The organism is Streptomyces sp. DT190 (assembly GCF_049846985.1).
Taxonomy (GTDB): Bacteria; Actinomycetota; Actinomycetes; order Streptomycetales; family Streptomycetaceae; genus Streptomyces.
The window spans coordinates 55,067-112,737 of sequence record NZ_JBNCNM010000005.1; the positions used below are offsets into that span (position 1 = coordinate 55,067).

The 57,671-nt window shown below is 72.5% G+C and carries 45 protein-coding genes and 2 tRNA genes (2 of these 47 running past the window's edge); 15 read left to right on the forward strand and 32 right to left on the reverse strand.

The window, feature by feature from the left end; genetic code table 11:
• The 3 genes from aroA to ACPXCS_RS11665 form a co-directional block, all read left to right on the forward strand.
• Positions 1-157 carry the final stretch of a 3-phosphoshikimate 1-carboxyvinyltransferase gene (gene aroA, locus ACPXCS_RS11655; protein WP_425946469.1) on the forward strand. It extends 1,160 nt beyond the left edge of the window, so only the last 157 of its 1,317 coding nucleotides appear in the window; its start codon lies beyond the left edge, outside the window; the stop codon is at positions 155-157.
• Positions 158-173: 16 nt separating this feature from the next.
• The gene (rsgA, locus tag ACPXCS_RS11660) at positions 174-1,184 is read left to right on the forward strand and encodes a ribosome small subunit-dependent GTPase A (RefSeq protein ID WP_425946470.1); all 1,011 of its coding nucleotides are present in this window, start codon (positions 174-176) and stop codon (positions 1,182-1,184) included.
• Between the two features lie 119 nt (positions 1,185-1,303).
• Positions 1,304-1,627, forward strand: coding sequence for a DMT family transporter (locus tag ACPXCS_RS11665; RefSeq protein ID WP_425946471.1), 324 nt, complete (start codon positions 1,304-1,306; stop codon positions 1,625-1,627).
• Between the two features lie 7 nt (positions 1,628-1,634).
• On the opposite strand, the gene ACPXCS_RS11670 is transcribed toward ACPXCS_RS11665, so the two are convergent.
• Positions 1,635-2,243, reverse strand: coding sequence for a TetR/AcrR family transcriptional regulator (locus tag ACPXCS_RS11670; protein ID WP_425946472.1), 609 nt, complete (start codon positions 2,241-2,243; stop codon positions 1,635-1,637).
• Positions 2,244-2,492: 249 nt separating this feature from the next.
• On the opposite strand from ACPXCS_RS11670, the gene hisN reads away from it, so the two are divergent.
• Positions 2,493-3,293: a histidinol-phosphatase gene (gene hisN, locus ACPXCS_RS11675; protein WP_425946473.1), complete on the forward strand. Its 801-nt coding sequence runs from the start codon at positions 2,493-2,495 to the stop codon at positions 3,291-3,293.
• Between the two features lie 110 nt (positions 3,294-3,403).
• On the forward strand, positions 3,404-3,796 hold the full coding sequence (locus tag ACPXCS_RS11680) for a CBS domain-containing protein (protein WP_309095377.1): 393 nt from the start codon (positions 3,404-3,406) through the stop codon (positions 3,794-3,796).
• 82 nt (positions 3,797-3,878) lie between these two features.
• On the opposite strand, the gene ACPXCS_RS11685 is transcribed toward ACPXCS_RS11680, so the two are convergent.
• A complete protein-coding gene (locus ACPXCS_RS11685; protein WP_425946474.1) occupies positions 3,879-5,330 on the reverse strand; it encodes a catalase in 1,452 nt (483 codons plus the stop codon).
• A gap of 145 nt (positions 5,331-5,475) precedes the next feature.
• Here ACPXCS_RS11685 and ACPXCS_RS11690 point away from each other — a divergent pair, with 145 nt between their 5' ends.
• The gene (locus ACPXCS_RS11690) at positions 5,476-5,892 is read left to right on the forward strand and encodes a Fur family transcriptional regulator (RefSeq protein ID WP_425946475.1); all 417 of its coding nucleotides are present in this window, start codon (positions 5,476-5,478) and stop codon (positions 5,890-5,892) included.
• A 114-nt stretch (positions 5,893-6,006) separates the two neighbouring features.
• Here the strand turns inward: ACPXCS_RS11690 and ACPXCS_RS11695 are convergent.
• The 4 genes from ACPXCS_RS11695 to ACPXCS_RS11710 all read right to left on the reverse strand — a co-directional run bounded on the left by ACPXCS_RS11695 (position 6,007) and on the right by ACPXCS_RS11710 (position 11,475).
• Positions 6,007-6,080 (reverse strand) — tRNA-Met (locus ACPXCS_RS11695).
• 276 nt (positions 6,081-6,356) lie between these two features.
• Complete coding sequence (locus ACPXCS_RS11700) at positions 6,357-8,180, reverse strand: tetratricopeptide repeat protein (protein ID WP_425946476.1); 1,824 nt, start codon at positions 8,178-8,180, stop codon at positions 6,357-6,359.
• 234 nt (positions 8,181-8,414) lie between these two features.
• A tRNA-Met gene (locus ACPXCS_RS11705) sits at positions 8,415-8,488 on the reverse strand.
• A 56-nt stretch (positions 8,489-8,544) separates the two neighbouring features.
• A complete protein-coding gene (locus ACPXCS_RS11710; RefSeq protein WP_425946709.1) occupies positions 8,545-11,475 on the reverse strand; it encodes a UPF0182 family protein in 2,931 nt (976 codons plus the stop codon).
• Between the two features lie 162 nt (positions 11,476-11,637).
• Here ACPXCS_RS11710 and ACPXCS_RS11715 point away from each other — a divergent pair, with 162 nt between their 5' ends.
• Positions 11,638-12,180 carry a PPA1309 family protein gene (locus ACPXCS_RS11715; protein WP_425946477.1) on the forward strand — a complete coding sequence of 181 codons (543 nt, stop codon included), beginning with the start codon at positions 11,638-11,640 and terminating at the stop codon, positions 12,178-12,180.
• Positions 12,181-12,232: 52 nt separating this feature from the next.
• Here ACPXCS_RS11715 and ACPXCS_RS11720 read toward each other — a convergent pair whose 3' ends face one another.
• From ACPXCS_RS11720 to ACPXCS_RS11735, 4 genes are all read right to left on the reverse strand, one after another.
• Entirely contained in the window at positions 12,233-13,324 is a 1,092-nt protein-coding gene (locus ACPXCS_RS11720) for a YlbL family protein (RefSeq protein WP_425946478.1), read from the reverse strand.
• Positions 13,325-13,426: 102 nt separating this feature from the next.
• Positions 13,427-13,591 (reverse strand): hypothetical protein, encoded by a 165-nt coding sequence (locus ACPXCS_RS11725; RefSeq protein ID WP_383324000.1) that lies wholly within the window; start codon positions 13,589-13,591, stop codon positions 13,427-13,429.
• Positions 13,592-13,707: 116 nt separating this feature from the next.
• Positions 13,708-14,169 carry a molybdenum cofactor biosynthesis protein MoaE gene (locus tag ACPXCS_RS11730; RefSeq protein WP_425946479.1) on the reverse strand — a complete coding sequence of 154 codons (462 nt, stop codon included), beginning with the start codon at positions 14,167-14,169 and terminating at the stop codon, positions 13,708-13,710.
• A gap of 100 nt (positions 14,170-14,269) precedes the next feature.
• Positions 14,270-15,391: an SDR family oxidoreductase gene (locus tag ACPXCS_RS11735; RefSeq protein WP_425946480.1), complete on the reverse strand. Its 1,122-nt coding sequence runs from the start codon at positions 15,389-15,391 to the stop codon at positions 14,270-14,272.
• 192 nt (positions 15,392-15,583) lie between these two features.
• On the opposite strand from ACPXCS_RS11735, the gene ACPXCS_RS11740 reads away from it, so the two are divergent.
• Complete coding sequence (locus tag ACPXCS_RS11740; protein ID WP_425946481.1) at positions 15,584-17,035, forward strand: zinc-dependent metalloprotease; 1,452 nt, start codon at positions 15,584-15,586, stop codon at positions 17,033-17,035.
• The gene (locus ACPXCS_RS11745) at positions 17,032-17,559 is read left to right on the forward strand and encodes an NUDIX hydrolase (protein WP_425946482.1); all 528 of its coding nucleotides are present in this window, start codon (positions 17,032-17,034) and stop codon (positions 17,557-17,559) included. The genes ACPXCS_RS11740 and ACPXCS_RS11745 overlap by 4 nt, the downstream gene beginning before the upstream one ends.
• A gap of 180 nt (positions 17,560-17,739) precedes the next feature.
• On the opposite strand, the gene ACPXCS_RS11750 is transcribed toward ACPXCS_RS11745, so the two are convergent.
• The 4 genes from ACPXCS_RS11750 to ACPXCS_RS11765 form a co-directional block, all read right to left on the reverse strand.
• On the reverse strand, positions 17,740-18,495 hold the full coding sequence (locus tag ACPXCS_RS11750; protein ID WP_425946483.1) for an AIM24 family protein: 756 nt from the start codon (positions 18,493-18,495) through the stop codon (positions 17,740-17,742).
• Between the two features lie 17 nt (positions 18,496-18,512).
• Positions 18,513-19,193: an AIM24 family protein gene (locus tag ACPXCS_RS11755; RefSeq protein ID WP_425946484.1), complete on the reverse strand. Its 681-nt coding sequence runs from the start codon at positions 19,191-19,193 to the stop codon at positions 18,513-18,515.
• 11 nt (positions 19,194-19,204) lie between these two features.
• The gene (locus ACPXCS_RS11760; protein ID WP_425946485.1) at positions 19,205-20,995 is read right to left on the reverse strand and encodes a TerD family protein; all 1,791 of its coding nucleotides are present in this window, start codon (positions 20,993-20,995) and stop codon (positions 19,205-19,207) included.
• A 142-nt stretch (positions 20,996-21,137) separates the two neighbouring features.
• The gene (locus ACPXCS_RS11765) at positions 21,138-21,746 is read right to left on the reverse strand and encodes a M48 family metallopeptidase (protein ID WP_425946486.1); all 609 of its coding nucleotides are present in this window, start codon (positions 21,744-21,746) and stop codon (positions 21,138-21,140) included.
• Between the two features lie 318 nt (positions 21,747-22,064).
• On the opposite strand from ACPXCS_RS11765, the gene ACPXCS_RS11770 reads away from it, so the two are divergent.
• Both ACPXCS_RS11770 and ACPXCS_RS11775 read left to right on the forward strand, forming a co-directional pair.
• Entirely contained in the window at positions 22,065-23,279 is a 1,215-nt protein-coding gene (locus tag ACPXCS_RS11770) for a TOMM precursor leader peptide-binding protein (RefSeq protein ID WP_425946487.1), read from the forward strand.
• Positions 23,272-24,642, forward strand: coding sequence for an ABC1 kinase family protein (locus ACPXCS_RS11775; protein WP_425946488.1), 1,371 nt, complete (start codon positions 23,272-23,274; stop codon positions 24,640-24,642). Before ACPXCS_RS11770 ends, ACPXCS_RS11775 begins: the two co-directional genes overlap by 8 nt.
• A 200-nt stretch (positions 24,643-24,842) precedes the next feature.
• Here the strand turns inward: ACPXCS_RS11775 and ACPXCS_RS11780 are convergent, their stop codons facing one another.
• The 4 genes from ACPXCS_RS11780 to ACPXCS_RS11795 form a co-directional block, all read right to left on the reverse strand.
• Positions 24,843-25,166, reverse strand: coding sequence for a hypothetical protein (locus ACPXCS_RS11780; protein ID WP_425946489.1), 324 nt, complete (start codon positions 25,164-25,166; stop codon positions 24,843-24,845).
• On the reverse strand, positions 25,163-25,531 hold the full coding sequence (locus tag ACPXCS_RS11785) for a WhiB family transcriptional regulator (RefSeq protein ID WP_425946490.1): 369 nt from the start codon (positions 25,529-25,531) through the stop codon (positions 25,163-25,165). The genes ACPXCS_RS11780 and ACPXCS_RS11785 overlap by 4 nt, the downstream gene beginning before the upstream one ends.
• A 169-nt stretch (positions 25,532-25,700) precedes the next feature.
• Positions 25,701-26,027 (reverse strand): hypothetical protein, encoded by a 327-nt coding sequence (locus ACPXCS_RS11790; RefSeq protein WP_425946491.1) that lies wholly within the window; start codon positions 26,025-26,027, stop codon positions 25,701-25,703.
• Positions 26,028-26,191: 164 nt separating this feature from the next.
• Positions 26,192-28,444: an ATP-dependent DNA helicase UvrD2 gene (locus ACPXCS_RS11795; protein WP_425946492.1), complete on the reverse strand. Its 2,253-nt coding sequence runs from the start codon at positions 28,442-28,444 to the stop codon at positions 26,192-26,194.
• 126 nt (positions 28,445-28,570) lie between these two features.
• On the opposite strand from ACPXCS_RS11795, the gene ACPXCS_RS11800 reads away from it, so the two are divergent.
• Positions 28,571-28,813 carry a mycoredoxin gene (locus ACPXCS_RS11800; protein ID WP_333936850.1) on the forward strand — a complete coding sequence of 81 codons (243 nt, stop codon included), beginning with the start codon at positions 28,571-28,573 and terminating at the stop codon, positions 28,811-28,813.
• Between the two features lie 94 nt (positions 28,814-28,907).
• Here the strand turns inward: ACPXCS_RS11800 and nudC are convergent, their stop codons facing one another.
• The 5 genes from nudC to ACPXCS_RS11825 all read right to left on the reverse strand — a co-directional run bounded on the left by nudC (position 28,908) and on the right by ACPXCS_RS11825 (position 39,338).
• Complete coding sequence (nudC, locus tag ACPXCS_RS11805) at positions 28,908-29,852, reverse strand: NAD(+) diphosphatase (RefSeq protein WP_425946493.1); 945 nt, start codon at positions 29,850-29,852, stop codon at positions 28,908-28,910.
• A gap of 169 nt (positions 29,853-30,021) precedes the next feature.
• Positions 30,022-31,425, reverse strand: a complete 1,404-nt coding sequence (locus tag ACPXCS_RS11810; protein WP_425946494.1) for a dipeptidase — start codon at positions 31,423-31,425, stop codon at positions 30,022-30,024.
• 10 nt (positions 31,426-31,435) lie between these two features.
• Positions 31,436-35,074 carry a UvrD-helicase domain-containing protein gene (locus ACPXCS_RS11815; protein WP_425946495.1) on the reverse strand — a complete coding sequence of 1,213 codons (3,639 nt, stop codon included), beginning with the start codon at positions 35,072-35,074 and terminating at the stop codon, positions 31,436-31,438.
• 179 nt (positions 35,075-35,253) lie between these two features.
• Complete coding sequence (locus ACPXCS_RS11820) at positions 35,254-38,646, reverse strand: ATP-dependent helicase (protein WP_425946496.1); 3,393 nt, start codon at positions 38,644-38,646, stop codon at positions 35,254-35,256.
• A gap of 269 nt (positions 38,647-38,915) precedes the next feature.
• Positions 38,916-39,338, reverse strand: a complete 423-nt coding sequence (locus tag ACPXCS_RS11825; RefSeq protein ID WP_425946497.1) for an MGMT family protein — start codon at positions 39,336-39,338, stop codon at positions 38,916-38,918.
• 186 nt (positions 39,339-39,524) lie between these two features.
• Here ACPXCS_RS11825 and ACPXCS_RS11830 point away from each other — a divergent pair, with 186 nt between their 5' ends.
• From ACPXCS_RS11830 to ACPXCS_RS11840, 3 genes are all read left to right on the forward strand, one after another.
• Positions 39,525-42,443, forward strand: a complete 2,919-nt coding sequence (locus tag ACPXCS_RS11830) for a lysylphosphatidylglycerol synthase domain-containing protein (protein ID WP_425946498.1) — start codon at positions 39,525-39,527, stop codon at positions 42,441-42,443.
• 145 nt (positions 42,444-42,588) lie between these two features.
• Positions 42,589-44,136 (forward strand): alpha/beta hydrolase, encoded by a 1,548-nt coding sequence (locus ACPXCS_RS11835; protein ID WP_425946499.1) that lies wholly within the window; start codon positions 42,589-42,591, stop codon positions 44,134-44,136.
• 155 nt (positions 44,137-44,291) lie between these two features.
• Complete coding sequence (locus ACPXCS_RS11840; RefSeq protein WP_425946500.1) at positions 44,292-45,758, forward strand: alpha/beta hydrolase; 1,467 nt, start codon at positions 44,292-44,294, stop codon at positions 45,756-45,758.
• A 71-nt stretch (positions 45,759-45,829) separates the two neighbouring features.
• Here ACPXCS_RS11840 and moeZ read toward each other — a convergent pair whose 3' ends face one another.
• From moeZ to ACPXCS_RS11885, 9 genes are all read right to left on the reverse strand, one after another.
• Positions 45,830-47,008, reverse strand: a complete 1,179-nt coding sequence (gene moeZ / locus ACPXCS_RS11845; protein ID WP_333936861.1) for an adenylyltransferase/sulfurtransferase MoeZ — start codon at positions 47,006-47,008, stop codon at positions 45,830-45,832.
• 63 nt (positions 47,009-47,071) lie between these two features.
• Positions 47,072-47,821, reverse strand: a complete 750-nt coding sequence (locus tag ACPXCS_RS11850; RefSeq protein WP_425946501.1) for a spherulation-specific family 4 protein — start codon at positions 47,819-47,821, stop codon at positions 47,072-47,074.
• The gene (locus ACPXCS_RS11855) at positions 47,809-48,768 is read right to left on the reverse strand and encodes an NAD-dependent epimerase/dehydratase family protein (protein ID WP_307177379.1); all 960 of its coding nucleotides are present in this window, start codon (positions 48,766-48,768) and stop codon (positions 47,809-47,811) included. Before ACPXCS_RS11855 ends, ACPXCS_RS11850 begins: the two co-directional genes overlap by 13 nt.
• 114 nt (positions 48,769-48,882) lie before the next feature.
• Positions 48,883-50,205, reverse strand: a complete 1,323-nt coding sequence (locus tag ACPXCS_RS11860) for a hypothetical protein (protein ID WP_425946502.1) — start codon at positions 50,203-50,205, stop codon at positions 48,883-48,885.
• Between the two features lie 260 nt (positions 50,206-50,465).
• Entirely contained in the window at positions 50,466-52,256 is a 1,791-nt protein-coding gene (locus ACPXCS_RS11865) for a DUF3492 domain-containing protein (protein ID WP_425946503.1), read from the reverse strand.
• 189 nt (positions 52,257-52,445) lie between these two features.
• Complete coding sequence (locus tag ACPXCS_RS11870) at positions 52,446-54,038, reverse strand: dipeptide ABC transporter ATP-binding protein (protein WP_425946504.1); 1,593 nt, start codon at positions 54,036-54,038, stop codon at positions 52,446-52,448.
• On the reverse strand, positions 54,035-55,033 hold the full coding sequence (locus ACPXCS_RS11875; RefSeq protein WP_425946505.1) for an ABC transporter permease: 999 nt from the start codon (positions 55,031-55,033) through the stop codon (positions 54,035-54,037). Before ACPXCS_RS11875 ends, ACPXCS_RS11870 begins: the two co-directional genes overlap by 4 nt.
• Positions 55,030-56,022 carry an ABC transporter permease gene (locus ACPXCS_RS11880; protein WP_425970953.1) on the reverse strand — a complete coding sequence of 331 codons (993 nt, stop codon included), beginning with the start codon at positions 56,020-56,022 and terminating at the stop codon, positions 55,030-55,032. Before ACPXCS_RS11880 ends, ACPXCS_RS11875 begins: the two co-directional genes overlap by 4 nt.
• Positions 56,023-56,026: 4 nt before the next feature.
• Positions 56,027-57,671, reverse strand: the 3' portion of a protein-coding gene (locus ACPXCS_RS11885) for an ABC transporter substrate-binding protein (RefSeq protein WP_425946506.1). 74 nt of this gene lie beyond the right edge of the window; only the last 1,645 of its 1,719 coding nucleotides appear in the window; its start codon lies off the right edge, out of view; the stop codon is at positions 56,027-56,029.

Below are 57,671 nucleotides of genomic sequence, written 5' to 3' on the forward strand. Positions count from 1 at the left end.
CGGCGGGATCTTCCACACCTACGACGACCACCGCATGGCCACGGCCGGCGCGATCATCGGCCTGGCGGTGGAGGGCGTACAGATCGAGAACGTGGCGACGACGGCCAAGACCCTGCCCGACTTCCCCGACCTGTGGACCGGGATGCTCGGGGCGTAGGACGCGGGGAACAGTCATGCGCCGCTACGGCAAGCACACCGACGAGGACGACATCCGCACGCGCCCGGGCCGCCGGAACACCCGGCCCCGGACGAACATCCGGCCCAAGCACGAGGACGCCGCCGAGGGCCTCGTCCTCACCGTGGACCGGGGCCGCCTGACCTGCCTCGTCGAGGACCGGGTGGTCCTGGCGATGAAGGCCCGCGAGCTGGGCCGCAAGGCCGCGGTGGTCGGCGACCGGGTGGCCCTCGTGGGCGACCTGTCGGGCCGGAAGGACACCCTGGCGAGGATCGTGCGCATCGCGGAGCGCACGTCGGTGCTGCGCCGCACGGCCGACGACGACGACCCCTACGAGCGCGTGGTCGTCGCCAACGCCGACCAGCTGGCCGTCGTCACCGCCCTCGCCGACCCCGAGCCCCGCCCCCGCCTGATCGACCGCTGTCTGGTCGCGGCCTACGACGGTGGCCTGGAACCGCTGCTGGTGCTGACCAAGTCGGACCTCGCCCCGCCGGAGAAGCTGCTGGAGCTCTACGGCGACCTCGACATCCCGTACGTCGTCACCAGCCGTGCGGAGCTGGAGAGCGGCGCCGCCGTCGCCCGGGTGCGCGAGCAGCTCGACGGCAGGATCACCGCGTTCGTCGGGCACTCCGGGGTCGGCAAGACGACCCTGGTCAACGCGCTGGTGCCCGAGGAGCGGCGGCGTTCGACCGGGCATGTGAACGCGGTGACGGGCCGGGGCCGGCACACCACCACCTCGGCGCTGGCGCTGCCGCTGGCCGGTACCGACGGCTGGGTCATCGACACGCCGGGCGTGCGGTCGTTCGGGCTGCACCACGTCGATCCGTCCCGGGTCATCAAGGCCTTCCCCGACCTGGAGCCGGGCACCGAGGGCTGCCCGCGCGCGTGCAGTCACGACGAGCCGGACTGCGCCCTGGACGCGTGGGTGGCCGAGGGGCACGCGGATCCGGCGCGGCTGTATTCGCTGCGGCGGCTGCTGTCCTCGCGGGAACGCACGGAAGGCGACTGACCTCCGCGTTGTTTGTCCTGCCGCGCGGACGGTAAGTGCATAATCGCACCAAGCCGGATGCAAGCCTGAGCAAAACGAGGCGAAGCGGTCACTGAACGTGGGCTACGGGAGGACGACACATGGCGTGGCTGCTGGTCATCGTGGCCGGGTTGCTCGAGACCGGTTTCGCCGTGTGCCTGAAGCTGTCGCACGGCTTCACACGGCTCTGGCCGACGATCGCGTTCTGCGTCTTCGCGCTCGGCAGCTTCGGTCTGCTCACGCTGGCGCTGAAGAAGCTCGACGTGGGACCCGCCTACGCGGTGTGGACCGGCATCGGGGCGGCGGGGACGGCCATCTACGGCATGATCTTCCTGGGCGACCTGGTGTCGACGCTGAAGATCGTGTCGATCAGCCTGGTCATCATCGGCGTGGTCGGGCTGCAGTTGTCGGGCTCGGCGCACTGACGCCCTGTCAGCCGGGCGGCCGGGCAAGGGTGCTGCGGACCAGGTCGGCGACGCCGCCCTCGCCGGGAGGCGCGGCCACGCAGGACAGGGCCAGGCGCACGGCGAGTTCGCAGGAGCGGGCCAGTTCGGCCGTGTCGGACGTGGGGGTGCCGGGTCCGGCCAGGACGGTCACGGCACGGTCGCGGACGAGGGCGACGAAGTCGCCGGGCGAGGGCAGGGGGCCGTCGGCGCGGCGCTGGGCCGGTACGGCGGAGGTCGACGGGACGGCCGACAGGGGCGGCGACGGCAGGCGTTCGCTCCAGCAGCCGGTGAGCATCGCGCGGACCAGGGCGTTGTCCCGGGCCGCCGAGGTGACCCACTCGGCGGTGGCGGTGAGCCGGTCGCGCGGGTCGGTGGACCCGGCGAGAGCGCGGTCGACCCCGGCGAGATACCCGTCGGCCTCCCTCCTGACGAGCGCCCGGGCGAGGCCGTCCTTGCTGCCGAACTCGTTGTACAGCGTCTGCCGGGACACGCCGGCCGCTGCGGCCACGTCCACCATCCGCACGGCCGACCACGGCCGGCGCGCCAGCGCGGCGAAAGCGGCGTCCAGTAGAGATTCCCGCGCTGCAGGCATCATCGCCTCCCCTTGGGGCGAGCGGCTCTGCGCCCAGGTTTGACGCGCGCGCGACCACTGTCAAGGGTTCGCGAGCGCGCGCGGGGGCGCGTTTCGGCCGTGTCACGCGGGGTGTTGGCGTTCGCCCCGGCCGCGCCGCCGAGCGCGCTCACCCGCCCCCGCGCCCCGCACTCCCGTCCCTCACAGGACGGCTCCCGCACCCTCACCGTCCCCCGGTGGCCCCATCCCCACCTCGGCAGATAGGTTCGTCACATGCCCGACTACCTCGACGACCTGCGTCTCGCCCACGTTCTCGCGGACGCCGCCGACGCCGCGACGACGGACCGGTTCAAGGCCCTCGACCTCAAGGTCGAGACGAAACCGGACATGACCCCGGTGAGCGAGGCGGACAAGGCCGCGGAAGAGCTGATCCGCGGCCAGCTCCAGCGCGCCCGGCCCCGGGACGCGATCCTCGGCGAGGAGTACGGCGTCGAGGGCACGGGCCCCCGCCGCTGGGTGATCGACCCGATCGACGGCACGAAGAACTACGTCCGCGGCGTCCCCGTCTGGGCCACCCTCATCTCCCTGATGGAGGCCGGCGAGGGCGGCTTCGAGCCGGTCGTCGGCGTCGTCTCGGCCCCCGCCCTGGGCCGCCGCTGGTGGGCGGCGAAGGGCCACGGCGCCTTCAGCGGCCGCTCCCTCACCAAGGCCTCCCGGCTGCACGTCTCCCGCGTCCCCCGGCTCTCCGACGCCTCCTTCGCGTACTCCTCGCTCAGTGGCTGGGAGGAGCAGGGCCGCCTGGACGGCTTCCTGGACCTGACCCGCGAGGTGTGGCGCACGCGCGCGTACGGTGACTTCTGGCCGTACATGATGGTCGCGGAGGGCTCCGTGGACCTGTGCGCCGAGCCGGAGCTGTCGCTGTGGGACATGGCCGCCAACGCGATCATCGTCACCGAGGCCGGCGGCACCTTCACGGGCCTCGACGGCCGCCCGGGCCCCCACAGCGGCAACGCGGCCGCGTCGAACGGCCTGCTGCACGACGAGTTGCTCGGTTACCTCAACCAGCTTTACTGACCGCCCTCTTGTTGACCCTCCCTTTGCCTGCCACTCTGAGAGTCCCCCCACTTGTGAACTTGTGAAAAGTCGAACAAAGGCGGGGACACTCCCAGGAGGTGGCTCCATCCATGCTCGTCCGTGACGCCATGAGCACCGTCGTGCTCACCATCGGCCCGGCGCACACCCTGCGCCAGGCCGCCGCACTGATGTCCGCGCGCAAGGTCGGCGCGGCCATCGTCCTCGACCCGGACGCCGGCGGCATCGGCATCCTCACCGAACGCGACATCCTCAACTCCGTCGGCCGCGGCCAGGACCCGGACACCGAACGCGCCCACGCCCACACCACCAACGACGTCGTCTTCGCCACCCCGACCTGGACCCTGGAGGAGGCGGCCGGCGCCATGGCGCACGGCGGTTTCCGTCATCTCATCGTGCTGGACCGCGACGAGCCCGCCGGGGTCGTCTCGGTCCGCGACATCATCCGCTGCTGGGCACCGGCGCGTCAGCAGGTGCCCGCCTGACGGCACGGGAGCGCACGAACGGACCGGGCCCCCGAGGGGGACCCGGCCCGTTCCACTACCGCAAGCGGTCCAGTGCTGGAGTTCAGCCGCGCAGGGCCTGGACCGCGGCCTCCAGCCGCTTGCCGTAGTCTCCGTCGGCCCGACGGAAGTTGTCGATCGCCCGCTCGACGATGTCGTCGCGCGAGACCTTGGCGATGAAGCCCGCCAGGTTGGCGATCAGGCGCTCCTTCTCGTCCTCCGACATGAGCCGGTAGAGGTTGCCCGCCTGGACGAAGTCGTCGTCCTCGGCGTGCACCGGAGCCTGGTGGTTGCCCGTCTCGCCGCTCACGGCCGTGGCGGACCACAGCGGACGGTCCGTCTGGAACGGCCCGCCGAAGCTGTTCGGCTCGTAGTTCTTCGCGCCCCCGTGACGGCCGTCGTAGAGGTGGCCGTCACGCGAGTTGGTGCGCGCCACGGTGGCGTGCGGACGGTTCACCGGCAGGTGGTCGGCGTTGATGCCGACGCGGTAGCGGTGGGCGTCGCCGTAGGCGAAGAGGCGGCCCTGGAGCATCTTGTCCGGGGACGGGCCGATGCCCGGCACGAAGTGGGCGGGGCTGAAGATCGACTGCTCGACCTCGGCGAAGATGTTCTCCGGGTTCCGGTTCAGCTCCAGCTTGCCGATCTCGACGACCGGGTAGTCCGCGTGCGGCCAGACCTTGGTCAGGTCGAACGGGTTGAACCGGTACGTCGCCGCCTCGGCCACGGGCATGATCTGCACGCCGACGGTCCAGGTCGGGTACTCGCCGCGCTCGATCGCCTCGCGCAGGTCGCGCTGGTGGGAGTCGGGGTCCTCACCGGCGAGCCGGGCGGCCTCCGCGCTGGTCAGGGTCTTGATGCCCTGGTCCGTCTTGAAGTGGTACTTCACCCAGAAGGCCTCGCCGGCCGCGTTGCTCCACTGGAAGGTATGCGAGCCGAAGCCGTCCATGTGGCGGTAGGAGGCCGGGATGCCCCGGTCGCCGAACAGCCAGGTCACCTGGTGGGTGGACTCGGGCGACAGGCTCCAGAAGTCCCACACGTTGTCCGCCTCGGTCGAGCCGGTGTACGGGTCGCGCTTCTGGGTGTGGATGAAGTCGGGGAACTTGATGGCGTCCTTGATGAAGAACACCGGGGTGTTGTTGCCGACGAGGTCGTAGTTGCCCTCCTCGGTGTAGAACTTCAGCGCGAAGCCGCGGGGGTCACGGACGGCGTCCGCCGCGCCCAGGTTGCCGGCCACCGTCGAGAAGCGCAGGAAGACCTCGGTCTCCTTGCCGACCTCGGAGAGGAAGGCCGCGCGGGTGTACGGCGTGACATCGGCGGTCACCGTGAAGGTGCCGTAGGCGCCCGCACCGCGCGCGTGCACCACGCGCTCCGGGATCCGCTCCCGGTTGAAATGGGCGAGCTTCTCCAGCAGGAGCTGGTCCTGGACGAGGACCGGGCCGCCGACGCCCGCCGTCTCGCTGTTCTGGTTGTCGGCGACCGGAGCTCCGGCCTCCGTCGTAAGCGGTCCCTGCGTCACGTGCGCCTCCTGCACCGTTCCTGGCCAAACCTGTCTCTTGGCCAAAGCCGTTCTCGATCCTACAATAGACATTGTCTAAAGCAAGCGAGATTCTAATCTCACACCTGTTCGGGACCTGGTCCCCTTAGCTGTTAGGCTGGTGGCCATGAGTGACCTTCTGGAACGCCTGCGCGGACGCGGATGGCGGATGACCGCGCAGCGGCGCGTCGTGGCCGAGGTCCTTGACGGCGAACACGTCCATCTGACGGCCGACGAGGTCCACGCCCGGGCCGTCGCCAAGCTGCCCGAGATCTCCCGCGCGACCGTCTACAACACGCTCGGTGAGCTCGTGACCCTCGGCGAGGTGCTGGAGGTCTCCACCGACCAGCGCGCCAAGCGGTACGACCCGAACGCGCACCGGCCGCACCACCACCTGGTCTGCGCCCAGTGCGGCGCGATCCGCGACGTGCATCCGATCGGCAACCCCCTGGCGGACCTCCCCGACTCCGAGCGCTTCGGCTTCACGGTCTCGGACGTCGAGGTGACGTACCGGGGCGTCTGCCCGAACTGCGCGGCCGCGTAGGCCCCACGCACACACACGAAAGCCCCGGCACCTTCAGGTGCCGGGGCTCTCTGCTGTACACACGCCATACACCGAGGGCCGGAACCCTTTCGGATTCCGGCCCTCGGCCTTCAGTAGCGGGGACAGGATTTGAACCTGCGACCTCTGGGTTATGAGCCCAGCGAGCTACCGAGCTGCTCCACCCCGCGTCGATGAATGCAACGTTACGTCAATGACGAGGGCAGATGCAAATCGCTTAACGCGGGCGCCGCCGGGGCCGTCCCGGAGGGCGGCCGATCGCCCCCAGGCCGAGACCGATCAGCCCGCAAGCCGCCCGACCTCGCACCGACGGCCCCCGCCTCCCGTCCAAGACACCCGCGCCCGTGCGCGGACGGCCCGGTCCGCCACTTCAGGCGGCCCTCATGCCCTCGGGCCCCCGGGCCCCCGGGACGAACGCCTGGCGCCCCGCCGGCCGCCACCCCGCCTCAGGCCGACAGTTCCTGGCGGAGTGCGTCCCGCAGGCGCTCCGCCCGTTCCGCCACCGACCCCGGTCCGAGGGACACGGCCCGGTCGGCCCAGCGCTGGCCCTCCGCCAGCTCGCCACGACGCGCGTAGACCAGAGCCAGCCGCAACGCCGCCCGTCCGTGGCCCGCGTCGGCCGCCCGCGTCCACCAGACCGCTGCCTCCGGCTCACTCCCCTCCCGGGCCAGCAGCAGCCCCAGATTGAACGCGCCGTTGCGGGACCCGGCCTCGGCCGCCTCCCGGTACCAACGGGCCGCCTCGACGACGTCCCCGCGGGCCGCCGCCAGCATGCCGACCCGCACCTGGGCCCGCCGGTGACCCTGGGAGGCCGCCCGCTCGTACCACTCCTCGCACTCACTGCGCCGGTGCACCGGCTCGCCGAGCTCGTGCGCCGGCTCCGGCGGCCGCCGCGCGTCGAGCACGGTCGCCAGCCGGTACGCGGCCTCGGCGCTGCCGCCCCCGGCCGCACACCGCAGGTGCCGCTCGGCCTCCTGCTCGTCGCCGTCCCGCAGCCGCGCGATGCCGACCTGCAGCGCCGCTTCGGTGTGCCCGGCGGCCGCGGCCCGCTCGTACCAGCGCAGCGCGGCCTGCTCCTCGCCCCGCCCGGCGTGCAGGATGCCCAGGTTGAACGCGGCGTCCACGCTCCCGGCCTCCGCCGCCTTGGAGAACCACGGCTCCGCGCCCGTCTCGTCCCCGCCCTGCAGCAGCAGGATCGCCAGCGCGTTGGCGGCCTCCCGGTGCCCGGCGTAGGCCGCGCGCCGGTACCACTGCTCGGCCTGCGCGGTGCGCCCCTGTTCGGCGCAGAGCAGCCCGAGGTTGTACGCGCCGTTGACGTCACCCGCGTCCATCGCGGCCCGGTACCACCGCTCGGCGGTCTGGGTCTCGCCCCGCTCGGCGTGCAGCGCGCCCAGCGCGTTCGCCGCGTTGCCGTCGCCGTCCTGCGCGGCCCGCAGCCACCAGACGGCGGCGTTCTCGGTGTCGCCCGCGTCGCGCAGCAGGAACCCGAGCGCGCAGGCGGCCCGCGCCTCGCCGTCCTTGGCGGACGTCAGGTACCAGCGCCCGGCCTCCTTGAGCGCGCCGCGCCTCTCCAGGATCGACCCGAGGTGCAGGGCGGCCCGCCGGTGGCCGCGCGCGGCGGCCTGCCGGTACCACTGCTCGGCTTCCTCGGCCGCCTGGACACCGTTGTCGCCGTCGGCCTCCCGCGCCGACTTCCGGTCCAGGGCCCTGGCCAGCCGGTACGCGGCCTCGCGGTGCCCGCGCTCGGCCGCCACGCGCATCCACTGCTCGGCCGCGGCGTCCCCGCGGTGCTCCAGCAGGTCGGCGAGGGCGTACGCGCCCAGGGTGTGACCCTGCTCGGCGGACTGGCGCAGCCAGTACTCGGCGGCCGGCTCGTCACCGCGCTCACGGTGGTGCCGGCCGAGGGCGTGCGCCGCGGCGGCCGACCCGGCGACGGCCGCGATCCGCCACCAGCCGGCGGCCTCGTCGGCGTAGCCGCGCTGGTGGAGCAGGACGCCCAGGTTGTTGGCGGCGGCCCGGTCGCCCGCGGCGGTGGCGGCACGCAGATGGGGTTCGGCGCCGTCGAGATCACCGCGGCGCAACAGCATGGCCCCGAGGACACTCATCGCCTCGACGTCGCCGGCCTCCGCGGCGAGCCGCTGACGCAGCTCCTCGGCCGCCTCATCAGCGAGTTCCCCGGTCTCGTCCGGGGTCTCGGTGTCCTCCCGGCTGGAAGGCTGCACAAAACGCCCTGTCTCGAACAGAGTTGCCTTGTCCCCCATAACGTCCATCGTCGCACCACCTGCAACCTGGGTACACCTGGTATACCGCAGCCAGTGAGGTCACTACAGCGTTTTGTCGACATGCCCACAGAGAGACAAGTCAAACACAGAACGCCCAACTCCCCACGGCGGCGCGGCCGTAACCTGCGCCCATACATGCGTTCACACATCACGAAGGCCCGGATTCCTCTGTGGAATCCGGGCCTTCGTGGCCACTCCGTCACTCGGACATCGCGACTTCAGTAGCGGGGACAGGATTTGAACCTGCGACCTCTGGGTTATGAGCCCAGCGAGCTACCGAGCTGCTCCACCCCGCGCCGTTGTGTTCACAACCGTATCACGGCGCGGGACGGGCATTTCACCAGGCCAGGGCCTAGCTGCTCGGCTTCGGACTCGGACTGCCGCTCGGGCTGCCGCCGGGCTTGCTCTCGCCGCCCCCGGCGCCCGCGCCGCTCGCCTGTGCGTCCTCGGCCCGCTGCAGGGCCTCCTCCAGGTCCTTCTGCGCCCGGCCGTACGCCTCCCAGTCGTTCTCCTTCAGAGCCTCCTGGCCGGCGTCGAACGCCTTCTGGGCGTCCTCCAGGGCCTGTTGGACCGTCGGGTTCTCGGACGTCGGCGGTGGCGGCGTGTCACCACCCTCGTCCGGCGGCTCGGGAGCCGGCCCCTCCGCTCCGAAGACCTTGTTGAGGGCCTCGTCGAGCGTGTTCTCGAAGGCGGTCTGGCCTCCGTAGGTGACCAGCACCTTGCGCAGCAGCGGGTACTTCAGTCCGCCACCGCGGACGTAGACCGGCTCCACGTAGAGCAGTCCGCCGTCGAGCGGCACCGTCAGCAGGTTGCCGTACTCGACTTCGGAGTCGCCGCCTCTCAGGAGCCTGATGGACTCGGCGATGTCCTCTTGGGAGTTGAACTGGCTCTGGACCTGCTTGGGTCCGTTGACCGTGGTGTTCGTCGGCAGTTTCAGGATTCTGATCTTGCCGTAGTCACTGGTGCCCGCCTCGGCGTCGACCGCCATGAACGCGCTGAGGTTGTCCCGGCCGTTGGGCGTGAACGTCGTCGTCAGCGAGAACGCCTGCGCCTGCTGGTCGGGCATCTTCATGCTCAGGTAGTACGGCGGCACCGCGTTGCCCGACCGGTTCGTCGGGTCGTCCGGCACCTGCCACACCTCGCTGCCGCTGAGGAACGTCGTGGCGTCCTTCACGTGGTAGCGCGTGAGCAGCTCGCGCTGGACCTTGAACAGGTCCTGGGGGTAGCGCAGGTGGTCCATCAGGGACTTGGAGATGTCGCTCTTGGGCTCCACCGTGTCCGGGAAGGCCTTCATCCAGGTCTTCAGGACGGGGTCCTTGGTGTCCCACTGGAAGAGTTTGACCTTGCCCGTGTAGGCGTCGACGGTGGCCTTCACCGAGTTGCGGATGTAGTTGACCTGGTTCTGCTGGGCCACCACCGCGCGGTTGTCGTTGGTGGCGGTCAGCGAGTCGGCCGTGGTGTCACCGAGGGTCGTGCGCGACGAGTACGGGTAGCCGTTCGTCGTCGTGTACGCGTCGACGATCCACTGGATGCGGCCGTCCACGACCGCCGGGTAGGCGTCGCCGTCGATCGTCAGCCAGGGGGCGACCGCCTCGACGCGCTCCTTGGGCGTGCGGTTGTACAGGATCCGCGATCCGTCGCCGATGGCACCGGAGTAGAGGATCTGCGGCTCGCCGAACGCCACCGCGTACGCGGCCCGGTTGACCGGGCTGGAGAGGTTGACCCCGCTGTCGCCCTTGTAGCTGGTGGTCTTCTCGCCGTTGTCGTCGGAGTAGTCGATCTCCTTCTGGGGACCGCCGACGATCGAGTACGTGTCGGTCTTCTCGCCGTAGTAGATCCGCTGCTCGTACGTGCCGAGGTCGCCCTCGGAGGGCAGGTCGGACTCCGTGAAGTTCGGACGGCCCTGGGCGTCGGCGCTGGTGCCCTCGGCGGCGACCACTCCGAATCCGTGCGTGTAACGGAAGTGGTTGTTGATCCAGTTCTTCTTCGGGATGCCCGCGAGGTTCAGCTCACGCAGGCCGATGACCGTGTCCTGGTCCTTGCCGTCCTTGGCGTAGCGGTCGACGTCCAGGTTGTTCGGGAACGCGTAGTAGTTCCTGATCTGCTGGAGCTGCTGGAACGTCGGCGAGACGATGTTCGGGTCCATGATCCGGATGCTCGCCGTGGCGTCGACGTCGTCGCGGAGCTTGGTCTTGTCCTCGGTCGTGCTCGTGCCCGTGTAGTCGGTCACCTTGGTGCCGTCGATGCCGTAGGCCTTGCGCGTCGCATCGAGGTTCTTCTCGACGTACGGCGCCTCCTTGGCCTGCTCGTTCGGCTGGACCTGGAACTTCTGCACGATCGCCGGGTACAGGCCGCCGATGAGGATCGCGGAGAGCACCATCAGGCCGAAGCCGATCACGGGCAGCTGCCAGGTGCGCCGCCACAGGGTGGCGAAGAACAGCAGCGCGCAGATGACGGCGATGCAGAACAGGATCGTCTTGGCCGGCAGGTAGGCGTTGGCGTCGACGTACCGCAGACCGGTCCAGTTGTCGGTCGCCCGGAAGTCGCTGGACTTCACCGCGAGCCCGTACCGGTCGAGCCAGTAGGCGACCGCCTTCAGGGCCACGAAGATCCCGATGAGCACGGACAGGTGCCCGGTGGCCGCGGCCGTGGCGCGCGCGCCGGGGCTGGTGACGCGCAGCCCGCCGTAGAGGTAGTGCGTCAGCGCGGCGGCGATCACGGACAGGATCGCGGCGGCGAAGCCGAAGCCGAGCAGGAAGCGGTACCAGGGCAGGTCGAAGGCGTAGAAGGAAACGTCCAGCTGGAACTGGGGGTCCTTCTGGCCGAAGGACACGCCGTTGACCCACATCAGCCAGGTGCGCCACTGACCGGACGCGGAGGCGCCGGCGATCAGGCCCACCAGGGCGGTGATGCCGAAGAGCAGCCACTTCTTGTAGGGCGCGATGCCCATCCGGTAGCGGTCGAGGTTCTGCTGCTCCATCGACATGGCGCTCAGCGGCGGCCGCAGCCGGTGCGCCAGCCAGATGTTGACGCCCACCGCGACGGCCATCAGCAGGCCGAAGACGAAGAAGAGCCCGATCTTGGTCCACAGGGTGGTGGTGAAGACCGAGGAGTAGTTGACCGAGCGGTACCAGAGCCAGTCCGTCCAGAACCCCGCGAACATGGTGAACGCCATGCCGAGGACGGCCAGGACGCCCAGCGTCATGAGCAGGGTCCGGACGCGCCGGGACGGGCGGCCCACTCTCATCCGCGGCCCTGTCGGGCCTCCGCCGCGGTCCGGCATCTGGAAAGCCAAGGTGCGCACCTCGAAGTTCGCTGTTGATTCGTCGGGCCCGCGTCTCACGGACCGTCCGCGGCCCCCGTGATCGTGGGCCCCCACCTATGCAACTTACTCACCGTTTACTCGGTTCCCGATTCCGGCCAGGAACGAGAGAGGATTGTGACCATGTCCAACACTCCCATGGCTGCGAACCCGCTCACCCGGGCCGTGCTCGAGATCGACGAGTACGTCTCCGGCCTCGGCTGGGACCAGCCGGCCCGCCTCTTCGCCCTCGTCGACACCGCACGGCTGCGAGCCGAGCAGCCCTCGCTCGCGGACCGGCTCGGTCTGGGCGAGGAGCCGGAGAACTCCGGCCTCACCCCGATCGAGCAGGACGAGATTCCAACGGGCAAGCCGCTCGACGAGTTCCTCGCCACCATCGCCTGGCCCGACGCGGTGGCCGGGTGCGCCCTCGCCGTGGAGCGCCTGATGCTGCCCCCGTCCGCCGAGGCCCAGGTCCCGAAGGACCTGAGCGAGGCGGCGCTGACGAAGTGGGTGGCGGAGCACCCCGAGCGCCAGGAGGTCCGGATGACGGTCGCGGTCCTGCGTGACGGCACCCGCGACTCGGCCCTGCGGCTGCGCGAGAAGGACTCCCCCACCGAGGTGCTGACCGGCTCCGACCTGGTCCCGGGCCTGGCCGAAGCGCTGTCCGCGACGTTCGAGGAGTAGCCGGAAAGGGGTCGGGGGCCCGGTACGTACACCGGGCCCCCGACCGCCGCGTCTACTTACCGCACCGCGGAAGGTCCGCGGTGTCGCCGCCGCGGATGTCCTTCAGGGCGCCGAGGGCGTCCTCGATGGTGTCCACCTTGACGAGGGTGAGGCCCTCGGGGGTGTCCTTGGCGGCGGCCGCGCAGTTGTCGGCGGGCGTCAGGAAGTACCGGGCGCCCTTCGCCCGCGCGCCGACGGTCTTCATCTCGATGCCGCCGATCGGGCCGACCTTGCCCGCGTCGTCGATCGTGCCGGTGCCGGCCACGAACGCGCCTCCGGTCAGGCTGCCGGGGGTGAGCTTGTCGTAGATGCCGAGCGCGAACATCAGACCGGCGCTCGGTCCGCCGACGTCGGCCAGCTTGATGTCGATGGTGAAGGGGAAGGTGTGGTCGGTCCCGGCGGAGATCCCGACGATGGCTCGCTTCTCGCCCGCGTCGTCGGACGTCGCGGTGGTGATGGTGACGTCCTCGGTCTTCGTCGGCGTCCGCTTCTCCTTCTCGGCGGCGGCCTGCTCCTTGGCGGGCACGATCGTGAAGCGCACGTCCTGCCCGGGCTTGTGCCGGGTGACCAGCTTCGCGACGTCGGCCGGCTGCTTGACCGCCGTGCCGTCGACGGCCTTGATGACGTCTCCGGCGTGCAGCTTGTCCTCGGCCGGGGATCCCTTGACGACCGTCGAGACGATCACCCATGACTTCACCGGGACGTCGAGTTCCTTCAGGGCGGCGACCTTGGCGCTCTCCTGGGACTGGCTGAACTCCTCGGCGTTCTCCTGGGTGGACTGCTCCTCGGTCTTGCCGTCCGGGTAGAGCGTCTCGTGGGGCACGACCTTGTTGTCGTGCGCGAGCCAGCCGTAGACCGCCTCGACCAGGTTCATCCGGTAGTCGGCGCTGGTGACGCGGACCGTGGTCATGTTGAGATTGCCGCTGGTGGCGTACGTCTTGCGTCCCTCGATCTGCAGCACCGGCTCGCCGTCGTGGTCGCCGAGCGTGTTCACCGTCGGTCCCGGGGACATCTCCGCGTACGGCACGGGGATGAACACTCCCGCGCACAGAAGCGCGATCAGCATCAGGGTGGAGGCGAGCATCGTCGCGGTGCGGCGTGGCATGACTCGACAGTACGGGACGGTCCTGTCAGCGCACCGTCAGGGCCGCCCGTCCGGGGCGGCCCTGCGCGCTCACACGCTTGTGACCTGCTGTTTCGGCGGCCGTCAGCTACCCGGCCGGGGCTTCTCCATGGCCTCGCGGAAGCGGGCGTATCCGATGAGCTCCGGGCCGTCGCTGCGGACCTTGCGGGTCCGGTTGGCCCAACTTCCCCACAGCCCCGCGCCGATCGCAGCCACAAGCGGAATCAGCAACCAGGCGAGCGCCGCCATGCCGACCTCCAACCCCATCGTGCATCCGCGAACTGACTGATCAGCAGATTAACCATCCGCAGTGACAACGCTCACGCCAGGGGTGCGGTTACGCAACCGGAGGACGACCCGCCGGATCAGCAGGCGCCGACCCACTCCTCGGTGCCGTCGGAGAACCTCTGGTGCTTCCAGATGGGCACCTCGTGCTTGAGGTCGTCGATGAGCTTGCGACAGGCCTCGAAGGCCTCCCCGCGATGCGGACAGGAGACGGCGACGACCACGGCGAGGTCCCCGATCCGCAGGTCGCCCACGCGGTGCACGGCCGCCAGGGCCCGCACCGGGTACTCGGCGACCACCTTCTCGGCGATCCGCCGCATCTCGGCCTCCGCACTGGGGTGGCACGAATAGCCCAGCTCCGCCACGTCGGCGCCACCGTCGTGGTCGCGCACGGTGCCCACGAAGAGGGCGGTGCCGCCGGCCGCGTCGTCCCCGACGGCGCGGAACACCTCGTCCACGGACAGGGGGGTGTCCCGGATCCCGATCAGCTTGACGGGGTCCTGCGCGGCCCGCTCACCGGGGTGATCGCTCGTGGATGCCATGGCCCCATCGTGCCGCACGGGGCCGACAGCACGAAATAGAGCTATCGACCACCGCGCGCGCGTGGTGGTTGGAGTCTCCTACAGGGGTGCCGCCGCGGCCTCAGATCCGCCGCCGCGCCTTCCTGGCCCGCCGCACCACCGCCGCCGCGCCCAGCAGCGCCACCGTCGCGCCCGCCGCACCCGCGGCCGTCGCGTCCTTGCGGCCCAGGCGCCGCCCGGCGACCGTGTGCCGCCCGGAGACCTCCTCCAGGAGCTGGGCGAGCACCTCCTCGTTGGTGTACCGCGGCCGCCATCCGGCGTCGTGCAGCCGGCTGCCGCTCACCACCCAGGGGTACATCGTGTAGGCCAGGTCCCCCGCCGGGGACGGGGTCAGGCCGATCCGGTGCAGCCGTGCCGCCGCCCCCAGCGCGACCGCCGACGGCAGCTCCATCCGGCGGATTCCGCTGAGCTCCTCGACCTCCTCCTGCTCCAGCCATCCGTCGCACCCGACGGCGAGTTCCCCGTCGACCTTCTCCAGGACGGCGTACTCCAGCGCGCTGCACAGGTCCTCGACGTGGCAGAACTGCCACGCGGGCCGCGAGCCGGCGACGACCAGCAGCCGAGGAGACTCGAAGTACCTGGTCAGCGCCGTGTCGGTGCCGCCGACGAGCACGGCCGGCCGCACCACGGTGACGTTCAGACCCGGGTGGGCCCGCGGTGCCCGGCGGGCCAGCCGCTCGACCTCCAGCAGGTCGCCGACGCCCGTGGCCTCCGCCGTGGCGCGCAGCTCCGCGTCCTCGGACAGCGGCAGCTCGTTGTCCGGCAGCGCGCCGTAGACCATCGACGAGGTGCACAGCACCACGCGGTGCACTCCGGCCGCCGCGGCCGCCGTCAGGACCGTCTGCGTCCCCCGTACGTTGTAGGCCGTTCGGGCGGCCGCGTCGGTCTCCAGGTCGAGATCCAGCGCCAGGTGCACCACCACGTCGGCGCCGCGCAGCTTGTCGGCGATGGCCGGATCCCGTACGTCGAGGATGTGCCACTGCGCGGCGGCGCACTCGCCGCGCCGCTCGTCGATGGCCAGGACCTGTCTGACCTCGTCGGACGCCGCGAGCCGTTCGGTCAGCAGGGCGCCGACGCCGTATGCGGCGCCGGTGACCGCGACGACGGGGCCACGCCCCGCGGGACTCGCGGAACTGGTTGACTGGTTTCGCGCTGCGCGAACCTGCGGATCTGGGGAACTCACCGGGCGTCTCCAGCGGTTGTCTTCAGTACGAGCGCGAGCGACGCGTGCGTACCAGGTGGCATCCATCCTGCCGCAGGCCGTCAGTCGGCGAAGCACCGAGGCCCGATCCGCCCCAGGTGTCTACGCTGGGTGGTGTTGTCGGGCAGCCGTGCCGCCGGAAAGAACCGGCGGCCTTACCAGCCGAGGAATCCCGTGAGTGACACCCCATTCGGATTCGGCCTTCCGCCGGAGGAGCCGGACGACGGCGACGAGGGCAAGAAGAAGGACCAGCAGAGCGGTGGTGGTCAGGGACCGGCCAACCCGTTCGGCTTCGGCGGCCTGCCCGGAGCCGGAGGCTTTGGCGGCGGCCCCGGTGGCCCCGGTGCGGACAACCCGTTCGCAGCCATGTTCGGCTCTCTGAACCCCAACGACCTGGGCGCCGCCTTCCAGCAGCTGGGCCAGATGCTCTCCTACGAGGGCGGCCCGGTGAACTGGGACATGGCCAAGCAGATCGCCCGCCAGACGGTCTCCCAGGGCTCCCCCGACGGCACCAAGGACACGAGCGTCGGCCCCGCCGAGCGCCGGGCCGTCGAGGAGGCGGTCCGCCTGGCGGACCTGTGGCTCGACGACGCCACGTCCCTGCCGTCGGGCGCCGGCTCCGCCGTGGCCTGGAGCCGCGCGGAGTGGGTCGAGGCCACCCTGCCCGCCTGGAAGGAGCTCGTCGACCCGGTCGCCGAGCGCGTCGGCACCGCCATGGGCGACGTCCTGCCGGAGGAGATGCAGGCCATGGCCGGCCCGCTGATCGGCATGATGCGCTCGATGGGCGGCGCCATGTTCGGCACGCAGATCGGGCAGGCCGTCGGCGTGCTCGCGGGCGAGGTCGTCGGCTCGTCCGACATCGGCCTGCCGCTCGGCCCGGCCGGCAAGGCCGCGCTGCTGCCGGTGAACATCGAGACGTTCGGCAAGGACCTGAGCGTCCCCCAGGAGGAGGTACGGCTGTACCTCGCGCTGCGCGAGGCCGCGCACCAGCGCCTCTTCGCGCACGTGCCGTGGCTGCGCTCGCACCTGTTCGGCGCGGTCGACGGCTACGCCCGCGGTATCAAGGTCGACACGGCCAAGCTGGAGGACGTGGTCGGCCAGTTCGACCCGCAGAACCCCGAGCAGCTGCAGGAAGCGCTCCAGCAGGGCATGTTCCAGCCCGAGGACACGCCCGAGCAGAAGGCCGCCCTGGCCCGTCTGGAGACCGCTCTTGCCCTGGTCGAGGGCTGGGTGGACGCGGTGGTCCACGCGGCCGCCAAGCCCCGCCTGGGATCGGCGGACGCGCTGCGCGAGACGCTGCGCCGCCGCCGCGCCTCGGGTGGTCCCGCCGAGCAGACGTTCGCCACGCTGATCGGTCTGGAGCTGCGCCCGCGCCGTCTGCGGGACGCCTCCCGTCTGTGGGCCTCCCTCACGGACGCGCGCGGGGTCGACGGCCGGGACGCCCTGTGGCACCACCCGGACATGCTGCCGACGGCGACCGACCTGGACGACCCGGACGGCTTCGTGCACCGCGAGCAGATCGACTTCTCCGAGCTGGACAAGATGCTCGGCGAGGCGGCGGACAAGCCCGACCTGCGCAAGAAGGACGAGGGCGAGGACGAGAACAAGGGCGACGACGCCGGGTGAGCCTGTACGACGACGCGGTCCTCGTGCTGAAGGGCTACGAGGACCAGCCCGAAGTGCGGCAGATCTACCTCGACCACCTGGCCGATCACCCGGACGGCCTATGGAAGGCCTGCCACGCGGGTCACATCACGGCGAGCGCCCTGGTGATCGACCCCGAGGGCGGCCGGGTGCTGCTGACCCTGCACAGGAAGCTGAAGATGTGGCTGCAGATGGGCGGCCACTGCGAGCCGGGCGACGCCACCCTGGAGGCAGCGGCCCTGCGCGAGGCGACGGAGGAGTCCGGCGTCTCGGGGCTGGACCTGCTGCCGGGCGGCCCGGTGCGTCTGGACCGGCACCCGATCCCGGCGCCGTGCCACTGGCACCTCGACGTGCAGTACGCGGTCGTGGCGCCCCCGGACGCCGCGCACGCGGTCAGCGACGAGTCGCTGGACGTGCGCTGGTTCGGCTACGACGAGGTTCCGGACGTGGCCGACGACTCGGTCGTACGGCTGCTGGAATCGACGCGGGCGAGGCTCGCGGTCTGAAGCGTGTGCAAGGGGCGGCCGCAAGCAGGGTGGCCGCCCCTTGCACGTGTCCCTGGCCGCGGGTGAGCGCCCCGGTCAGGGGCGCGGGGAACTGCGCGACCAGCCACGGACGGGTCCGCGGTCCGGCTCCGACCGCACAGCCCCCGGACCCGATCGGCCCAACCGCGGAGCACGCGGCACTCAGCTCCAGGCGTTGCCCTGGTTCTGCCCCCGCGCCCCCTGCTGGCCCATGCCGTACTGCGCGGAGAGGCCCGAGCCGATCTGCGCGTTCTGCGGCGGCAGCAGCTCACTGGGCTGGACCAGCGCGAAGCCGGTGCCCATGAAGCTCAGCTCCCAGCCCTCGCCGGTGTTGCCGCGGCGGCGCCACACCCCGGAGGAGTGCGTCTGGGCCTGCATCTGCACACGCAGGCTGGTCGACCAGGCGACGATCGCGTCGGCGTCGCAGTTGACGTACCTGTCGGGCGTCACCTGCAGCAGCAGCGGCATGCCCGAGGTCATCAGCGCGATCTTGCCCCGGCCGCTGATGTTGAGCTGGTACTTCCCGGAGCCGGAGATGCCGTAGAGGCTGTCCACGGCGATGACCTCGTGGTGCAGGGAGGAGTCCATCGCCAGCACGTAGCTGCTGTCGACGGTCAGGCCGTCCTGGTCCACGTCCATGACGTGGACGTGCTGCTTGAGGTTGGCGAGGTAGACCGTGCCCTGCCCGTGGCAGCGCATCAGGTCGAGTCCCTCACCCGTGTGCGCACGCGCGCGTGCCTGGTCGTTGCTCTGGTACTCGGCGTCGAACTCGACGAGGCCCTGGTAGGCGACCATGGTGCCCTTGCGGGCCAGGATGTCGTCGTGGCCCTCCAGGGCGACGCGCAGCATCTGCTTGTTCTGCAGGCTCCAGCGTTCCTGGGTCTGCTGCTCGTTGTAGGCGAAAATCGGGCTCTGCATGGCTTTCTGGCTCCCCCTCAGCCCCGGAACCGGAGACGGTCGGTGCTGTCCTCGCTGGGCTGGACGACGACGATGCCCTGACCGGAGAAGGCCATCTGGTAGGCCTCGCCGCTGCCGCGGCCGATCAGCGACTGCGCCCGGAAGCTGCGCTTGCCCTTCACCTTGAGGTTCGGGGACCAGGCGACGAGCGCGTCGGGGTCGACGTACGTCTCGTCCTCGCCACCTCCGCAGTCGACCACGATCGGCTTGCCCCGGGAGGTCAGCGCGACCCAGCCCTGGCCGGAGATCCTGGTGTTCCACAGGCCCTGCCCGGCGAACTTGGCCAGGCCCTTGACCCGCTCCACGCCCCAGGTGAGGTGGGCGTCGAAGGCGAGCAGGTTGGTGGCGTTGACCGAGATGCCGTCGCCGTCGAGGTTGATCACGACGACGTTCGCCCCGTAGTCGGCGAGGTAGAGCAGACCGTCGCCGGAGCACTTCATCAGGGGCGCGCCCTCGCCGGTCAGCCAGTCCTTGGCGATCTGGCGCACGGCCGGCGGGTTGGGCTCGTACTGGACGAACCCTTCGTAGGCGACCATCGACCCCACGCGCGCGAGGAGGTCGTTGCCGGTCTGCATGGCGACCTTCAGCATGTGGTTGCCGTGGTTCTCCATGCGGGCGGTGACGGGTGCGGGGGCGTGGCCCGCGAGCTGCTGTGTCATGACGGGCTCCCTCAGACCTCGTACGGCTGGACGACGATGAAGTTGCCGGGAGCACCCCGGAACTGGAGGTTGACGCTCTCCCCGGTGTCGCCCGGGTAGGAGTTGCGGCGCATCCTCACCTGGCTGGAGACGACGACCTGGGCGGCGGCCGACCAGGCGACCACGGCGTTGCAGTCGGCGAACGTGGTGGGCGTGACGGGCAGCACCACGGGCGTGCCGTGCGTCTTGACGACGATGGTGCCGGTGCCCTGGAACTGCATCGTGAACAGGGCGCCCCCGGGGATGCCGTGCCCCTCGATGCGGCGGACCTCGTACTGGAGGCTCTCGTCGAAGGCGAGCACGTTCTCGGCGGAGACGCAGACGGCGTCGCCCTGGAGCTCGATGGGGTGCAGCATGGTCGAGTTCTCGGCGAGGAACACCTGCCCCTGGCCCGTGCAGCGCATCAGCTGCATCTCCTGGCCGGTGGCGTTGCCCACGATCCGGCCGGCGAAGCCCGCGCCCTTGTAGCTGAAGTCGACCTTGCCCTGGTAGAGCACCATGCTGCCCTGCCGTGCCAGCACGGGCTGCCCGCCGATGCCCAGGTCGACGCGGACGAGCTTCTTGTTCTGCTGCGTCCAGCGCTGCCCGGTGGGGGTCTCCTTGAACTGCTGGAGCGCGGCGGCCACGCCCGGGCCCTGGACGGCGCCGGCCTGCGGCACGCCCTGCGGCGGCACGCCCTGCGGCGGCACGCCCTGCGGCGGGACCCCGTGCTGGGGAGCGCCGTGCTGCGGGGCACCGTAGGGGGCCTGGCCGAACGGCGGCTGCTGGCCGTAGCCCGGGGGCGGGGTGGGCTGGCCGTAACCGGGCGGCGGGGCGGGGGCCTGGGGCGCCTGGGGCTGGCCGTATCCGGGCGGCGGCGGGGCCGTCTGACCGGGGGCCTGGCCGTACTGCGGCGGCTGCGGCGGCTGCTGCTGGCCCGGCTGGCCGTACGGCGCGGGGGCCGGGGGCGGTACCGGGGAGCCGGCGGGCGGCGTGTGCAGGGGCGCGACGATGGTCGGGGCGGCGTGCACCTGGGGTGCGGGCGCCGGGGCCGGCGGCGGGGTGGCTCCGGGCGGGGTGGCTCCGGGCGGGGGTGCGAAGCCCTGCGCGGCGGGCTGGGGAGCGGGTGCCGGGGCGGGAGGAGCCGGCGGGGCGGGCGCGGGGGCCGGGGCGGCGGGGACGCCGAAGGCGGGCGGCGCGAAGCCCGGGGCGGCACCGCCCTGCGGCTGCTGCGGAGCGGGCGCGGGCGCCTCCTCCTCGGCCACCTCACCGCCGAAGTTCTTCAGCAGCGCGTCGAGACCGCCGTCGAAGCCCTGCCCGACGGCGGCGAACCTCCACACGTCCTTCAGGTAGAAGTCACCCAGCATCACGGCCCGCTCGGTGGAGAACTCCGAGCCGTTGAAGGCGTAGCGGGCCACCTCCTCGCCGCCCGCGACGATCCGGATGTACCCGGCGGCGATCTGCGACATCTGCCCGGCGCCGTCGATCGTCGCCGTGAAGGACAGCTTCTGGATCTGCGGCGGGATCCGGTCGAGGGTGACCCGGAAGGACTCCGTGTCGCCCGCCTGGGCGCCCAGGAGCTGGATGGCCTCCTCGGGGGACTTCGGCTGGTTGAAGAAGACGAAGTACCGGTCGTCCGAAAGCCGCTCGTCGGCGTCGAGGCCGAAGCAGCTGATGTCGAAGCTCAGGCCGGGGCCGGAGATCTGCACGCCTACGTACAGATCCGTGCCCGCGGTGAGGTCACTGATCCTGGCCTTGTGGCCGCGTTGGAATTCCCTGGCCATGCGTAACGACCGTCCCCCATCCAGAACGTGAGTGCGTCGCGTCAGGCTAACGGCAAATCCGGACATCGGAAGACGTCGGTACAGAGCCGGTACAGAACCCGCGCCCAGCCGTATCGGCTGCTCGCTCACGCAAAGCGGTCACTCACCCCGCGGAGCTCTCCCCGCGCGCCCCGGGCACATGGGGCAGCCGCTCGGCGGCGACCACGCCTTCCAGGTAGCCCCGGGCCCGCTCCGTCCTCGGGTAGGCCTCCAGCAGCTGCCAGAAGCGCGGCCCGTGCCCGGGGACGAGCAGATGCGCGAGTTCGTGGAGGAGGACGTAGTCGACGACGTACTCCGGCATGCCCTGCAGGCGGTGCGACAGGCGGATGCTGCCGTCGGACGGGGTGCAGGACCCCCAGCGGGTGTTCTGGTTGGTCACCCAGCGCACCGACGCGGGCCGGGCCCGGCCGCCGAAGTACTGCTCCGAGAGCCGCCGGGCCCGCTCGGCCAGCTCGGTGTCGCCGAGGGTCCGCTTGCTCTCCTGGGCGGCCAGCTTGGCGAGCATGACGTTGACCCAGCGCTGTTCCTCCGCCGCGGACATGCGGGCGGGGATGAGCACCACGGTGCGATCGCCCTCGCGGTACGCGGAGACCGTCCTGCGACGGCGGGAGCTCCTGCGGACCTCGATCGCGCTCGCCCCCGAGCCGCTCGGCGGCTGGCTCGTCGTGCTGCGCTGTGGATGTCCGGCGCGGTGCAGTGGGTCGGCGGGCACGCCCCGACGTTACCCGCTGCACACGGGGAAGTCCCGGCTCCGGGACGGTTCGGCCGCCGGTGCTCCCAGCGGCCGCCGGATTTGTACGACGAATCCTCGCACCTGTGGACAACTTTCCGCAGCGAGCGGCGGGATTGGGCATGCTGGATCCCGTCGGCGCAGCGGCGGGCGGACCCGGTCCGGGACCAGGACCGCGGCCCGCACCGGAGTCCGGCCGGCGACCGGGGCGTGCCGTGACCGGCCGCCCCGGTTCGCAGCCGCGCTCACCCGCCGCCGCCCGACACACGGGGACGTTCTGAGACAAACGGGGGCTCTGTCATGCATCCGATGGTGAAACCCGCGCTCCGGCGCGGCTGGCGCGACCTCGACACCGTGCAGTTCGGGATGACCCCGGCGCACGCCCTGACGCTCGGCCCGATGGACACGGCGACCGGCGGCTTCCTCGACCTGCTGAACGGCACGCGGGGCATGGAGCTGCTGCGCGCGGAAGGGCGGCGCTTGGCCCTGCCCGACGGCCATGTCGACGCTCTGGTGCGGCGGCTGTCGCGGGCCGGGCTCCTCGACGACGCCCGGGGCGGCGGACCGGCCGCCGACGCGCTGCGGAAGAAGAAACAGGTCCTCGACCGGCTGCGGCCCGATCTGGCCTCGCTGTCCCTGACCGGCTCGCAGCCCGGGGAGGCGATCCGGCGGCTGGCCGCCCGGCGCTCGCAGCGCGTCCAGGTCCGGGGCGCGGGCCGGGTGGGTGCCGTCCTGGCCTCGTTGCTGGCGGGAGCCGGCGTGGGCGAGGTGGAGGTGCGTGACGGCGGCCGGGTGGAGCCGTGCGACGTCGCCCCGGGCGGGCATCCGGCACAGTCCGTCGGCGACCGCAGGGACGAGTCGGCCCGCCGCGCCGTCCGGCAGGCCGCCCCGGACCGGCCGCCCCGCCGCGCCGAGGTCTCTCCGCCCCCGGACGCCGGCGACCCGGGCTTCTGCCTGGTGGTTCTCGCACCGCGGGACGACGTGGCGGTGCACGCGCCCGACCCGTCCGCAGCAGCGCCCCTGATGGCCTCCGGGACACCCCATCTGTACGCCGGTGTCGTGGAGGGGACGGGCGTGGTCGGCCCTCTGGTGCTGCCCGGGGAGACGGGCTGCGCGGGCTGTCTGCACGAGGACCGCACCGACCGCGACCCGGCCTGGCCGCGCCTGATCGCCCAGTGGCGCTCGGGCGGACAGCGGCAGGTACGGCCCTGCGACCTGGCGCTGGCCACGACCGTGGCCGGGCTGGCCGCCGCGCACGCGCTCGCCTTCCTGGACGGCCGGACTTCGTCGAGCACCGGCGCGCGCTGGGAGGTCTCCCTCCCCGCTCTCCACTGGCACGCCCGGCCGGTATGGGCCCATTCCGCATGCCCGTGCGGGGCGGCGGAGAAAGGAAAGGGGGAGCACCCCTCGGAGGACGGGGCGTCACACGAGACAATGGCGGTGCAACGGCCGTCGGCGCAGTGCCCTGAGGCAGCGGCGGAGCGGCCGGCTGGGACTTGGAGGGCGCATGTCTGATCTTCCCCGGAAGGCGGTCACCAGGACCGCCAAGCTCGCCGCGCTCCCGCTCGGCATCGCCGGGCGGGCGACCTGGGGATTCGGCAAGCGGATCGTCGGCGAGTCCGCGGAGCTCGTCGGCCGCGAGCTCCAGCAGCGCACGGCCGAGCAGCTGTTCAAGGTGCTCGGCGAGCTCAAGGGCGGCGCGATGAAGTTCGGCCAGGCCCTGTCGGTCTTCGAATCGGCTCTGCCCGAGGAGGTGGCCGGCCCCTACCGGGCCGCGCTGACCAAGCTCCAGGAGGCGGCGCCGCCGATGCCCACGCGCACGGTGCACGGCGTGCTCGAGGAGCGGCTCGGCGAGGGCTGGCAGGAGTTGTTCCTGGAGTTCGAGGACAAGCCCGCCGCGGCCGCCTCGATCGGCCAGGTCCACCGGGCGGTGTGGCACGACGGCCGCGAGGTGGCGGTCAAGGTGCAGTATCCCGGCGCGGGCGAGGCCCTGCTGTCCGACCTGAACCAGCTGAGCCGCTTCTCCCGGCTGCTCGGCCCGCTGATCCCCGGCATGGACATCAAGCCGCTGATCGCGGAGTTGAAGGACCGCGTCTCCGAGGAGCTCGACTACGGCCTGGAGGCCCAGGCCCAGCAGGCGCACGCGGAGGAGTTCGCGGACGACCCGGACGTCCTCGTGCCGCACGTGGTCCACCAGAGCGAGCAGGTCCTGATCACGGAGTGGATCGACGGCATCCCGCTGTCGGAGATCATCTCGGACGGCACCGAGGAGCAGCGCGACCGCGCCGGCCAGCTCCTGGCCCGCTTCCTGTTCTCCGGTCCGGCCCGCACCGGCCTGCTGCACGCCGATCCGCACCCGGGCAACTTCCGTCTGCTGCCCGGCGGTCCGGACGGGGAGGACGACTGGCGCCTCGGCGTGCTGGACTTCGGCACGGTCGACCGTCTTCCGGGCGGCCTGCCGGCCACCATCGGCGAGTCCCTGCGCATGACCCTCGACGGCGAGGCCGAGGCCGTCTACGAGCTCCTGTGCACGGAGGGCTTCGTCAAGGAGACGATGGAGCTGGACCCCGAGGCCGTCATGGACTACCTCCTGCCGATCATCGAACCGGCCCAGGTCGAGGAGTTCACGTTCACGCGCGGCTGGATGCGCAGCCAGGCCGCCCGCGTCGCCGACCCCCGCTCCCCGGCCTACCAGCTGGGCAAGCGGCTCAACCTGCCGCCGTCGTATCTGCTCATCCACCGGGTGACGCTGAGCACGATCGGTGTGCTGTGCCAGCTGGGAGCGACGGTGCGGCTGCGTGAGGAGCTGGAGGAGTGGCTGCCGGGGTTCGTCCCGGAGGACCCGGCGGACGGCGAGGAGTCGGTCGCGCAGGCGTGAGCCGGGCTCCACGTCTCACCACCGGTCGGACTCCGGGCGCCTCTCCGTCTGCCTGAGGTCGGGGTGCCGCCACCCGGAGGCGGCACTGCCGTACGTCCGGGCCCCAACACGGCGCGGGGGCCGGTCCGTTGGCACGGACCGGCCCCCGCGGGGAAACCACTGCCTCCGGTGCGGGAGGCCACCGCTTCAGAAGCGGTCGGTCACTGCATGACCGCCATGGCCAGCGCCCGGCGGGCGCGCCGTGAGGCGCGCTCCGCCCTGCGCTGCATCCGGCGGGCGGCCACCAGGCGCACGGCCTGGCGGTCCCGCTCCGCCTCGTCCAGTCGCTCGCGCATATGCGCACGAGCCATGGCTTCTGGGATGAGTTGCATCTCTCGGGTCCTGTTCTGACGCGAGTCCATCGCGCCATTGGTGGGGAAGTCTTGAGTCGCGGAGCCTGCGGGCTCGTCGGTGGACGGCTTCATCGGGGCCTGCTTCTGGGGGTCGTGCGTGAGGGGACGGTCGATTGTTCCTGTGATGTTCATGCTGTGACCGGGTTCTTGCGCGGGCGGCCACGCGGCCGCTTCCGGGCGACGACGACACCCTGGACGAACAGCTCGCCACCCCAGACGCCCCAGGGCTCACGCCGCTCCTTGGCGCCGGCGAGGCAGGCCTCGACCAGCGGGCAGGTCCGGCAGAGGGACTTGGCGTACTCGACGTCCGCGGGCGACTCGGCGAAGAAGACCTCCGGGTCGTAGGAGCGGCATGGGACGGGTACGCCGAGGTTCTCGATGGCGTCGTCGAGCGCGGTGAGCGCGGTGAGCGGGGTCAAGGTGGAGTCCTCCGTGGAGCCGGGCTTGGGGATCGTTTCCGAAGGCGGTACGGACGGTGCGTGCGCTTCGAGTTGCACGGTCGTCTTCCTCGTCTGGTCGTTCCGGCCTGTGGGCCGGGGGCGGCTGGTACCGGGTTCTTTTCCTGTCCCGAGGTCCTTCGGTCCGTCGTCCCTGTTCAGGGACAAACAGAAGGGCCGCGGATCCCGGATGGGGTTCCGCGGCCCTGAAGGCGCCGGCCTGATCGAATCAGGCTGGATCACTCCAGGGTTCTGGCCCACGGAAGGCCCACATCTGGTGGTGCTGCGTCGTCTGCTTCCGGAATCCGGCACCGGTCGCCGTAAAGGCATAGGCCTGCGCCTGTGCCGCTACTGCCGCTTCCAGTGCCTTGGTCGGTCGCTCATTGCGCTCGCGGACGGGAAGGCCCACGGGGGCAACGGAGGAGGACGCCGGACGGACGGCACGAATGCCGGACAGACCGGTGCCCAGGTTCGAAACGCCGAGCATGCACGTGGAGACGGCCGAGCGATCGGTCATTTTCACGGTGTTGAAGGAGCTGGTGTTGATGCTGATCACTGGACTCGCCTCCTCTCGGCGTCTCGGGGGACTGGATGAACCAGTCCGACGGATATGCAAGTACAACACGGAATCAGGGCCTCCGAGAAGGCCGCTGCTCTCGTGCCTAAGAACCTATGGGGATTGCTGGGGCATGCGCAAACTATTTTTTCGACGAGTTCGTGTCAGTCCTCGTCCTGGTCCGCCGCGGGGTACTGGCCTGCGCAGATGGCCAGAACCTCGGTCCCGTAGCGGGTGAGCTTGCGCATGCCGACGCCGGGGATGCGCGCCAGCTCGTGTTCGTCGCCGGGGGCGGTCTCGGCGATCGCCATCAGCGTCCTGTCGGTGAACACGCAAAAGGCGGGCTGACCGCTGGTGCGGGCCTGCTCGGCGCGCCACTCGCGGAGCCGTTCGTACAGGCCCTCGTTCATGTCGGAGGGGCAGTCGTCACAGCGCATCAGCTTCATCTCGCCCGCGTCGGTCAGCGTGCGGCCGCAGACGCGGCAGCGGGCGGGGGTGCGCTGCACCCGTCTCGGGGCGGAGCCCCTGGTTCCGGGAATGCCGCGCTCGATCCCGCCCGCTCCTCCCGCGGAGGCGCGGCCGGTGGTGGCGGTCGAGCCGGGGCGCAGCCCGTCCAGGAACCGGCTGGGGCGGCGGCTGGGGCGGCCGCCCGGTGAGCGGGAGAGGGACCAGGAGAGATGGAGGCGTTCCCGCGCGCGGGTGACGCCGACGTACAGCAGACGGCGTTCCTCCTCGATCTGTTCGTCCGTCTTGGCGTAGGTGATCGGCATCATCCCCTCGGCGACACCGACGAGGAACACGACGTCCCATTCCAGGCCCTTGGCCGAGTGCAGGGAGGCGAGGGTGACGCCCTGCACGGTGGGGGCGTGCTGGGCGTTCGCCCGCTCGTCCAGCTCGGCGACGAGGTCGGCCAGGGTGGCGCCCGGCTTGGCGGCGGCGAAGTCCTGGGCGAGGTTCACCAGGGCGGCCAGGGACTCCCAGCGCTCCCGCACGGCGCCGGAGCCGGCCGGGGGCTTCGGCGTCCAGCCCTCCCCCGACAGCACGGCGCGCACCTGGGAGGGCAGGTCGACGGCGTCGTCCAGGAGGGAGTCGTTGCCGCCGAAGCGGGCCGCGCCACGCAGGGCGACGCCCGCTTTGCGCACCTCCGGGCGGTCGAAGAACCGCTCGGCGCCGCGCAGCTGGTAGGGCACTCCGGCGTCGGCGAGGGCCTGCTCGTAGGTCTCGGACTGCGCGTTCGTGCGGAACAGGACGGCGATCTCGGCGGCCGGGACGCCCGCGTCCATGAGCTCGCGGATGCGGCGGGCCGCGCCCTCCGCCTCGGTGGGCTCGTCGGTGTACTCGGTGTAGATGGGCTCGGGTCCCGCGGGGCGCTGGGAGACGAGCTCCAGGCGGTGGTCGGCGGCGCGGCCCTTCGCCTGGGCGAGCAGACCGTTGGCGAGGTGGACCACCTGGGGGGTGGAGCGGTAGTCGCGCACCAGCTTCACGACGGTGGCTCCCGGGTGACGGGTGCGGAAGTCGAGCAGGTGGTCGGGGGTCGCTCCGGTGAAGGAGTAGATGGTCTGGCTGGCGTCGCCGACCACGCACAGGTCGTCCCGCTCACCCAGCCACAGCTCCAGCAGGCGTTGCTGGAGGGGGCTGACGTCCTGGTACTCGTCGACCACGAAGTGCTGGTACTGGGCGCGGACCTGTTCGGCGATGTCGTGCCGGTCCTGCAGGACGGCCACGGTCAGCAGCAGCACGTCCTCGAAGTCGATGACGGACCGCTCGCGCTTGATGTCCTCGTAGGCGGCGTAGAGCTGGGCGATCTCGGCGGGGTCGCGGGGGGCCTCGCGGCCTGCCTTGGCCGCGGCGGGCGCGTAGTCGGCCGGGACGGTCTGGGTGACCTTGGACCATTCGATCTCGGCGGTGACGTCCCGCAGTTCACCGCGGTCGAGCCGGACGCGGCAGGCGGCGGCCGCGTCGGCGACGAGCTGGATCTTGCGGTCGACGAGCCGGGGCATGGAACCGCCGATGGCCTTGGGCCAGAAGTACTGGAGCTGGCGCAGGGCGGCCGAGTGGAACGTGCGCGCCTGGACGCCTGCGGCGCCGAGCTGGCGGAGCCGGCCGCGCATCTCCCCGGCGGCGCGGTTGGTGAAGGTGACGGCGAGCACGCTGGACGGCTGGAGGATGCCGGCGCGCACTCCGTAGGCGATGCGGTGGGTGATCGCCCGGGTCTTGCCCGTGCCGGCGCCGGCCAGGACGCACACCGGCCCGTGCAGGGCGGTGGCGACCTCGCGCTGCTCGGGGTCGAGCCCGTCGAGCACCGCGTCGGGCGAGTCCGGTACCTGCGGGAACAGGGTGGAGTGCGTTGCTGCTGTCACACAGCCATGCTGCCAGGTCGCGCGAGACGGCTGCGACGGTTGTCCACAGGCACGCACTGATAGTCGTACCAATGCGGCAGGCGTCACGTCCGGCAGGGCCGGGGACCCGGGAATGGTGGACGTTTCACCGGCGTTTCACCGACTGCGAACCCGTCCCCGAGCCACCGAAGGAGCACGAGAGACATGCCGGGCACTGTGACGATGTACAGCACCACGTGGTGCGGCTACTGCCGCCGGCTGAAGAGCCAGATGGACCGCGAGGGCATCGCGTACGACGAGATCAACATCGAGCAGGACCCGGAGTCCGCCGCGTTCGTGGAGAAGGCGAACGGCGGCAACCAGACGGTGCCCACCGTTCTGTTCCCGGACGGTTCCACCCTCACCAACCCGTCGCTGGCTCAGGTGAAGCAGAAGATCGGCGCGTAGTCCCGCGCCGGCGCGGCGAAGGCGGTCCCCGGGCGAGCGCGCTCGGGGACCGCCTTCTCGTGTGCCCCGGACCGGCCGGGACGGCCGGGCTGCGTCAGGCGACGGTTCGCGTCGGGAGCGGCTTGCCGTACCAGAGCTCGATCAGGCGGGCGGCGATGGAGATGCCGTAGGGCGGCAGCACCTCACCGGACTCGAAGGCGGCGCGCAGTTCGTCGCGGGAGAACCAGCGGGCCTCGTGGATCTCGTCACCGTCCACGTTGATCTCGGTCGTGGTGGCGCGGGCCAGGAAGCCCAGCATCAGGCTGGACGGGAACGGCCAGGGCTGGCTGGCGACGTACTCCACCTGGCCGACGGTGATGCCGGCCTCCTCGTGGACCTCGCGGCGCACCGACTGCTCGATGGACTCGCCGGGCTCGACGAATCCGGCGAGTGTCGAGAAGCGGCCCTCGGGCCAGTGGACCTGGCGGCCGAGCAGCAGCCGGTCGTCCTCGTCGGTCACGGCCATGATCACGGCCGGGTCGGTGCGCGGGTAGTGCTCGGCGCCACAGGCCGGGCAGCGGCGGATGTGGCCGGCCGCTGCGATCACGGTCCGCTCGCCGCAGCGCGAGCAGAAGCGGTGCGTGCGCTGCCAGTTCTCCAGGCCGACCGCGTGCACCATCAGGCCGATGTCGCGGGCCGACAGCAGCAGGCCCGCCTCGCGCAGGCCGGCCGGGCGCGCGGACTGGTCCATCCGCCCGGGCAGCGCGTCCTTCTGCAGGGCGAAGTAGCTGACGCCGTCCTCGTCGATGCCGAGGAAGTAGCGGTGTGCCTCGGTGAGTGGCGCCTCGAAGGACGGGATCATGACGAGTTCGGTGCGCCCGTCCGCCGTCTCGTCGATGAGGACCTGCCCGCCGGAGACCACGAAACAGCGCGTGGAGGGGTGGCTCCACGCCGCCGCGAGCCAGGCCTCGTCGAGCCGGTGGTGCGCGGCCCGGTCGATGCCGCTCGGGGCGGTGAGCGAGATGGGTCGGTCGGCGTTGTGGTCGGTCCAGGTGGTCACGGGTGCTTCCAACTCCCCCGGTGGAACGGTTGGGTTCGGCGGCTGTTCAGCGGGACATACGGCGGGAGGCGACCGGTTCGGGCGGGCTCGTGCGGTGCGGGGCGATTCTTCCAGTGTGCCCCGCGCGCGTGGCCGGTCCGGACGGCGGTCGGCGGTCGGCAGTCGGCGGTCAGGGCGCGTGACGCCAGTGCTCGGCGAGGTCACCCCACAGGTACGCGGTGGTCTCGACGCCCTTGAGGAGCAGGTCGAGTTCGACTTTCTCGTTCGGCGCGTGCCAGCCGTCGGAAGGCACGGAGATGCCGAGGAAGAGCACGGGGGCGCCGAGGACGTCCTGGAGATCGGCCGCCGGTCCGGAGCCGCCCTCGCGGGTGAAGCGCACGGGCTTGCCGAAGGCCCGGCCCATCGCGCGGACGACCGACTGCAGCGCCGGGTGGTCCAGCGGCGTCAGGCACGGGCGCGTGGCGCCACTGAACGTGATCTCGCAGCGGATCCCGGCGGGCACCTGCTGTTCGGCCCAGGCCCGGACGGCCTTCTCGACGTGGCCGGGGTCCTGGCCCGCCACCAGCCGGAAGGAGAGCTTCACCTGGGCGGAGGCCGGGACGATGGTCTTGCTGCCGGGGCCCTGGTAACCACCGCCGATGCCGTTGACCTCGGCGGTCGGGCGGGCCCAGACGCGCTCCAGGGTGGTGTAGCCGGCCTCGCCCTCGGTGGCGTGCGACCTGGCCGTGCGCAGCCACTGCCGCTCGTCGAAGGGCAGCTCGGCGAAGAGGGCGCGCTCGCGCTCGGTCAGTTCGACGACACCGTCGTAGAAGCCGGGGATCGCCACGCGCGCGTGCTCGTCGTGCAGTGCGGCGACCAGGCGGGCGGCGGCCGTCGCGGGGTTGGGCACCGCGCCGCCGAAGGAGCCGGAGTGGATGTCCTGGTCGGGGCCGTGCAGCCGTATCTCGCACTCGGCGAGGCCGCGCATGCCCGTACAGACCGTGGGGGTGTCCTCGGACCACATGCCGGTGTCGGAGACGATCACGGCGTCGGCGGCGAGCCGCTCCGCGTGCTGCTCGACCAGGGCCCGGAAGTGCGGCGAGCCGGACTCCTCCTCGCCCTCGACCAGCAGCTTCAGGTGCACGGCCGGGGCGGTGCGGCCGGTGGCGGCGAGGTGGGCGCGGACCCCGAGGGTGTGGAAGAAGACCTGGCCCTTGTCGTCGGCCGCCCCGCGCGCGTAGAGACGGTTTCCGCGGACCTCGGGCTCGAAGGGCTCGCTGTCCCAGCCGTCCTCCCGGGCGGCGGGCTGCACGTCGTGGTGGCCGTAGACCAGCACGGTGGGCGCCTGCGGATCGTCGCAGGGCCATTCGGCGAAGACGGCGGGCGCGCCGGGGGTCTGCCAGACCTCGGCCGTCGGGAAGCCGGTCTGCGTCAGCTTGGCGGCGAGCCAGTCGGCGCTGCGTCGTACGTCGGGCGCGTGGTCGGGCTGGGCCGACACCGACGGGATGCGCAGCCACTCGGCGAGGTCGTCGAGGAAGGCGGCGCGGTGCTGCTGGATGTACGTACGGACGACGCTGTCCGGGGTCTGGCTCATGGTCACGAGCCTATCGGCCCCCGGGGAGGTCCTCGGAGTGCGGTTCCTCACCGAACGCCCCTCCCGAGGGCTCGTCCAGCAGCAGCCGCTCCAGCGCGGCCCGGCCCGGCAGGTGCCGGGGGCGGACGACCTCTCCGCCGCGCACGTAGAGGAACGCCGCCGTGACCCGCTCGGGGGGCACGCCCTGCTGCTCGGCCCAGGCGAGGCGGTAGACGGCCAGTTGCAGCGGGTCGGCCGTGCGGGAGCGGCTGGTCTTCCAGTCGACGATCTCGTACGTCGCGTCCTGCCCCTCCCCCTCCTTGTAGACGGCGTCGATCCGGCCCCGGACGACCCGGCCGGCGATCGCCAGCTGGAAGGGGGCCTCCACCCGGTAGGGCGTGCGGCGTGCGTACTCGGTGCGCTCGAAGGCCTCCTTGAGCGCCTCGAGATCCCGCTCGTCGGCGATCTCGGCGTCGCTTCCGGGCAGCTCCTCCGGTTCCAGCAGCGGCAGGGTGAGTTCTTCGAAGCGTGTCTCGACCCAGGCGTGGAAGCGGGTGCCGCGGCGTGCGGCGGGCTGGGGCGGTCGTGGCATGGGACGGGCCAGTTCCCGGGCGAACCCGTCCGGGTCGGCGGCCAAGTGCATCAGCTGGGAGGCCGTGAGCGACGCGGGGAGCGGCACTTCGGTGACGCTGTCGCGGGCGCGCAGCAGCTCGCCGGCGAGGGCGTCGAGGTCGCGGTCCCAGGAGGCGACGGTGCGGGCCTCCTCGGGCGTGAGGCGGGGGTGGCCGCCCGGGTGCGGGGGCTGCGGTGGGGCCGCCTGGTGGGGGACGGTGGGGCGGCGGTTCGCGAGGCGGCGGTTCGCGGGGCGGGGATCCGCGCCGGCCGGCGGCTCGCCGAGGACCTCGTCCAAGGGGGTCTCGGCGAACGGGTCCCCGGCGAAGGCGTCCGCGTCGGAGGACTCCCTCTCGACGGACTCCCCGTCGAAGGGGTCCGGTGCATCGAAAGGATCCGGTGCGCCCAAGGGATCCGATACATCGAAGGGATCGGATACGTCGAAGGGATCCGGTGCGTCGTACGGGGGCTCGTCGTCCTCGGGGGGCGGGGGCCACTCCGGGTCGTCGAGGGCGTCGGGGTCGTGCACGGCGGCGGGGTGGGCGTCCTCGTGGAAGGCGAGGTCCTCCAGGTGCGCCAGGACGGTCTCGGCGGCGGCGCGGCGGCGGGCCAGGGCCGTCTCGTCCAGGGGCAGGGGCCAGACCTGGTCGGCGGTGGCCCGGTGCAGGGCCGGGTTCTCCTCGTCCTCGGCGGGCTCGTCCGCCCAGGCCTCGATCTCGCCGTACCCGGCCTCGCAGTGCTCGTAGAGCGCCTGGAGGAAGGGGGAGGGTCCGCGGCGCTTCTTCTGGGTCGGGCCCCACCAGTGGCCCGACCCCAGGAGCAGGGAGCGGGGACGGGTGAAGGTGACATACCCGAGGCGCAGCTCCTCGGTGAGCTGGTGGTCCTTCATGGCCTCGTGGAAGGCCTTCAGGCCCCGGGCGTCCCAGGAGGGCACGTCGGGCAGGGTGTCGGCGTCACCGCGCAGCGCGTGCGGCAGGACCTTGCCCTGAGAGGTCCACTTCTCGCGGCCCTGGCTGCTGGGGAAGGTGCCGGTGACCAGGCCGGGGACGACCACGACGTCCCACTCCAGGCCCTTGGACTTGTGGGCGGTGAGCACCTTGACGGTGTTTTCGCCGCCGGGCAGGGCGTTGTCGAGGCCCTTTTCGTACTGGGCGGCGGTGCGCAGGAAGCCGAGGAAGGCGAGCAGGGTGGCCTCGTTGTCGCCGGCGGCGAAGGAGGCGGCGACGTCCAGGAAGTTCGACAGGGTCTCGCGGCGGCGGGCGGCCAGGGCGTGCGGGGACGCCGACAGCTCGACCTCCAGCCCGGTGACGGCGAGCACCCGGTGCAGGACGTCCATCAGCGGGTCGGCCAGGGAGCGGCGCAGTTCGCGCAGCTCGGTGGCGAGCCGGGCGAAGCGCACACGCGCGTCGGGCGAGAAGGGCAGTCCGTCGTCGTCCCCGTGGCCGTCCAGGGGCGTCTCCAGGAACGTGTCGAGCGCGTCCGCCAGCGAGATCACCTCGGAGGGGTCGACCCCCTCGACGGCCTCGGCGAGGCGCCGGTCGGGGTCGTCGTCGCCCTCCACGCGCGCGTGGGACACCAGCAGCCGGGCGCGCCGACCCAGCAGGGCGAGGTCGCGCGGGCCGATGCGCCAGCGCGGCCCGGTCAGCAGGCGCACCAGGGAGGCGTTGGCGCCGGGGTCCTGGAGGACCTCGCAGACGGCGACGAGGTCGGCGATCTCCGGCAGGTGCAGCAGTCCGGAGAGGCCGACGACCTCGACCGGGATGTCCCGGGCGACCAGGGCGCCCTGGATCTCGGCGAAGTCGGTCGCCGTGCGGCACAGCACGGCGATCTCGCCGGGTGCCGTCCCGGTCCGGACCAGGTGGGCGACGGAGTCGGCGGCCCAGTCGATCTCCTCGGCGTGGGTGGGCAGCAGGGCGCAGCGGACCATGCCGTCGCGTTCGGCGCCGGGGGCCGGGCGGAGCGCCTCCACGCCCGCGTGCAGGACGCGCAGGGGCTCGGCGAGGCCGTTGGCGAGGTCCAGGAGGCGCCCGCCGCTGCGGCGGTTCTCGCTGAGCGCCTGCCGGGTGGCCGGGCGGCCGTCGGCGCGGGCGAAGTGCTCGGGGAAGTCGTCGAGGTTGGCGACGGAGGCGCCGCGCCAGCCGTAGATCGCCTGGCAGGGATCGCCGACGGCGGTGACGGGGTGGCCGGTGCCCTCGCCGAACAGGCCCGCCAGCAGGACGCGTTGGGCGACCGAGGTGTCCTGGTACTCGTCGAGGAGGACGACCCGGAACTCGTCGCGCAGGGCGCGGCCCACCTCGGGGATCTTCGCGAGCCGGGCGGACAGGGCGATCTGGTCGCCGAAGTCGAGCAGGTCCCGCTCGCGCTTGGCGGCCCGGTAGCGGTTCACCAGCCCGGCCAGCTCGCGGCGTGCGGCCGCCGCCTCGGGCACCTTGCGCAGGTCGGCGTTGGTGAGCTTGGCGCCGCGCAGCGTCAGCAGCAGCTCGGCGTCGTACGCGCGCAGCGCCTCCGGGCGCACGAGGTGCTCGGCGAGCTCGGCGTCCAGGGCGAGGAGGTCGCCGACGAGGTCCGGGAAGGAGCGGGTGAGCGCCGGGTACGGCCCGGGTGACTCGCGCAGCACGCGCGCGGCGAGCTGGAAGCGGGTGGCGTCGGCGAGCAGCCGGGACGTGGGCTCCAGGCCGATGCGCAGACCGTGGTCGGTCAGCAGGCGGCCGGCGAAGGCGTGGTACGTGGAGATCACCGGCTCGCCCGGCGGGTTGTCCGGGTCGATGATGTCCGGGTCGGTGACACCGGCCTTGATCAGGGCCTTGCGGACGCGCTCGGCGAGTTCGGCGGCGGCCTTGTTGGTGAAGGTGAGGCCGAGCACCTGCTCGGGGGCGACCTGCCCGGTGCCGACCAGCCACACCACGCGTGCCGCCATCACCGTCGTCTTGCCCGAGCCCGCTCCGGCCACGATCACCTGGGGGGCGGGCGGCGCGGTGATGCAGGCGATCTGCTCCGGGGTGAAGGGGATGCCGAGGAGCTCTTTGAGCTGTTCGGGGTCGGTGAGTCGGGCTGGCACATCGCAGAGGCTAGCGGCGGGCACTGACATCAGCGGCCGGATCGACCGCTCGGGATCAAAGAACCGCAGGTCAGCTCAGGTGGTGCGATGAGTCACTCTCCGACCCCCCGCCCCGTCACCGCCGGCGGCCCCGTCACCGCCGGCGGCCCTGCTCCCGCCTCCGCGTCCGTGGTGCGCGCTCACTCCACGACGTGCCGGCCCTCCTGCCGCGCGCTGCACGAGGCCCGGAACGCGCAGTGGGTGCAGTGCTGCCCGGCGGTCGGCGTGAACCGCTCGTCGAGGACCTTGCCCGCGGCCGTGGCCAGCAGGTCGCCGACCCACTCCCCCTGCAGCGGCTCCTGGGCCTGCACCTTGGGCACGGTCTCGCCGCCGTCGCGCTGGGCGGCGCCCTGCCGCAGGTGCACCAGTTCGGCGCCGCCCGGCTCGGGCCGCACCCCGTCGAAGACCTCGTCGACGGCGCCCTCCCGGACGGCGAGCTGGTAGACGGCGAGCTGCGGGTGCCGCTCCACCTCCTTGGAGGTGGGGGCCTGCTTGCCGGTCTTGAAGTCGACGACGTAGGCGCGGCCGTCGCCGTCCGCCTCCACGCGGTCCATCTGGCCGCGGATGCGCACCTCGTAGTCGCCCGCCTCCAGGGTGACGTCGAAGTCGTGCTCGCTGGCCACCGGGGTGCGCCCCGCGCGGTCCATGACGTGCCACTGGAGGAACCGTTCGAGCGCCACGCGCGCGTTGGCCTTCTCCTGCTCCGACTTCCAGGGCGCGTCGAAGGCGAGGGCGTTCCACACGGAGTCGAGGCGCTCCATGAGGACGGAGAGGTCGGCCGGGGTGTGCCCGGAGGCGACCTCGTCGGCGAGGACGTGCACCACGTTGCCGAAGCCCTGTGCGGCGGTCGCCGGGGCGTCGGCCTTCACCTCGCGGCCCAGGAACCACTGCAGCGCGCAGGTGTTGGCCAGCTGGTCCAGGGCGCTGCCGGAGAGCACGACCGGCTGGTCGCGGTTGCGCAGCGGCACCTTGGACTCGGTCGGCTCGAACATGCCCCACCAGCGGTAGGGGTGGGCGGACGGCACCAGGGGGCGGCCGTCCTCGTCGGCGAGGGCGGCGAGCCGGGCCAGGCGCCGGGCGGCGGCTTCCCGCAGGGCGTCGGAGACCCGCGGGTCGACCGTGGTGGCGCGCAGTTCGGCCACCAGAGCGGCGACGGACAGCGGCCGGCGCGGCCGTCCGGTGACGTCCTTGGGCTCCACGCCGAGTTCGGTGAGGAAGCGGGAGGGCTGGTCGCCGTCGTCCGCGGGGGCCTTGACCGCGGTGACGACGAGCCGTTCCCGCGCGCGGGTGGCGGCCACGTAGAACAGGCGCCGCTCCTCGGCGAGCAGCGCGCCGGGGGTGAGGGGCTCGGCGAGGCCGTCGCGGCCGATGCGGTCGGCCTCCAGGAGGGAGCCGCGGCGGCGCAGGTCCGGCCACAGGCCCTCCTGGACACCCGCGACGACCACGAGGCGCCATTCCAGGCCCTTGGAGCGGTGGGCGGTCATCAGACGCACGGCGTCGGGGCGTACGGCACGCCGCGTGAGCGTGTCGGCGGCGATGTCCTCGGCGTCGATCTCCTCCAGGAAGTTCAGCGCGCCCCGGCCGCCGGTGCGCTCCTCGGCGCGGGCCGCCGTGGCGAACAGCGCGCACACGGCGTCCAGGTCCCGGTCCGCGTTGCGCCCGGCCGCACCACCTCGCCGGGCGGCCCGCTCCAGGCGCCCGGGCCACGGCGTGCCCTCCCACAGGTCCCACAGCGCCTCCTCGGCCGTACCGCCGCCGGCCAGTCGCTCCCGGGCCTTGCGCAGCAGCGCGCCGAGGCGCTGGGCGCCCCGCGCGTAGGTGGGGTCGTGCACGGCGAGCCGCTCGGGCTCGGCGAGCGCCTGCGCCAGCAGTACGTCGGAGGGCGGCGGCAGCGGGTTGCCCGCGGCCCGCTCCTCGTCGCGCAGGGCACGGCCGAGGCGGCGCAGGTCGGCGGCGTCCATACCGGCCAGGGGTGAGGTGAGGAGGGTGAGGGCCGTCTCGGTGTCGAGCCAGCGGCTGCCGGGCTGACCGGCACCGGCGTCACCGGCGTCACCAGTGGCACCGCCGTCAGCGGTGACCTCGGATTCGGGCCCGAGGCCTCCCTCCCCCACCACGACCCCGGCAGCCCCGGAAGACCCCGCCTCCGCCGCCGCCACCGCCCGCAGCGCCGTCAGCAGCGGTGCCACCGCGGGTTCGTGGCGCAGCGGCACGTCGTCGCCGTCGACGTCCACGGGCACGCCCGCCGCCGTCAGGGCACGGCGGACCGTCGGGATGGTGCGGGAACCGGCGCGCACCAGGACGGCCATCTCGTTCCACGGGACGCCGTCCTCCAGGTGGGCCCTGCGCAGGATGTCGGCGACGTTGTCCAGCTCCGTGCCGGAGGTCGGGTACGTGTACGCCTCGACGCGGCCGCCGTCCCGGACGGGGGCGAGTTCGCGGTGGGCGCGTACCTTCTCGGCGGGCAGACGGGTCAGCGGCATGCGCTGGGTCAGCAGCCGGGTCGCGGCCAGCAGGGCGGCTCCGGAGCGGCGGGACGTGCGCAGCACCGCGACCGGGGCAGGGCGGCCGTCCGCGCGCGGGAAGGCGTGCGGGAAGTCCAGGATGCCGTTCACGTCGGCCCCGCGGAACGCGTAGATCGACTGGTCGGGGTCACCGAAGGCGACCAGCGTGCGGCCGCCGCCGGCCAGCGCGCTCAGCAGCCGGACCTGGGCGGGATCGGTGTCCTGGTACTCGTCGACGTAGACGGCGTCGTACCGGTCGGCGAGCCACGCGGCGACCTCGGGGCGGTGGGCGAGGAGCACCGCGCGGTGGACGAGTTCGGCGTAGTCGATCACGCCTTGCAGGTCGAGCACGTCGAGGTACTCGGCGAGGAAGGAGGCCGCCGCGCGCCAGTCGGGGCGGCCCGTGCGGCGCGCGAAGGCGTCCAGGGCGTCGGGCCCGAGGCCCAGTTCGCGGCTGCGGGCGAGGACTGCGCGGACCTCGTCGGCGAAACCGCGGGTGGTCAGGCAGGCGCGCAGCTCGTCCGGCCAGCGCACGTGCGCCAGCCCGAGCCGCTCCAGGTCCACCTGGCCCGCCAGCAGCTCCCGTACGGCGACGTCCTGCTCGGGTCCGGACAGCAGCCGCAACGGCTCCACGAACAGGTCGCTGTCCTGGTGGGCGCGGACCAGGGCGTAGCAGAACGAGTGGAACGTGGTCGCCTGGGGCGCGCGGGCGGTCCCGGCCCGCAGGGCCATGCGGTCGCGCAGCTCGACGGCGGCCCTGCGGCTGAACGTCAGCACCAGGACGCGCTCGGGGTCGCCGCCCCGGGCGATCCGCTGGGCCACGGACTCGACGAGCGTGGTGGTCTTGCCGGTGCCCGGGCCTGCGAGGACGAGCAGCGGGCCGGCCGTGTGGTCAACCACGGAGCGCTGCGAGGCGTCCAAAAGAGGGGGGTCCACCCGTGTGGGAGGGGTACGTACCAGTCGGTAAGCGCCACGGTTCCCCCGCCGTACCCGGGGGTGCGACAGGCCGCTGGTGGAGGAAGAGGTGCTCACGTGGTTCGCCGGTCCTGGTGGATGTACTCGGTGTGCGGACCGCCGCGCGCGTGGCGGGCGGTGACCGCGGGGTGACGGGGACGCGTGCGGCCGACGCTACGCCGACGAGTGAGGCGGAAGCAGGGCTTCCCCTTCTTCCCGCCGGTCACTCGCGCCGCTCCCGGCGCACATGTCCCTCGTCTCTCGAACGTACGTCATGCCCGCGGTGTGCCCCGATTCCCTCGTCCGGATCACGGGCCACACGGGAGGGCGGGCGATGCCGGAAGCTGTCAGGTGTGACCCTCCGCGCGTTCGCCGCCGTCCCACCGCGCCCGCCTCATGTCGATGCGCGGCAGGTGGCCCTCGGCGGCCCGGCTCGCCTCCTTCAGGGGCGTGCCCTCCTCGCGGTAGTGGCCGAGCGCCCGCTGTTCGTGCCCCGGGAGCAGGACGCCGTCCGCGCGCACGACACGCCACCACGGGGCGGCTCCCCCGTAGAGGGCCATCACCCGGCCCACCTGGCGCGGACCGCCCTCCTCCAGCCACTCGGCCACGTCCCCGTAGGTCATGACGCGGCCCGGCGGGATCAGGTCGGCGACGTCGAGAACCCGCTCGGCGTAGGCGGGCAGGGCTTCCCCGGGCTCGTCGGGGGCGCCGTCTCGCCCCGCGCGGGCATCCTGCGGACGGGTGTCCTGTGGAAGGCTCTCCTCGCTCATCCGCCCCATCCTGCCCCACCCCACCGACAACGGGACGCGCGCGCTCCCGAGCGTTTCCTTCGCCCCGCGCCAGCGCGTCGGGCAGACTGTCCGCCCCCGCATGTGCACCCTGATGCCCCCGTGTGTCGGTGTGGCATGCCACCATCGTGCGGGCGGTGACCGGTGATACGAGACCAAGAAGAGACGATGAAGCAGCAGGGTGCGCACCCCGAGGACACGGAGGGCACCTCTGACGCGTCGTCGCGCCCGGACACCGATGCCGACGTCGGAAAGCGGCCGAGGAAGGGCGCCGAGGACGGCACCGTGCAGGGGCCGGGCACCGAGGACGGCACCGTGCAGGGGCCGGACAGCGAGGACAGCACCGTCAAGGGCCCGGGCGCCGAGGACACCACCGTGAAGGGACCGGGCACCGGTGACAGCACCGGCAAGGGGCCGGGCACCGGCGACGGCACCGGCAAGGGGCCGGGCAGGAAGGCGCGGACGCCCGCCGAGGAGCCCGACTTCGCGCACATCGACGAGGTGGAGGGCGACGAACCGCTGCTCCCCGCGCGCGTGCACCGCCCGTCGGACCTGATGCGGCTGCTGGTGGGCGTGCTCGCCGTGGCGCTGCTGATCGGGATCGCCGCCTTCGCGCACGGCACCACCTCGGGCCTCGAACAGGACATCAACAAGGGCACCGGGCAGGCGCCCGACCTGCTCATCAAGATCGCGGGACTGGCCTCCAGCATCGCGATCCTGCTGGTGCCGGTCGCCTTCGCGATCGAGCGGCTGATCAAGCGGGACGGGCTCCGGATCGCCGACGGCGTCCTCGCCGCCGTCCTGGCGCACGGCGTGACCCTCGCCACAGACCTGTGGGTCGCCCGGGCCGCCCCGGACTCGATCCAGGAGGCGCTCACCCAGCCCTCCCCCGGTGACATCCACGCGCTCACCGACCCCGTGCACGGCTATCTGGCGCCGGTCATCGCCTACATGACGGCCGTCGGCATGTCCCGCAGACCGCGATGGCGCGCGGTGCTCTGGGTCGTGCTGCTCCTCGACGCCTTCTCGATGCTCGTCACCGGGTACACGACCCCGTTCTCGATCATCCTGACCGTCCTGATCGGCTGGACCGTCGCCTACGGCACCCTGTACGCGGTCGGTTCGCCCAACGTCCGGCCCACCGGGCAGACCCTGATGGCGGGCCTGCGGACCGTCGGCTTCCGTCCGGTCAGCGCGTCCCGCGAGGACCACTCGGACAACCCGGACACCGGCGACCGCGGCCGGCGCTACTTCGTGACCCTGGAGGACGGCCCGCCGCTGGACGTGACGGTGGTCGACCGGGAGCAGCAGGCCCAGGGCTTCTTCTACCGCGCCTGGCGCAACCTCACCCTGCGCGGCTTCGCCACCCGCAGCAGCCTGCAGTCGCTGCGCCAGGCTCTGGAGCAGGAGGCGCTGCTGGCGTACGCGGCGATCGCGGCCGGCGCCAACGCGCCCAAGCTGATCGCCACCTCCGAGCTCGGCCCCGACGCGGTGATGCTCGTCTACGAGCACAGCGGCGGCCGCACCCTGGACTCCCTGCCGGACGAGGAGATCACCGACGACCTGCTGCGCGACACCTGGCACCAGGTGAAGGCGCTGCAGTCCCGGCGTATCGCGCACCGCAGGCTGGTGGGCGACGCCATCCTGGTGGATCGTTCCGGCAAGGTGATCCTCACCGACCTGCGCGTCGGCGAGATCGCGGCCGGCGACCTGCTGCTGCGGATGGACATCTCCCAGTTGCTGGTGACCCTGGGGCTGCGGGTCGGCGGCGAGCGGGCGGTCGCCTCGGCCGTGGGCGTGCTCGGCCCGGACGCCGTGGCGGACTGCCTGCCGATGCTCCAGCCCATCGCGCTCAGCCGCTCCACGCGCGCGACGCTGCGCAGACTGGCCCGGGAGCGGGCCCAGCGCGAGCGCGAGGCGGTCCTGGAGGCCTCCCAGCAGGCCAAGCAGACACGCCTGGAGGAGGACGCGGACGAGGCAGCCGTGCCCGTCCTGGAGAAGCCCGACAAGAAGGCCGTGCGGGCGGAGCAGCGGGCCGAGAAGCGCGCGATCGACGAGGCCCTGGAGGAGGCGCGCGAGGAGGACCTGCTGACGCAGATCCGCCACGAGGTGCTGCGCATCAGGCCCCAGGCACCGGTCGAGCCGGCCCGGCTGGAGCGGGTGCGGCCGCGCACGCTGATCAGTTTCATCGCAGGCGCGATCGGCGCCTACTTCCTGCTGACGCAGCTCACGCACATCGAGTTCGGGCCGCTGATCGCCCACGCCGAGTGGGGCTGGGTCGCCGCGGCCGTGCTGTTCTCGATGGCCAGCTACTTCGCGGCGGCGATGGCCCTGCTCGGGTTCGTGCCCGAGCGGGTGCCGTTCCTGCGGACGGTGGCGGCGCAGGTCGCCGGTTCGTTCGTGAAGATCGTCGCCCCGGCGGCCGTGGGCGGAGTGGCGCTGAACACGCGCTTCCTGCAGCGCGCGGGGGTGCGACCGGGTCTGGCGGTGGCGAGTGTCGGCGCCTCGCAGCTGTTCGGGCTCGGCTGCCACATCCTGATGCTGCTGTCCTTCGGCTATCTCACCGGCACCGAGAAGACCCCGTCGCTGTCGCCGTCCCGGACGGTCATCGCCGGTCTGCTGACCGTGGCGGTGCTGGTGCTCGTGGTGACCTCGGTGCCGTTCCTGCGGAAATTCGTCGTCACGCGCGTGCGGTCGCTGTTCGCGGGTGTCGTGCCGCGCATGCTGGACGTCCTCCAGCGGCCGCAGAAGCTGGTCACGGGCATCGGCGGCATGCTGCTGCTGACCGCCTGCTTCGTGATGTGCCTGGACGCCTCGATCCGCGCGTTCGGCGACGAGTCGACCTCGATCAGCCTCGCCAGCGTCGCCGTCGTCTTCCTCGCGGGCAACGCCCTGGGGTCCGCGGCGCCGACCCCGGGCGGCGTCGGCGCGGTCGAGGCGACTCTGACGGTCGGCCTGATCGCCGTCGGGCTGCCGAAGGAGGTCGCGGCACCGGCGGTCCTGCTGTTCCGGCTGCTGACCCTGTGGCTGCCGGTGCTGCCGGGCTGGCTCGCTTTCAACCACCTGACCCGCAAGCAGGCCCTCTGACGGCGTCCGCCCCTGACCTGGGCAGGACGCCTGTGAGGGGCGCCCGCGAGGGCCGCCGCTGCCGCTTCCGCGACCCACTGGTCCCTCCTACCTCGTACGGCACGCGTCCCGCGCGCCCCGCTGCGGGCCGCCGCAGGATGGAACCATGCCAACCCTCCCCCGGCTGCGCGCCGCCGCCCTGACCGCCACCGCCGTGCTGCTGTCCACTGTGCTGGCGGGCTGCGGCGGTGACGACACCGAGGAGCAGGACCTCACTCGGCAGGAGCTGGAGTGGAAGACCTGCCCGGCCCCGGACGAGGCGCAGGGCGGAGGGGCCTCGCCGTCCCCGCTGCCGGACGACGGCGAGTGGCAGTGCGCCACGATGAAGGCGCCGCTCGACTGGGACGAGCCCGAGGGCGACACGATAGGTCTCGCGCTGATCCGGGTCAGGACCACCGGCACCGCGAGCGAGCGCATCGGCTCGCTCGTCTTCAACTTCGGCGGCCCCGGCGGCTCGGGCGTCAAGTCGCTGCCCGCCTTCGCGGAGGGCTACGGGACGCTGCGCACCCGCTACGACCTGGTCAGCTTCGACCCACGCGGCGTCGGCCGCAGCAAGCCCGTGATCTGCGGGAACGACCAGCAGCTCGACGCGTACTTCCAGCAGGACGCGACTCCCGACGACACCGTGGAGCGCACGCGGCTGCTGGACAACACCAAGGAGTTCAACGACGCCTGCGAGAAGAACTCCGAGAGGATGCTGCCGAACGTGCGCACCACCGACGCCGCCCGCGACCTCGACCTCATGCGCCAGGTGCTCGGCGACGACAAATTGCACTACTTCGGCTTCTCCTACGGCACCGAGCTCGGCGGCGTCTACGCCCACCTGTTCCCCCGGCGGGTCGGCCGCGCCGTGTTCGACGCCGTCGTCGACCCCTCGCAGAACGCCGAACAGGGCTCGCTGGGGCAGGCCGAGGGCTTCCAGCTCGCACTGGACAACTTCGCCGAGGACTGCGTGTCGAAGACCGAGGAATGCCCCGTCGGCGACAGCGCACAGGACGTGAAGGACCGCATCGCCAAGCTGCTGAAGGACCTCGACCGCAAGCCGATCCCGGGCGTCTTCCCCAGGGAACTGACCCAGACCGCGGCGACCAACGGCATCGTGCAGGCCCTGTACTCGCAGGACTTCTGGGAGTACCTCACCGAAGGTCTGCAGCAGGCCTACGAGGGCGACGGCAGCACCCTCATGCTGCTGTCCGACTCGATGAACGGGCGCAGCGAGAACGGCGAGTACGACAACTCGGCCGCCGCCCACACCGCCATCAGCTGCGCCGACAGCAAGGCGCGCTACGACACCGCCTACGTGGAGCGGAAACTGCCCGAGTTCCGGGCGGCGTCCCCCCTGTTCGGCGACTACCTGGCCTGGGGCATGATCGGCTGCACCGACTGGGCCGTGCCGGGCGCCGCCGACCACCCGGACGTGAGCGCGCCGGGTGCCCCGCCGATCCTGGTCATCGGCAACACCGGCGACCCCGCCACGCCCTACGAGGGAGCGCGGGCCATGGTGGAGGCGCTGGGCAAGGGGGTCGGCGTCGAGCTGACGTACAAGGGGCAGGGGCACGGCGCCTACGACAGCAAGAACAAGTGCGTGCAGGACGCGGTGCACGGCTACCTGCTGGACGGAAAGGTGCCGCGGGCGGGGACCGTCTGCACCTGAGACCCCACCACGCCCCGGGTGGGGCACAGGGCCTGATGAAACCGCAGGTCAAAAGGTTATCCACAGGACGGAACGGTCGGCGCGGGGATCTGCCTACCATGGCCCGAACGCCATCCGCGGCACGGCGCGGACGGCTCGTGAGGGGGGATGGGCCCATGTCGCGTTTCCTGCGGTGGACCGCTCTGGCGGCCGCCTCGACTCTGCTGGCGTCCGGGTGCGGCGGTGCTTCCGACGACGGCAAGGGCGAGCTGTCCTGGGGCCGTTGCAAGGCCACCGCCGACGCCCCCGCGCCGAGCAGCGAATGGCAGTGCGCCACGCTCAAGGTGCCACTGGACTGGTCGAAACCGGACGGCGGGACGATCGGGCTGGGACTGATCCGCGCCAAGGCCCGCGGTGACGACCGTGCCGGCTCCCTGCTGTTCAACTTCGGCGGCCCGGGCGCCTCGGGCGTGTCCATGATGCCGTCGTACGCGCCGACCGTCGCGCAGCTGCGCGAGCGGTACGACCTGGTCAGCTGGGATCCGCGCGGGGTGGGCGCCAGCGAGGGGGTGCGCTGCCGCGGCGACAAGGAGATCCAGGCGGCCGAGTCGGTGGACGTCACCCCGGACACAGCCGCCGAGGAGAGGGCGTACCTCGCGGACGCGGCCGACTTCGGCCAGGGCTGCCGGAAGGACGCCGGCGAGTTGATGGCGCACGTCTCGACCGCCGACTCGGCCCGCGACATGGACCGCATCCGCCGCGCCCTCGGCGACGACAGGATGAACTACTTCGGCATCTCCTACGGCACGGAGCTGGGCGGCACCTACGCCCACCTGTTCCCGAAGAAGGTCGGGCGGATGACGCTGGACGCGGTCGTCGACCCCGGCGCCGACACCGTCGGCCACGCCCAGAACCAGGCCAGGGGCTTCCAGCGCGCCCTGGACGGCTACCTGAAGTCCACGGGCCAGGACCCGAAGGCGGGCTCGCGGAAGATCTCGGCCCTGCTGGGGCGGCTCGACGCCCGTCCCCTGCCGACCGGCACACCCGGGCGCAAGCTCACCCAGACGCTCGCGGTCACGGGCATCGTCCTGCCGCTGTACAGCAAGGACAGCTGGCCGACGCTCACCAGCGCCCTGGAGGCGGCCGAGCGCGGCGACGGCTCGGAGCTGCTGGCCCTCGCCGACGGCTACAACGAACGCGACCCCTCGGGCCGCTACGGCACGACCACGCACGCCCAGCGGGTCATATCGTGCCTGGACGACCGGCAGCGGCCGACCGTGGCCGAGACGAAGAGGCTGCTGCCGGAGTTCGAGAGGATCTCCCCGGTCTTCGGGACGTTCCTCGGCTGGGACACGGCCGGCTGGTGCCACGACTGGCCGGTGCCCGGACAGCACGACACCCCAAAGGTGAGCGCCCCGGGCGCCCCGCCGGTCCTGGTGGTGGGCAACACCGGCGACCCCGCCACTCCCTACGAGGGCGCCCGGAGGATGGCCGACGAGCTGGGCAAGGGTGTCGGAGTGCTGCTCACCTGGCGGGGCGAGGGACACGGCGCGTACGGCAGCGGCAGCGACTGCGTCGACTCCACGGTGAACGCGTATCTGCTGGACGGCTCGGTCCCGAAGGACGGCAAGGTCTGCTCATGACGACGGCGGGGGCTCCGGGCACCCGTGGTGCGCGAAGCCCCCGCCGCTCGACGAGGTGGGCCGGATACGGCTCAGTACACCGGCTTGCTCGGCTCGATCTGGTTGACCCAGCCGATCACGCCGCCGCCGACGTGGACCGCGTCCGAGAAGCCCGCGGACTTCAGCACCGCGAGGACTTCCGCACTGCGGACACCCGTCTTGCAGTGCAGGACGATCTTCTTGTCCTGCGGGAGGCTCTCCAGGGCGGTGCCCATGAGGAACTCGTTCTTCGGGATGAGCCGGGCGCCCGGGATGGAGACGATCTCGTACTCGTTCGGCTCGCGGACGTCGATGATGTCGATGCTCTCGCCGTCGTCGATCCACTCCTTGAGCTGCTTGGGAGTGATCGTGGAGTCGGCGGCCGCCGCCTGGGCCTCCTCGGACACGACGCCGCAGAAGGCCTCGTAGTCGATGAGCTCGGTGACGGTCGGGTTCTCGCCGCAGACCGCGCAGTCCGGGTCCTTGCGGACCTTGACCTGGCGGTACTGCATCTCCAGGGCGTCGTAGATCATCAGGCGGCCGACCAGCGGCTCACCGATGCCCGCGAGGAGCTTGATGGCCTCGTTGACCTGGATGGAGCCGATGGACGCGCACAGCACGCCCAGCACGCCGCCCTCGGCGCAGGAGGGGACCATGCCGGGGGGCGGGGGCTCCGGGTACAGGCAGCGGTAGCAGGGGCCGTGCTCGGACCAGAAGACGGAGGCCTGGCCGTCGAAGCGGTAGATGGAACCCCACACGTACGGCTTGTTCAGCAGCACGCAGGCGTCGTTGACCAGGTAGCGGGTCGCGAAGTTGTCCGTGCCGTCGACGATCAGGTCGTACTGGCTGAAGATGTCCATCACGTTGTCGGCCTCGAGCCGCTCTTCGTGCAGGACCACGTTCACGTACGGGTTGATGCCCTTGACGCTGTCGCGCGCGGACTCGGCCTTGGAACGGCCGATGTCGGCCTGGCTGTGGATGATCTGGCGCTGCAGGTTCGACTCGTCGACCTCGTCGAACTCCACGATGCCGAGGGTGCCGACGCCCGCGGCGGCCAGGTACATCAACGCCGGCGAGCCCAGGCCGCCGGCGCCCACACACAGCACCTTGGCGTTCTTCAGCCGCTTCTGCCCGTCCATCCCGACGTCCGGGATGATCAGGTGGCGGGAGTACCTGCGAACCTCGTCTACGGTGAGCTCGGCAGCCGGCTCGACCAGGGGTGGCAACGACACGGGGACTCCGTTGGTCGGTCAATCACTACGGTTGTTCTCCCCGTAACACTGCCATGCGCTTTTTCATTCCGAGACACCTGTTCCGATCCGCGAGACAAACTCGTCCCAGTAGCCGGGCATGGCCTCCCAGGGGTCGGCCCGTCCGCCGCGGTCCGTGCGGTCGGTGAACCAGACCGTCCCCGCGCCCTGCCAGCGTGCGATGCGCAGGGCCTCCTCCAGATGGGGGTGGGGCACGCTGTGGACGAAATGGCAGAAACGCTCGGGCGGGTGGGCGGCGGTCCACTCGGCCACCTGCGACCAGCGGTAGTCGCTCCAGGGGCCGGAGAAGGTGACCAGCTGGTCGGCGTGCTCGGCGTAGCCGGGGTGCGGGTAGGTGCCGTGCCCGAGGACGATGTGGGGATCGTCACGGATCACGCGCAGGGTGGCGACGGTGCGGCGGACCTCGGGCAGTTCGGCGCGGTCGGCCGGGCAGCGGTCCAGGAGGTAGCCGTCGACCTGGTACCAGTCGGCGAACCGGTGGGCGTCCGAGATCAGTTCGCCGAAGGCCCGGAATCCGTACCGGGTGTCGAGGCGGCCGAGGACGCGGACGCCCGCGCTGCGCAGGCGTCCGGCCGCCTCCAGGCAGTGCGGGTCGGGGCGGCTGCCGGGGCCGTCGGCCACGTTCAGGACCACCCAGTGCAGCGGGGTGCCGGGGCGGGTGAGTTCGCCCCACTCGGTGGGGGCGAGCAGGGGGTGGGCGAAGCCGGGGACGCCCAGGCCGGGGCGGAGTTCCGTGCTCGACGAGCGGGGCCGTGTACTGGTCAGATGCGGCATGCCGCCTCCATCCAGATGTCGGCGAGGGACTCTTCGAGCCCGATCCGGGGGCGCCAGCCGAGCCGGTCGCGCGCGGTGCGCACATCGGCCTGCTGCCAGCTGCCGCAGCCGTCCGGGTACGGGTACGCGACCGGGGGCGCGTGGTCGGGGTCGGGCCGGGGGTGCCCGATGGCCGAGCGCAGGGCGCCGGGCGGGCCGTCGAGCTCGTGGAGGGCACCGCCGTACCCGGCGACGCGGGCGAGGACGGCGGCGGCGTCGCGCAGCCGCACGGCGCGGCCGGAGCCGATGTTGATGACGCCCTGCGCGGCGGAGAGCGAGGCGGCGTGCACGGCCCGGGCCACGTCGCGGACGTCGACGAAGTCGCGCTGGGCGCCGAGGCCGCCGAGTTTCAGCTCGCCGTCGCCGGACTGCATGGCGCGGCGCATGGCCTCGGCGAGGCGGCCCAGCGGGGAGCCCGCGGGGGTGCCGGGTCCGGCCGGTGAGAAGACGCGCAGCACGACGGCGTCCAGGCCGGAGCCGAGGACGAGTTCGGTGGCGGCGAGTTTGCTGACGCCGTACGGGCCGCCGGGGCGGGGCACGGCGTCCTCGGCCGTGGAGGAGCCGGGCTGGCTGGGGCCGTACTCGGCGCTGCACCCGATCTGCACCAGCCGGGCGCCGCAGCCGCTGCGGCGCAGGGCCTCGCAGACGGTGGCCACGGCGACGGTGTTGTGGCGGGTGAGTTCGCGGGCCCCGCCGCGGGTGGCGCCCGCGCAGTTGACGACGACGCCCGGGTGGACCGCGTCGAGGAAGCGGGTGAGGGCACCGGGGCTGCCGGACGCGAGGTCGAAGCGGACGTCGGCGTCGTCGCCCCGGCCGAGGGCGGTGAGCTGGACGGCCGGGTCGGCGAGCAGGCGGTCGGCGACGAAGCGCCCGATGTAGCCGTTGGCTCCGATCAGCAGGACTCTCATCGCGCGGCTCCCGGGGTGGCCGGGGCTCCTGGGTGGGTGGTCATGTCGTTCTCCTAGGGGGCGGGTAGGACGGGGTGGCGATGGCCTGCGGCGGTGGGGTCGCCGTCAGGACCGTCACCGGGCGGGCTCCGCGGGTGCGTGGGCCGAGGCCCGGGTCAGCTTGCGGGTCGCGTGGACCAGCAGGGCGAGGGCCGCCGCTCCGCAGACGAGGGCCGGGACGCTGCCGGCGCCCCAGGCGGTGACGAGTGCGTCGACCGGTGTGGCGAGGAAGCCGCAGCCGGGCAGGCGGGAGGTGAAGACCAGGGCGAGGGCGGACGCCTGGAGGGTGGCGGTCGCGGTGAGGACGACGGCCGGGGCGTAGGTGAAGCCGTGGACGGTGAGGAGGCGGGCGAGGAAGAGGAGGGCGCCCAGGGTGAGGGCCTGTGGGTAGGCCGCGGACTCGTCCAGGACCGCCGCGCTCAAGGCGAGCAGGGCCGTCAGGGCGCCCACGAAGAGGGCGAACAGGCCCAGCAGGAGCGGTCGCACGGCCGCGGCGAAGTCCTCCAGGCCCCGGCTGGAGGCGAGTCTGCGACGGGCGCGCGCGGTGAGGAAGTGGGCGGTCCAGGCCGCGGGCGCGCAGGCCAGGGTGAGGGCGAGGACGGGGGCCACGGTGACGGGCCAGGGCCCCTCGGCGGATCCGGTGGGAAGGGCGTCGGGGCCGCCGGCGAGGGCGCTGAGCAGCAGGCCGTCGCCCAGGAGGGCGTAGGCGGCGAGCCACAGGGTCCAGGGGGTGGTCCGGCCGGGTGCGGCGCCGGGCCGGGGCCCGGGCCGGCCCTCGTCGGTCCTGCTCAGGGGGCCCCTGTGCAGGGCAGCCCGGAGGGCCGTCCCGACGGCGAGGGCTCCGGCGGCGGCCACAATCAGACGGGTCCGGCCGTGGGTGAGGTGCGCGGCGGCCACGGCGGCGGCGCACAGGGCGCCCGGCAGCAGCGTCAGGAGGACCCATCCGGCCCTTACCCGCGGGGCGGCGGGAGCGGCGGGCGGGGGCGTGTCCCCGTTCCGGGAGACGCGCGCGTACATCTCCTCCGCCAGGGAGAAGACGTCCCGGTGGCGGAACCGGCCGGCGGTGCGGTCGGTGATGCCGTGAGCTTCGAGTCCGGCCGCGATCTCCAGCGGATCGACGGCCCGCTCGCAGAGCTCTCGGTGACGGTGCATCAGCGCCTTCACGGGGTCGGCGGCGCCTCGGCGGGGGGACGGTGGGGTCGGGCCGGGGCCGTCGGTCTCCCGAGCCCCGGTCCGCACGCCGGCGCCGCCGGCGACGCCGCCGGCTTCAGCACCCGGCCCTGCGGTCGAGGCCTCGGTCGAGGTCGCGGACGCGGTAGAGGTCGCGGACGCGGTGTCGGCGGTCGGGGCCGCAGCGGATACCGAGCCGGAGCCCGAGTCGGAGCCCGAGGTCGGCATGCGACCGGTTTCAGTCGTCCGACCCTCGCTCGCCTGGCCCTCGGTCGTCCGACCCTCGCTCGTCTGGCCTGCGGCCCCCCGGCCTTCGCTCGCCCGGCCCTCGGTCCCCCGGCCCGTGGTCGTCCGACCCTCGGTTGCCCGGCCCTCGCCCCCACGGCCATCGGTCGCCCCACCCGCCGGCTTCAGCGCCCGTTCCGATTCCGTGTCCCAGGCCCCCGGGCTGGTGGGGGTGCCGGGTCGGTCCAGTTCTCCGAGGTCCTTCACCGCGCTCCCTCCGGGGCGGGGACGGGCGTGGTGGCGCGCACGGGGCGGGCGGTGGCCCAGCCGGGGCCGTTGCGGGCGGCGAGGCTGGGCGACGGGGTGGACCAGCGGACCGGGACCCGGGCCTCGGCGGGAACCGCGAAGGGCAGCGGCTCCCCCGCTCCGTCCAGGGCGCGCCGGACGGGCGCGCGCGAGACGATCTCCAGGTAAATGCCGTGAAATGCCTCGATGTTCTGCTCGACCGTGAACAGTTCGAGGGCCCGGGCGCGCGCGGCCGCGCCCAGGCGCGCACGACGCTCGGGGTCGCGCAGCAGCGCCACGCACGCCTCGGCGAGCGCCTGCGGATTGCGCGGAGGGACGACGAGGCCGGTGCCGCCGATGACCTCCACGACCGCGCCGACGTCGGTCGAGACGGTCGCCCGCCCGGACAGCATGGCTTCGACCAGGCTGACCGGGAAGCCCTCGACGACGCTGGACAGCACGGTCACGGCGCCCGAGGCGTACGCGTCGGCAGGGCGCGGCAGTTCCGGCCCTCCGGTCTCCTCGAAGGACACCGGGTTGTCGCCGGGGATGTGCGGCCCCTCGGCCTCGTCGGGGAAGAGCTGGGCGGCGAGCGCCCGGCAGTGCAGGAGGTAGGCCGCGCCCTCGGCGCCGACGGGGGTGCCGACGACGCGCAGGCGGGCCTTCGGCCGCTCCTTGCGGACCTCGGCGAAGGCGTGCAGCAGCGAGACCAGGTCCTTGGCGGGCTCGACCCGGCCGACCCAGACGAGGGTGTCCGGGTCCGCGGACTCGGGGGACTCGCCGGCCTCCGCGAAGGGCCGGGCGTCCATGCCCGGGTGGACCGTGCGGAGCTTCGCGCGGTCGGCACCGCAGCGCTCCTGCCAGCGGCGGGCGTGCGTGTTGCCGGCGGTGACGACCTCCGCCTGCCGGTAGGCCTCGGCCGCGAGGCGGCCCTGGAACGCCGCGAGCAGGGACCGCACGGCGGGCGGGGCGTCCGGGGTGGTGAGGTAGTGCGTCCGCAGGCGCACGCCGTACTCGGTCACCAGCAGCGGCACGCCGGTGAAGTGCCGGGCGAGCAGGCCCGGCAGGACGGCGGCGCCGCCGGAGGCGGCGTGGCACAGGTCGACCGCGCCGAGTCCGTCGTCCTCGTACCAGTCGAGGGAGAGGGGGCGCAGGGTGCGCTCCAGGTAGCCGGCGACGGCGAGCAGGTCCGGTACGCGCGCCTCGCGGGCGGCGCGCTGCGCGCCGGGCGCGCGGCAGGCGCGCTCCAGCGTGCGTACGGCGGCCTCGGAACGGAGTGCGCCGACCAGGCCGCCGGTCTCGCGGGCGAGTTCGGCAAGTCCGTACAGAGCGCTGGCGAAACGGTCCGCCTCGGAGGCGGACGCGTCCCCGGGCCCTCCGGCGGCGCTCCTCGACGGACCGTCGGCCGTCCCGCTCGAACCGCCGGCCGTCCCGCTCGAACCCCCAGCCGTCCCGCTCGAACCCCCGGCCGGCCCCGCCGTCCCGCACAGCACCGCCGCCAGTTCCCCGAAGCACTCGCGGAACCGGCGCCGGGCCCGGCGTCCCAGCACCACCTCGTCGTCCTCGGCCATCCACAGCGGCGCGGTCCGCACCCTGCGCACGTTCGGCGGCAGCGGGACCCAGCCCTCGTCCTCCTGGAGCTGGCTGCGGCTGAGCGCGTAGACGTCGAACTCGTGCTGTGCGAGACCGTGCACCAGCCGGTCGCACCAGAGCCTGGCGTCACCGCTCACGTACGGATAGCCGGCCTCCGTCAGCAGTCCGATGCGCACGAGTGCACCCCCGATCTCCCGTATGAGGAGCCGCCGTTGCCCGGCGGCTCGCAGCGGGACGAACGTATGCGGACAAGGCGGTGGTACGACGGACGGTTGTCCGTCGCACCACCAAAAGGGGTGAACGGTCGTAACTTTCCCGTGCGGGTCGCGTTCCGTCGCGCTAGGAGATCAAACGGACACGCAACGTCATGCTGCGGCCAACTCCCGTCGTTGCGCGCGGCGTCGCGCGGCGGCCTGCGGGTCGAGCGCGGGCACGGCGGCCAGCAGCTGCCGGGTGTACGGGTCCCGCGGCGACGCGTACACCTCGCCGACCGGCCCCTCCTCGACCACGCTGCCCCGCCGCATCACCGCGACCCGGTCGCTGACCTGGCGCACGACGGCCAGGTCGTGCGCGACGAAGACGAGGGCGAGGCCCAGTTCGCGCTGCAACTCGGCCAGCAGGGCGACCACATGGGCCTGCGTGGTGACGTCGAGGGCGGAGACCGGCTCGTCGCAGACGATGACGCGCGGGTCCGCGGCCAGCGCCCGGGCGATGCCGACGCGCTGGCGCTGGCCCCCGCTGAACTCGTGCGGGTAGCGGTCGTGGTGCGCCGCTTCGAGCCCCACGCGCTCCAGCAGTTCCCCGACGCGCTGCCGGACGCGCCGCTCGTCCCGCTCGCCCCGTGCGCGCAGCGGGTCGGCGATGGACTCGCCCACGCTGCGGCGGGGGTTGAGGGAGGAGACCGGGTCCTGGAAGACCATCTGCACGGCCGGGTGGACGCCGGTGTGGGGGCGGCCCTCGAACGTGATCGATCCCGCCGTCGGCTCCAGCAGCCCGACGAGCATGCGGCCCAGGGTCGTCTTGCCGCTGCCGCTCTCCCCGACGATGCCGAGGGTCTCGCCGCGGCGCAGGGTCAGCGACACGTCGCGCACGGCCGTGACCGCCCGCTTCCCGCGCCCGAACGCGCGCCGCAGCCCGGTCGCCTCCAGGACGACCTCTTGGGGCGCGGCCGGGTCCTTCGGCGGCGCGTCCAGCTGCGGCACGGCGGCCAGCAGCTCGCGCGTGTACGGCTCGGCCGGCGCGCCCAGCACGGTGGCGACCGGGCCGTGTTCGACCGCCCGGCCGTACCGCATCACCAGCACCTCGTCGACGCTCTCGGCGGCGACGCCCACGTCGTGCGTGACGAGCAGCAGCCCCATGCCGGTCTCCTCGCGCAGGGTGTGCAGCAGATCCAGGACCTGGGCCTGCACGGTCACGTCGAGGGCGGTGGTCGGCTCGTCGGCGATCAGCAGGCCGGGCTCGCACGCGAGCGCCATGGCGATCAGGGCGCGCTGGCGCATGCCACCGCTGAACTCGTGCGGCCGGGCGCGGGACCGCCGGGCCGCGTCGGGGATGCCCACGCGGTCCAGGACGTCGACGGCACGCGCGCGTGCCGCCCGCCGGGACACGCGCGCGTGCAGGCGGTACACCTCGGCGATCTGGTCACCGATCGCGTAGTACGGGTCGAGGGAGGACAGCGGGTCCTGGAAGACCATGGCGGCCTTCCCGCCGCGCAGCCGCCGCAGCTCCTCCTCGGAGGCCCGCTGCACGTCGGTGCCCGCCACCTCGACCGTGCCCGCGACCCGGGCCCCGGTGCCGTGGTGCAGGCCGAGCAGGGCGGAGGCCACGGTCGACTTGCCGGAGCCGGACTCGCCGACCAGGGCCAGGGCGGCGCCCTCCTCCAGGCGGAAGGAGAGGCCGTCGACGGCCCGCAGCTCGCCGAAGTCCACCGTGAGGTCGCGCACGTCGACCAGGCTCATGTCAGCACCACCCGTCGGTCGGCCACCGCGTACAGCACGTCCGCGACGGCATTGGCCAGGACCACGAAGAAGCCGGTCACCAGGACCATGCCGACGACCACCGGCAGGTCGACGACCTTGACGGCCTCGACCATTTCCCGGCCGATGCCGGGCAGGCCGAAGAGCGTCTCGGTGAGCACGGCACCGCCGAACAGGACGCCGATGTTGTTGGCGTTCACGGCGATGAGCGGGGCCACCGCACCGCGCAGGGCGTGCCGCCCGATGATCGCCCGCTCCGCGACGCCGTAGGCCCGGAAGGTGCGGACGTGGTCCTCGGCGAGGGTCTCCAGCATCGCGGCCCGGGTCAGCCGGGCGTACGTCGCGGACTCGATGAGCGCGAGGGACAGCCAGGGCAGCAGCAGGTTCCAGGCCCACTGCTCGGGGTCGTCGGTGAAGGCGACGTACTGCGGGAAGGGCAGCAGCTCCAGCTGACCGCAGACGACGATCATCAGGACGAGCCCGATGACGAACACGGGCGTGGACATGCCCGCCAGGGTCAGGGTGGTCAGCAGCCGCTCGGTGAGCCGCCCGCGCCGCCACACCGACAGCACGCCGGTGCCGACGCCGATGATCAGCCACAGCACCATCGCACCGACCGCGAGCGAGGCGGTGACCGGCAGTTTGGCCAGGATCAGCGCGGTGACCTGCTGGTCGCTCTGGTAGGACAGGCCCAGGCAGGGCGCCGAGCAGTGCTGGACGGAGGTGCCGGTGGAGTAGTCCTGGCCGGCGACGAGGCCCTGCAGGAAGTGCCAGTAGCGGGTGAACAGGGGGTCGTCGAGGTGCAGTTGCGCGGCGACCTGCTGGACCTGGGCGGGTGAGCAGCGCGGGCCGCAGGTGATCTGGGCGACGTTGCCGGGGGTGACGTAGAAGACGACGTAGACGATCACCGAGAGGGCGAGGAGGGTGACCAGGGCGCCGACGGCGCGGCGCAGCACGAAACCCGCGAAGCCGGTCACGAGGCCTCCCTCCTGCGGCCCGTGCCGACGCGCAGACGCGAGGAGGCGCGGGGGTCGAGGGCGGTGCGCACGCCGTCGCCGAGCACGGTGAGGGCGAGGACGGTCAGGAACAGCGCGCCCGCGGGCAGCAGCAGGTACTGCGGCGCCGCCTGGTACCAGACGTCGGCGGAGGTGAGCATCTGCCCCCAGGAGGGCGTCGGCGGCTTCACGCCCACGCCGAGGAAGGACAGGGCCGCCTCGACGGTGATGTTCGTCGGAACGAGGATCGCCGCGAAGGTGATGACGGGGGCCGCGAGCCCGGGCAGCAGTTCCCGCCGGGCGATCCGCACGGTGCCCCAGCCGCTGAGCCGGGCGGCGGCGACGTAGTCGAGCTGCTTGAGGGTCAGGGTCTGCGCGCGCACCATCTTGGCGAGCGTCCCCCAGCCGGAGACCAGGCCCACGACCAGCGCCACCAGCACCGGGCGCGGGAAGGCGGTGGGCACGATGGCGAGCAGGGCGAGCGCGACGACCATGAGCGGCATCGCCACGAAGATGTCGGCGACCCGGGTGAGCACGAGGTCCACCCAGCGGTTGCCGAGCCCGGCCGCGACGCCGATGACGACGCCGAGCAGGAGCTGCACGACCGTGGCGGCGAGCGCGACGCCGAGCGACACGCGCGCGCCGTACACCAGCCGCGCGAACAGGTCCCGGCCGGTCTGCGGTTCGACGCCGAGCCAGTGGTCGGCGCTCGCTCCGCCGAACGGCCCGATGGGCACGCCGCCGCGCGCGGAGTCCACCAGGGAGGGGTGGTAGGTGGTCGGGTCCTGGCCCTCGATCGCGGTGAGCAGGGGCGCGGCGAGCGCGATCAGGACGAGCAGTGCGACGGCGACCGCCGCGACGAGGGCGGCGCGCTGCGTCCGCAGCCGCCGCCAGAACTGACGGGCCCCCGAGGCGGCCGGGACGGTGGTGTCCGTCCCGGCCGCCTCGACGGTGAGGAGTGCCTCGCTCACGGCGTCACTTCACCGCTACCTGCGAGACGTCCAGCACACCGGTCCAGTCGCTGATCACGATGTTCTTGACGTCCTTGCCGTACAGGCGCTTGTAGACGGGGTGGAACAGCGGGACGGTCAGGGCCTTCTCGCCGATCTTCTTGTCCAGTGCGCCCCACCTCTTGGCGGCCTCGTCAAGATCCGTCAGCTTGTTGATCGCGTCGATCTCGGCGTTGACCGACTTGTCGTTCAGCAGGCCGGTGTTGAAGTTCGCGCCGTCCTCGACGATCTGCCGGCCGTCGAAGATCGGGGCGAGGAAGGGACCGCCGGAGGGCCAGTCGGCGCCCCAGTGGGCGAGGAAGAAGCCCGGCTCGGTCTTCACGTTGTGGATCTTGTCGGAGTAGTCGTTCTCCTCCAGGCCCTGCAGCTTGACCGTGATGCCGGCCTTCTTGAGCGCGTCCTGGACGGCGGTCGCGATCTCCGGGCTGGTCTCGAAGTCGCGGGCGTTGGAGTGCGTGAGCGTGACGGTCAGCCCGTTCGGGTGCCCGGCCTCCTTCAGCAGCTGCTTCGCCTTGGCCGGGTCACCGGCCTTGCCCGCCGGGAAGAGGTCGTAGGGCGTGTAGCCGAAGGACTTCTGGTTGGGCAGGAAGGTGGTCGCGGGCTCGGCCAGGGCCGATCCGCCCGCTGCGTTGACCACGGAGGAACGGTCGATGGCGTACGAGATCGCCTGCCGCACCTTGGGGTCGTCGAACGGCTTGATCCTCGGGTTGAGGGCGATGTAGTTGGTGTAGCCGAAGTGCCCGGTGCCCACGCGGGAGGCGAGGTCCCGGTCGCCGCTCACCTTGGCCAGCTCGGCCGGGCCGAGGTTGGTGTCCGTGGTGACCGCGGCGGCGTCCGCCCCCTGGGACGCGGAGAGCCGCTGGTTGATCACCGACGAGTCCAGTCCGGACCGAACGTCGACCTTGTCCGGGTAGGCCTTGCGCTCGGCGTCGGTCTTGGCGGACCAGTGCGGGTTGCGCTCCAGGATCAGCCGCTCGCCGTCGTTCTCGTTCTTCACGACCTTGTACGGCCCGGACGAGATCGGGTGCTGCTCGTACGTGGTACCGGTGTCCTTGGCCTTCGGGACGGGCGTGAACTGCGTCTGCGTGGCCAGGTAGGGGAACTCGCCTTCGGGCTTGTTCAGGTGGAAGACGATGGTCCGCTCGTCCGGCGTCTCGATCGCGTCCAGGCCCTTCTTGTCCTTGTACGGGCCCTGGTAGTCGGCGGCCCCGACCAGCCAGTCCCGCAGGTAGGGGGCGCCGCCGGACAGCTCCGGGGCGAAGGAGCGCTCGATGCCGTACTTGATGTCGGCCGAGGTGATGGGGGTGCCGTCCTCGTACTTCAGGCCCTCCTTCAGGGTGTACGTCCACACGGTCGCGTCCTTGTTGGGGCGCCCGGTGTCGGTGGCCAGGTCGGGGACGACCTCGGTACCGGCGGCGCCGTCCTCCCGGTTGCGGGTGGTGAGGGTGCGGAAGACCAGGGACGGGACGTTGCCGCCGCCGGAGGTGTAGAGGCGGGCCGGGTCGAAGTCCTGCTGGGGGTTGGCGTTCAGAACCGTCAGGGTGCCGCCCTTGTGGGGCGTGGAGTCGCCGCCGGCGCCCTTGGCATCGTTGTCCTCAGGGCCGCAGGCG

Excerpts from the sequence above, each read along its gene's own strand:
- hisN (WP_425946473.1), top strand. The coding sequence starts at position 2,493 with ATGCCCGACTACCTCGACGACCTGCGTCTCGCCCACGTTCTCGCGGAC.
- ACPXCS_RS11810 (WP_425946494.1), bottom strand. The coding sequence starts at position 31,425 with ATGAGCCAGACCCCGGACAGCGTCGTCCGTACGTACATCCAGCAGCAC.
- rsgA (WP_425946470.1), top strand. The coding sequence starts at position 174 with ATGCGCCGCTACGGCAAGCACACCGACGAGGACGACATCCGCACGCGC.
- ACPXCS_RS11725 (WP_383324000.1), bottom strand. The coding sequence starts at position 13,591 with ATGGCGGCGCTCGCCTGGTTGCTGATTCCGCTTGTGGCTGCGATCGGC.
- ACPXCS_RS11780 (WP_425946489.1), bottom strand. The coding sequence starts at position 25,166 with ATGAACATCACAGGAACAATCGACCGTCCCCTCACGCACGACCCCCAG.
- ACPXCS_RS11700 (WP_425946476.1), bottom strand. The coding sequence starts at position 8,180 with ATGGACGTTATGGGGGACAAGGCAACTCTGTTCGAGACAGGGCGTTTT.
- ACPXCS_RS11850 (WP_425946501.1), bottom strand. The coding sequence starts at position 47,821 with ATGCCGCATCTGACCAGTACACGGCCCCGCTCGTCGAGCACGGAACTC.
- ACPXCS_RS11870 (WP_425946504.1), bottom strand. The coding sequence starts at position 54,038 with ATGAGCCTGGTCGACGTGCGCGACCTCACGGTGGACTTCGGCGAGCTG.
- ACPXCS_RS11830 (WP_425946498.1), top strand. The coding sequence starts at position 39,525 with ATGAAGCAGCAGGGTGCGCACCCCGAGGACACGGAGGGCACCTCTGAC.
- ACPXCS_RS11760 (WP_425946485.1), bottom strand. The coding sequence starts at position 20,995 with ATGGCCAGGGAATTCCAACGCGGCCACAAGGCCAGGATCAGTGACCTC.
- ACPXCS_RS11720 (WP_425946478.1), bottom strand. The coding sequence starts at position 13,324 with ATGCCACGCCGCACCGCGACGATGCTCGCCTCCACCCTGATGCTGATC.
- ACPXCS_RS11730 (WP_425946479.1), bottom strand. The coding sequence starts at position 14,169 with ATGGCATCCACGAGCGATCACCCCGGTGAGCGGGCCGCGCAGGACCCC.
- ACPXCS_RS11835 (WP_425946499.1), top strand. The coding sequence starts at position 42,589 with ATGCCAACCCTCCCCCGGCTGCGCGCCGCCGCCCTGACCGCCACCGCC.
- ACPXCS_RS11770 (WP_425946487.1), top strand. The coding sequence starts at position 22,065 with ATGCATCCGATGGTGAAACCCGCGCTCCGGCGCGGCTGGCGCGACCTC.
- ACPXCS_RS11825 (WP_425946497.1), bottom strand. The coding sequence starts at position 39,338 with ATGAGCGAGGAGAGCCTTCCACAGGACACCCGTCCGCAGGATGCCCGC.
- ACPXCS_RS11710 (WP_425946709.1), bottom strand. The coding sequence starts at position 11,475 with ATGCCGGACCGCGGCGGAGGCCCGACAGGGCCGCGGATGAGAGTGGGC.
- ACPXCS_RS11800 (WP_333936850.1), top strand. The coding sequence starts at position 28,571 with ATGCCGGGCACTGTGACGATGTACAGCACCACGTGGTGCGGCTACTGC.
- ACPXCS_RS11775 (WP_425946488.1), top strand. The coding sequence starts at position 23,272 with ATGTCTGATCTTCCCCGGAAGGCGGTCACCAGGACCGCCAAGCTCGCC.
- ACPXCS_RS11665 (WP_425946471.1), top strand. The coding sequence starts at position 1,304 with ATGGCGTGGCTGCTGGTCATCGTGGCCGGGTTGCTCGAGACCGGTTTC.
- ACPXCS_RS11840 (WP_425946500.1), top strand. The coding sequence starts at position 44,292 with ATGTCGCGTTTCCTGCGGTGGACCGCTCTGGCGGCCGCCTCGACTCTG.
- ACPXCS_RS11670 (WP_425946472.1), bottom strand. The coding sequence starts at position 2,243 with ATGATGCCTGCAGCGCGGGAATCTCTACTGGACGCCGCTTTCGCCGCG.
- ACPXCS_RS11715 (WP_425946477.1), top strand. The coding sequence starts at position 11,638 with ATGTCCAACACTCCCATGGCTGCGAACCCGCTCACCCGGGCCGTGCTC.
- ACPXCS_RS11855 (WP_307177379.1), bottom strand. The coding sequence starts at position 48,768 with ATGAGAGTCCTGCTGATCGGAGCCAACGGCTACATCGGGCGCTTCGTC.
- ACPXCS_RS11680 (WP_309095377.1), top strand. The coding sequence starts at position 3,404 with ATGCTCGTCCGTGACGCCATGAGCACCGTCGTGCTCACCATCGGCCCG.
- ACPXCS_RS11860 (WP_425946502.1), bottom strand. The coding sequence starts at position 50,205 with ATGCCGACCTCGGGCTCCGACTCGGGCTCCGGCTCGGTATCCGCTGCG.
- ACPXCS_RS11755 (WP_425946484.1), bottom strand. The coding sequence starts at position 19,193 with ATGACACAGCAGCTCGCGGGCCACGCCCCCGCACCCGTCACCGCCCGC.
- ACPXCS_RS11690 (WP_425946475.1), top strand. The coding sequence starts at position 5,476 with ATGAGTGACCTTCTGGAACGCCTGCGCGGACGCGGATGGCGGATGACC.
- ACPXCS_RS11750 (WP_425946483.1), bottom strand. The coding sequence starts at position 18,495 with ATGCAGAGCCCGATTTTCGCCTACAACGAGCAGCAGACCCAGGAACGC.